Genomic DNA, 54,030 nt, shown 5'->3' with positions numbered 1-54,030 from the left:
GTATGCGAGTCCGAAACAATACGCTGAATACTTGCTTAAAGATCTTCAAGTTCGTGAGTTTTTAACTAAAAAACTTAAGAATGCAATGATCAGCAATATTCTTATCGAACGTCCTACAGGCGCTGCTAAAATTACGATTAGCACTGCCCGTCCAGGTATCGTGATCGGTAAAAAAGGCGAAGACATTGAGAAATTACAACGCGAATTAACAGCCATTATGGGTGTTCCTGCGCAAGTAAGCATCAACGAAATCGATCGCCCAGACTTAGACGCTCGTTTAGTTGCTGAAGCAATTGCTTCTCAATTGGAAAAACGCGTAATGTTCCGCCGCGCTATGAAGCGTGCGGTGCAAAACTCTATGCGTGCTGGCGCTAAAGGTATCAAAGTTGAAGTTTCAGGCCGTCTTGGCGGTGCTGAGATTGCTCGTACTGAATGGTATCGTGAAGGACGTGTTCCTTTGCATACGCTTCGTGCTGACATCGACTATGCTACTATGCGTGCTGAGACTACTTACGGTACGATCGGCGTTAAAGTATGGGTATTCCGCGGCGAGATCTTGGGTGGCATGAAACAAGTCATGAACCCGGCTCCAGCTGAAGAACGTCCAGCTAAACGCGGTCGCGGTCGTGGTGAAGGTCAAGAGCGTCGTGGTCGTCGCAATGATCGTTCTGCTGAAAAAGGAGAATAATCCATGTTGCAACCTAAACGTACTAAATTCCGTAAAGTGCAAAAAGGCCGTAACACTGGCCTAGCGCACCGCGGTAGCTCTGTATCTTTTGGTACTATTGCGCTTAAATCAATTGAGCGCGGCCAAATGACAGCGCGTCAAATTGAAGCAGCGCGTCGTACAATCAGCCGTCGTATTAAGCGTGGTGGTAAGATCTTTATCCGTGTTTTCCCTGACAAGCCAATTACTGAAAAACCATTAGAAGTTCGTATGGGTAAAGGTAAAGGTTCTGTGGAATACTGGGTTTGCCAAATCAAACCAGGTAAAGTCTTGTACGAAATTGATGGTGTTAGCGAAGAATTGGCTCGCGAAGCGTTTACGCTTGCAGCTGCTAAGCTTCCGTTTAAAACCACTATCGTGACTCGGACGGTAATGTAATGAAAACTAATGATCTACGTGAAAAGTCGGTAGAAGAGTTGACAGCTTTGCTTGATGAGCAACAGCTTAACCAATTCCGTCTTCGTATGGCGAAAGCAACTGGTCAATTGGGTAAATCGCACGAAGTTGCGCTTACTCGTAAAACTATTGCTCGCATCAAGACACTCCTAACCGAAAAACAGGGGAACGGACAATGAGTGAGCAAACAGTTCGCACGTTAACCGGCAAAGTTGTAAGCGACAAGATGGACAAGTCTATCGTTGTGCTTATCGAACGCCGCGTTCAACACCCGTTGTATGGCAAATCAATCCGCCGTTCAACTAAATTACACGCTCATGATGAGAACAATACTGCTAAAACTGGCGATGTTGTAACCATCAAAGAATGCCGCCCAATGTCTAAAACTAAGTCTTGGACTTTAGTTTCAGTTATTGAAGCTGCAGCTGAGTAATTAACGTTCTGGTTGCATCATTGGTCAATTTCGAGTACTCTTTGAGCCTTTCGAAATTGCGACCGGTGATGCGACTCGGTTTTGGAGTAGGGCAATGATTCAAACCGAAAGTATGCTAGACGTAGCAGACAACAGTGGTGCTCGCCGCGTACAATGTATTAAAGTACTTGGTGGTTCACATCGTCGTTATGCTTCTGTTGGCGACATTATTAAAGTTACTGTAAAAGAAGCTATTCCGCGCGCACGTGTTAAAAAAGGTGACGTGATGAATGCTGTTGTTGTACGTACAAAATTCGGCATCCGTCGTGCAGATGGTTCTGTTATCCGTTTCGATGATAACGCAGCTGTTATTTTGAACAACAACAAAGCGCCGATTGCAACTCGTATTTTCGGACCAGTGACTCGTGAACTTCGTACTGAACAGTTCATGAAAATTATTTCACTGGCTCCTGAAGTTCTATAAGAGGCGATCATGGCTAAGATTAAAAAAGGCGATCAAGTAATTGTGATCGCAGGTAAAGAAAAAGGCAAACAAGGTACAGTTTTGTCTGTTTCTAATGACCGTGTTATGGTTGAAGGCCTTAACTTGGTTAAGAAGCATCAAAAGCCGAACCGTGCAACAGGTGCTGAAGGCGCTGTAGTTACACAGGAAGCTTCGCTTCACATCTCAAACGTGGCAATTTTTAATGCTGCAACCCAAAAGGCTGACCGTGTTGGTTACCAAGTGACTGAAGGCGTGAAAACTCGCGTTTACAAGTCAAATGGTGAATCAGTGGCGGTAGCGAAGTAATAGGTTGAAATAGGCAATGGCCAGACTTAAAACACGTTACAACGACGAACTTAAAGCTCAGTTACAAGAGACTTTAGCCGTTAAAAATGTGATGGAGATCCCTCGCATCACTAAAATCACCATCAACATGGGTGTTGGCGCAGCGTCTGCTGACAAAAAACTCCTTGATGGTGCTCTTGCTGATATGCAAGCGATTGCTGGTCAAAAACCAGTTCTTACATTAGCGCGCAAATCTATCGCTGGTTTTAAAATCCGTGATGGTTGGCCGATCGGCTGTAAAGTTACTTTACGCGGCGAACGCATGTATGAATTCTTAGACCGTTTGATCTCTATTGCGATCCCTCGTATTCGTGACTTCCGCGGTTTTTCTGCGAAATCATTCGATGGTCGTGGTAACTACTCAATGGGTCTCAAGGAACAAATCATGTTCCCTGAAATCGATTTTGATAAGATTGATCGTATTCGTGGTATGGATATTACCATTACTACGACTGCTCGCACCGATGACGAAGGCCGTGCGCTTATGCGTGCATTCGGCTTCCCGTTCAAATAAGAGGTCGATATGGCTAAGAAAGGCATGATTAATCGCGAATTGAAACGCGAAAAAACTGTTGCTAAATACGCTGCAAAACGTGCTGAATTAAAAGCAATTATTGCAAACGTAAATGCATCAGACGAAGAACGTTTCGAAGCGATGATGAAATTTCAAGCATTACCACGTAATGCATCTCCAGTACGTCTGCGTAACCGTTGTGGTTTAACTGGTCGTCCTCATGGCTTTTTCCGCAAGTTCGGCTTAAGCCGCAACAAACTGCGTGAAACAGTAATGCAAGGTGATGTACCGGGCGTTGTTAAGGCAAGCTGGTAAGGAGCAATATATGAGTATGCAAGATACCGTTGCCGACATGCTAACACGTGTTCGTAACGCACAAATGGCGAAGAAACAAACTGTTTCTATGCCAAATTCTAAGTTGAAAGTTGCGATTGCGAACGTACTTCAACAAGAAGGTTATATTTCAAATGTAGAAGTTGCTGACAATGAAGGCAAAGCTACTTTGACTATTACTTTAAAATATTTCGAAGGCAAGCCAGTAATCGATACTGTTAAGCGCGTAAGCCGTCCAGGCCTTCGCCAATACCGCGGTAAAGATGCACTTCCGAGCGTTAAGCAAGGTTTGGGTATTGCAATTGTTTCTACAAGCAAAGGCATCATGACTGATCGCGCTGCACGTGCTGCAGGTATCGGTGGTGAAGTTATTGCTTTTGTTTCTTAATAGGTGATTCCTCATGTCTCGTGTGGCTAAAGCCCCAGTAACTGTACCTAACGGTGTAACAGTTACTCAGAACGGCCGGCAGGTCGAAGTGAAAGGCAGCAAAGGTACGTTGTCTTTCAACCTGCATGCGCTGGTCGAGCTTAAACAGGAAGACGGTATTTTAGCGATTGCTCCAAAAGCTGAGTCGAAAGACGCTTGGATGCAAGCTGGTACTGCTCGCGCTGTGTTAAACAACCTTGTAAAAGGTGTTAGCGAAGGCTTCGAACGTAAGTTGCAGCTTATCGGTGTAGGTTATAAAGCTGCGGTTAAAGGTAATGTTGTTAACCTTAACCTTGGTTTCTCTCACCCGATCGATTACAACCTTCCAGAAGGTGTAACTGCTGAAACTCCGACTGCAACAGAAATCGTGCTTAAATCAGCTGATAAAGCTGCTTTGGGTCAAGTTGCTGCAGAAATCCGTGGTTACCGTCCGCCAGAGCCTTATAAAGGTAAAGGTGTTCGTTATTCTGACGAAGTTGTACTTCGTAAAGAAGCTAAGAAGAAATAAGGCGCGAGGTTCTTATGAACGAAAAGAAACAAACCCGTTTGCGTCGTGCGAAAAGCACACGCTTGCACATCCGTGCATTGGGTGCGACTCGTTTGTGTGTAAACCGCACTCCGCGTCACATCTATGCTCAAGTTATTTCAGCAGATGGTGGCAAAGTATTAGCGCAAGCTTCTACTTTAGACGCTACTCTACGTGCTGGTACAACTGGTAATGTTGAAGCAGCTCAAAAAGTAGGTGCTTTAATCGCCGAACGTGCTAAAGCAGCTGGCGTTACTAAAGTTGCATTTGACCGTTCTGGTTTTAAATATCATGGTCGTATCAAAGCCTTGGCTGATGCTGCTCGTGAAAACGGCTTGGAGTTCTAATCATGGCTAAAGTTGAACAAAACGAAGGTCTTGTTGAAAAGCTGGTTGCCGTTGATCGTGTAGCCAAAGTTGTTAAGGGTGGTCGTATCTTCTCTTTCACAGCATTGACTGTGGTAGGTGATGGTAATGGTCGCGTAGGTTTTGGTCGCGGTAAAGCGCGTGAAGTTCCGGCTGCTATTTCTAAAGCGCTTGAAGCTGCTCGTCGCAACATGATTACTGTTGATCTTGTTGACGGTACTGTTCAGCATCCTATTAATGCTCGTCACGGTGCTAGCCGTGTTTACATGCAGCCTGCTTCTGAAGGTACTGGTGTAATCGCTGGTGGCGCTATGCGTGCAGTTTTAGAAGCTGTTGGCGTACGTAACGTGTTGACAAAATGTTATGGTTCTACAAACGCTGCGAACGTTGTAAATGCGACTTTTAACGGTCTGCGCGATATGACTTCTCCAGAGAAAGTTGCTGCTAAACGCGGTCTTTCTGTAGAACAAATTCAAGGGTAATCAATCATGAAAACGATTAAAGTTACCCAGACTAAATCTTCATCGCACCGCTTGAAAAATCACAAGCTTAGCCTTAAAGGTTTAGGTCTGCGTCGTATTGGTCATACTGTAGAAGTTCAAGATACACCTTCTAACCGCGGTATGATCAACCAAGTCTACTATATGGTTAGTGTAGAGGAATAAGCCATGACTCTGCGTTTAAATACAATTGCGCCAGCAGAAGGCGCTAAGCGTGACAACCTTCGTCTAGGCCGTGGTATCGGTTCTGGCGTTGGTAAGACTGGTGGCCGTGGTGTCAAAGGTCAAAACTCACGTAAGAGCGGTGGTACACGTCCTGGTTTCGAAGGCGGTCAAACTGCGCTATATCGCCGTTTGCCTAAGTTCGGTTTCACTAGCCAGTTGGCTTTGAAAACTGCTGAAGTACGTTTATCAGAACTTGCTAAAGTTGAAGGTGATCTTGTTTCACTTGAAACTTTAAAAGCTGCGAATGTTGTACGTAAAGATATGCTTCGTGCACGTATCGTACTTTCTGGTGAAATTACTCGAGCTTTCACTGTTCAAGGTGTTGCATTGACTAAAGGCGCTAAAGCTGCTGTTGAAGCTGCTGGCGGTAAAGTCGAGGAGTAATTCCCAGTGTCTATGACTCCTAGTTCTTCAGGTCATGTCAATATGATGAAAGGTCAGCCGTTTCATGTGAAATACCGTGAAATCATACGCCGAATGATGTTCCTCATTGGTGCTTTGCTGGTTTTTCGGCTAGGAGCGCATATTCCAGTGCCGGGCATTAATAATGCGGCTCTAGAAAATCTGTTTAATGCAAACCAGGGGACAATCCTTGGTTTGTTTAACATGTTTTCTGGCGGCGCATTAGAGCGGATGTCAATTCTTGCTTTGGGAATCATGCCGTATATTTCAGCGTCTATTATTGTGCAGCTGATGTCTACAGTGATTCCGTCACTTGAAGCTTTGAAAAAAGAAGGTGAACAGGGCAAGCGCAAGATTAATCAGTATACGCGTCAAGGCACGCTGTTTCTTGCACTCGTGCAGGCTGTCGGAATGTGTGCAGGCTTAATCAGTCAAGGGATTACCTTGAACTCTGGTTTGGCCTTCTACGTTCCAGCAGTCACTTCACTGGTGGCAGGGACAATGTTCCTGATGTGGCTGGGTGAGCAAATTACTGAACGCGGAGTAGGGAATGGTATTTCCATGATCATCTTCGCCGGTATTGTTGCAGGCCTGCCGAACTTAGTTCTGCGGTCTTTATCCTCTACAGACAATGGTCAAACCAGCTTAATTGGGCTGGCTATTTTTGGCCTGCTGTCCTTAGCTGTGCTGGCTGCGATTGTGTTTATTGAGAAGGCGCAGCGTCGCATCCCAGTAAACTATGCGCAAAAGCAGCAAGGCCGCCGCGTATTTTCTGCTCAGCAGTCACATTTGCCATTAAAGATTAATATGGCGGGTGTAATTCCGGCAATTTTTGCCAGCTCATTGCTTTTGTTCCCTGCGAGCTTAGGCCAGTGGGTAGGAAGCGCTGATCCGAATGCTGGAGTTATCAAGCGAAGCCTGCAAGATTTGGCGCTCGTATTGTCACCTGGACAGCCGTTATATTTGGTGCTCTTTGGTGCGTTAATTATCTTCTTCTGTTATTTCTATACTGCGCTGGTTTTTAGCCCAAAAGAAGTGTCAGAGAACCTTAAACGCAGCGGAGCTTATGTGCCGGGTATTCGTCCAGGAGAGCAAACTGCTCGTTACTTAGATCATATTCTCAACCGGTTGACGTTTATCGGTGCGATTTACATCACAATCATCTGTTTAATGCCGATGATCTTGCAAAGCTCGTTTGGCATTCCATTCAGCTTAGGCGGAACATCTTTACTGATCGTTGTGGTGGTTGTTATGGACTTCATGGCTCAGCTTCAAGCCCATTTGACTTCGCATCAGTACGACAATCGATCGTTAATGAGAAAAACGACTGCTCATCCTAAGGGATAAGCGCACTTAGAGGTTTCATCATGAAAGTACAAGCTTCTGTAAAGAAAATTTGTGGTAGCTGTAAAGTTATCCGTCGTAATGGGGTTATTCGCGTAATTTGCAGCGCAGAACCTCGTCATAAGCAGCGTCAAGGTTAATCTGATCAAGACCTGTTGATTTCAGTAGGCTAATTAGGTTATTATCCGCCCCTCAAGATTTTTGTGGGGCGGTTGATTGTCTTAACTGCCTTTTTGGAGAAAATTGAATGGCTCGTATTGCCGGTGTAAACATTCCGGATAACAAGCATGCTGTTATCTCTCTCACGTATATCTTCGGTATTGGCCGTCACACTGCTAAGAACATCTTAGCTGCTGCTGGCATCGCTACTACTACTAAGATCCGTGAATTAGACGACGCTCAGCTTGATGCGATTCGTGCAGAAGTTGCTAAGGTTCCGACCGAAGGTGACTTGCGTCGCGAAATTTCCATGAACATCAAACGTTTAATGGATTTAGGCTGCTACCGCGGTCTTCGTCATCGTCGCAGCTTGCCTGTCCGCGGTCAACGCACCAAAACTAACGCACGTACCCGTAAAGGTCCGCGCAAACCAATTAAGAAATAAGATTTCTGGAAGCTAAAAGATGGCTAAAGATACTCGCACACGCAAGAAGGTCACTCGTACCGTCTCTGAAGGTGTTGCACACATTCACGCTTCTTTTAATAACACCATTGTGACTATTACCGATCGTCAAGGTAATGCACTGGCTTGGGCTACCTCTGGTGGACAAGGCTTCCGTGGATCACGTAAATCAACTCCGTTTGCTGCTCAGGTAGCTGCTGAAGTTGCTGGTAAAGCTGCTTTAGACTACGGTTTGAAAAACTTGGACGTCCTTGTAAAAGGTCCTGGTCCTGGTCGTGAATCTGCGGTTCGTGCTTTAGGTGCAGTGGGTTATAAAATTAACAGCATTACCGATGTGACGCCAATCCCGCACAACGGTTGCCGTCCACCTAAAAAACGTCGCGTGTAAGGAGAAACATTCATGGCTCGTTATATTGGTCCAAAATGCAAACTCTCTCGCCGCGAAGGGACAGACCTGCAATTAAAATCTGGCGTTAAACCTTTTGACGTCAAAACTAAAAAAGCTGCTAAAGCTCCTGGCCAGCATGGCGGAGCTCGTGGCGGAAAACAGTCTGAGTATTCACTACAATTACGTGAAAAACAAAAAGTACGTCGCATGTACGGTGTTTTAGAGCGTCAATTTAGTAACTACTACAAAGAAGCTGCTCGTGTTAAAGGCGCAACAGGTGAAAACTTGTTGAAATTGCTTGAAAGCCGCCTGGATAACGTTGTTTATCGCATGGGTTTTGGTTCTACACGTGCAGAAGCTCGTCAGCTGGTATCTCACCGTTCAATCACTTTAAATGGCCGCCGCGTTAACATCGCGTCTATCCAAGTTAAAGCGGGTGACGTGATTGCAGTTCACGAAGGCGCTAAACAGCAATTGCGTATCAAAAACGCAGTTGAATTAGCCGCTCAACGTGGTATTCCTTCTTGGATGGAAATTGACCATTCTAAGCTGGAAGGTACTTTTAAAGCTGCACCAGATCGTTCTGATTTACCTGCTGAAATCAACGAAAGCTTGATTGTAGAATTGTATTCTAAATAATCCTTGAGGTAGCAATAATGACGCGTACTGCAAATGAGTTTCTAACACCGCAAGCGATTAAAGTCGAAGCGGCAAGCGGGACCTCGGCAAAAGTTATTCTAGAACCTTTAGAGCGTGGTTTTGGCCACACTCTGGGCAATGCTTTACGTCGCATCCTACTTTCTTCTTTACCTGGCGCTGCTGTGGTTGAAGTTGAAATTGAAGGTGTCGAGCACGAGTACAGTACTTTGGAAGGCTTGCAGCAGGACATCGTCGAGCTCTTGCTGAACCTGAAAGGATTGTCTATTAAGCTGTTCGATCAAAATGAAGCTTATTTGACATTGGAAAAACAAGGTCCTGGCGACGTTACTGCTGCCGACCTTCGTTTACCTCATAATGTTGAAGTGGTTAACCCTGAACATGTGATCGGCACTCTAAGTGCCTCAGGCAATCTTAAGATGCGCCTGAAAGTTGCTCAAGGCCGCGGCTATGAGACTTCTGACTCACGCTTCCCAGAGGGCGAAACTCGTCCAGTGGGCCGCCTGCAGCTGGATGCGTCTTACAGCCCGATCAAGCGCGTGTCTTACACAGTTGAAAATGCTCGTGTAGAACAGCGTACGGATCTTGATAAATTGATCATTGATCTTGAAACAAATGGTACTGTTGATCCTGAAGAAGCGATCCGCAAAGCTGCGACTATTTTGCAGCAGCAAATTGCGATTTTCGTTGACCTTCAGAAAGACCAGGCGCCAGTTGCTCAAGAGCCTCGTGAAGAAGTTGATCCAATCTTGCTTCGTCCAGTAGATGATCTAGAGCTTACTGTTCGTTCTGCTAACTGTTTGAAAGCAGAAAATATTTACTACATTGGCGATCTTGTTCAACGCACTGAAGTTGAGTTGTTAAAAACTCCTAACTTAGGTAAAAAATCGTTGACTGAGATTAAAGATGTTCTAGCTTCGAAGGGCTTGCAGCTCGGCATGCGTTTAGAAAACTGGCCACCAGCTAGTTTACGCATGGACGACCGCTTTGCCTACCGCAGCCGTTAATTAAGTAGGACTATCACCATGCGTCATCGTAATAGTGGTGTGAAATTAGGCCGTACAAGCAGTCATCGTAAAGCGATGTTCCAAAACATGGCAAACTCTTTGTTTGAGCACGAGTTGATTAAAACAACTGTGCCTAAAGCGAAAGAGTTGCGTCGTGTAGCTGAGCCTTTAATCACTTTAGCTAAAGTCGATTCTGTAGCAAACCGCCGTTTAGCGTTTGCTCGTACTCGTTCAGCAGCAACTGTTGGTAAATTATTTACCGTTCTTGGCCCTCGTTACAAAGAACGTAACGGCGGTTATCTACGTGTGCTTAAAGCGGGCTTCCGCGCAGGTGATGCTGCGCCGATGGCTTACGTTGAGCTTGTAGATCGCGAAGTTAACTAATTTCGCTCAAGAATAGCGTTTGCTGTTCTAAAAGGCTGGTTGCAAAACCAGCCTTTTTTATTGCCCGATTGTCAGGCAATTTTTTATTTTGTCCCAATATGATAAGAAAAACGCGCTGTTTTATATAAACTTGACATTGTGTATTGTCAAATTTATGCTTTAATAAAATCATAAAGTTGAAACAGGTTAAAAGAACAATATGCAAAAAAATGTTGATATTCTGATTGTCGGTGCCGGTATTTCGGGTATTGGTATTGCCGCGCATTTGGCAAAAAACTGCCCGCAGAGATCGTTTGAAATTATTGAGCGCCGCGAAAGCTTTGGCGGCACATGGGATCTGTTTAAATATCCAGGCATCCGTTCTGACTCTGACATGTCAACGTTTGGCTTTAATTTTAAGCCATGGAAAAAAGCCAGTGTTTTGGCGGATGGTTCCGCTATTAAAGGCTATTTGGCAGAAGTTTTAGATGAGTTTCATTTAAAGCAAAAAATCCATTTTCAGCACCGGGTGCTATCAGCAAACTATGATTCTGCCAGCTGCAAGTGGCAGGTTGAGATTGAAAACAGCAAGCAGCAAAAAGAAACATGGATTGCGAACTTTGTGCTGGGCTGCACTGGCTATTATAATTATGATCAGGGTTTTCAGCCTGATTTCCCAAATCAGACGCAATTTAAAGGCCAGTTTATTCATCCGCAGCATTGGCCTGAAAATCTGGATTACAGCGGAAAGAAGGTGGTGATCATCGGCAGCGGCGCGACTGCAATTACGCTCGTGCCTGCTATGGCGAAAGGGGGGGCGGGGCATGTGACCATGCTGCAGCGTTCTCCGACTTATATTGCGTCTATTCCATCTGTAGATATGATTTACGACAAAATGCGCAAAATCTTGCCTGAAGATGCCGCATACAAATTAACGCGCGCCCGCAATATCGGCGTACAGCGGGCTGTTTATGCGATTGCGCAGAAGCAGCCGAAATTGCTGCGTAAATTTTTACTGAAATCCATTGAGCTGCAGCTAAAAGGCAAAGTGGATATGAAACACTTTACTCCAACATATAACCCTTGGGATCAGCGTTTATGCGTTGTGCCTGATGGCGATTTGTTTAAAATCCTGCGTGAAGGGCGCGCCAGTGTTGAAACGGATCAAATTGAGCGCTTTACTGAACATGGCATTCTGCTGAAGTCCGGCAAGCATCTGGAAGCTGATATTATTGTGTCGGCCACAGGGCTGAATATTCAGATCCTAGGCGGCATACAGGCTTCCATTGACGGCAAGCCGCTGAATACTTCGCAGCATATGCTGTATCAAGGGATTATGGTGAGTGATGTGCCGAATATGGCGATGATTATTGGCTACATCAATGCATCGTGGACGCTGAAAGTGGATATCGCATCTGAATATATTTGCCGCTTGCTGAACTATATGGATGCCAACCAGTATGACCAGGTGATTGCGGAAGGGGATGCCACGCAGCTTGAACAGGATACGGTGATGGGCAGTTTGAGCTCTGGCTATATTGCCCGCGCCGCGGATTCTATGCCAAAACAAGGCAAAAGCGGGCCTTGGCATGTGACCAATAATTATTTGGCTGACCGTAAAGCGCTTAAAAAGGCCAGTTTTGAAGACCGTATTTTGAAGTTTAAAAAGAAGTCATCTCAGGCCGCTGCTAAGCCTCGAATAGCTTCTTAATCGTTGTATGTTTGTATTTTAAAGGGAGTCTCAAGGCTCCCTTTTTAATTTATAAATTCGAAAATGCTTTCAATCTATGACCCGAGAGGTCAGGTTTTGAAGATTAAAATTTGTCAGAATATTTGTCATATTCGCTATAGCGTTGGTTAGGGAAGCATTATGACATTAAGGATTCAATCCATTGACTTGCAGACAGCCTATGGCTGCATCTATATAAAATCATGGGTTCAGCTGCATGCAGAATTGGCGCCGATCATTTTGCTGCATGATTCGCTGGGCAGTGTCGACTTATGGCGCGATTTTCCTCTGCTGCTGTCGGAAAAAACCGGGCGGACAGTCCATGCCTATGACCGTGCCGGTTTCGGCCAGTCTTCGGCTGCCTCCCAGCGTCCCAATTTAGATTTCATTGCGGCTGAATCACAAACGGTTTTTGCTGCAGTCGCAGCATCGCTGGCTTTAGGGCATTTCATCGTCATGGGGCACAGTGTAGGCGGCGGAATGTCAGCATGCATTGCTGCGGACTATGCAGATCAATGCAGAGGCCTGATCACGATTTCTGCGCAGTCGATGCTGGAGGATCTAACGGTGCGGGGCATTCAAGAAGCGAAACAGGGCTTTGCTCAGCCCGGCCAGCTGGATCGGCTGGCGAAATATCATGGAGATAAAGCGCAATGGGTGCTGGATGCATGGACGGAAACATGGTGTGACCCAATGTTTGCAGGTTGGGATTTAGCTGAATATTTGGAGCGCGTGTATTGTCCAAATTTGGTCCTGCATGGCGAGGTGGATGAATATGGCAGTTCTATACAGGCTGAACGCTTTGCGGAATTAACCCAAGGACCGTCGGCGCTTTATATTCTGTCAGGCCTGCATCATATGCCGCATAAAGAAAACCCGGAATTGGCCGTGAACTTGATTGCTGAGTTTTTAGCACCTCTGGAATAGAAAAGCCTTCATGAGAAGGCTGATTTTATGATTATAGGCTTCGGGAAATCAGTTCTTTCATAATTTCATTGGTGCCGGCATAGATGCGATTGGCGCGGTTATCAATATAGGCGCGGGCAATTGGGTATTCCAGCATATAGCCATAGCCGCCATGCAGTTGCAGGCACTCATCGACAACTTTAGAAAACATCTCTGAAATTTTATATTTGGCGGCTGCCGCAGCGTCAATGCCGAGGCTTTCTGAAAGCTGAAGCTCCATGCAGCGGTCTAAATAGGCGCGGCAGAAATCAATCTCTGTACGCAGCTCCGCCAGCTTGAAGCGGGTGTTTTGAAAGCTGGATATACTTTTGCCAAAGGCTTTACGGTCTTTGGTGTATTGCACGGTATGGGCAAATGCTGCTTCTGCGCCGGCTTGGCAGATAATTGCGACCAGCATGCGTTCCCAGGCCAATTCCTTCATCAGCATCATAAAGCCCATGCCTTCCATGCCGAGCAGGTTTTCTTTAGGCACACGGACATTATCGAAAAAAAGCTCGCAGGTATCCTGGCCTTTCATGCCGATTTTATTTAACGGCTTGCCTTTGCTGAAACCTGTGCGGCCGGCTTCCACCATGATCAGTGATAAGTTGGCGGAGCCTTTTTCATTGTGCCCTGTTTTGCAGACCACAATCGCCATATCGCATAAGTAGCCATTGGTAATGAAAATTTTTGAACCATTAATCACATAGTCATCGCCATCCAAAACAGCAGACGTTCTGACGGCTTGCAAATCTGAACCTGTGCCGGGTTCCGTCATGGCGATGGCGGTCACGCATGCGCCGCTGGCCATTTTCGGCAGCCAAGACTGCTTTTGCTGTTCATTGCCGAAGTTGCTGATGTAATTGGCGACAATATCTGAATGCAGCGAAAAACCGGTAGCAGAATCCATGGCATAAGCCTGCTCTTCAATTAAGATCATGCTGTACAGGCGGTCAACGCCCGATCCGCCATAGGCTTCGGAGATCGTCGTGCAGAGCAGGCCCAATTCACCGGCCTTATTCCATAAATCCCGGTCTACATGCTGCTGCTGCTCATATCGGGCAATATTCGGCACGACTTCTTTTTCATAAAACTTGCGCACGGTATCGCGGAATGCTTCATGCTCTTCATTCAGCAGTTTACGCGGCAGCATATTAGGGATGGGGCGTATAGCGCCTGACTGCATTGTGATCTTCCTTGTTTTTATAAATATGCAAACAAACTATAAGAAGCGCTGCGGCACAGCAATGAGCTGAATGTTCAAAACAGGAAGATTTGCTGGCGGATTTCGCCAATTTGCAGAATAGATGCGAACAAAGCGCTTTGGATGGGGTAAAATACGCGGGATTTAAAATGATTGGGGAATAAGATGAGTGATGAAATCACGTTAGAAGAACGTAAAGTAATTTATCGTGCGCGCCGCGGCTTAAAAGAAATTGATGTGTACTTTGATCCCTATGTTAAAAATTATTATTTGCAGGCGGATGCTTTTGAAAAAGCAATGTTTGCAGAGCTCGTTGAACAGGAAGATCCAGACCTGCTGGACTGGTTTATGGAAGTCAGCGAACCGCCCCGTCCTGAATTGAAAGCTTTTATTCAGAAGCTAAAACATTATATTCATGGATAAATGCAGTTTTCAGCTGCAGCGCAGCTATTTGGCGCTGCTGTTTCAGCTGTGTATTTTCAGTGTACTCATGACGGTTTTGCATCAACTGCTGCCATTTGCATTATGGTGCGGTTTTTTATTGCTCGGCGCTGTCATATACCTGCTGTTTTACCGTAAAGCGCCGAAAATTACCGGGCTGGATTACCTTGATGGCAAAGAATGGACGATCTCCGCGGCGGGCGGTCAGCATCGGGCGCATATCAGCCATATCGTGGATCATCAGGCCTATATTGTGGTTTATTTTCAGCATGCACGCGCAAAACCGATCATCGTCTGGTGTGATCAAATGCCATTCCGGCAATGGAAATCCTTTAAAGTATTGGCCAAAATGATCTGATTGTCTGACACTTTAAGATTTTTCAATAATAAAAATGTAAATAATAACAATGTATTGAGTGCGGTTTGAATTGCTGTTGTCAGACAGAATTTTATATTATTGGCATAATATACCGATTGTCAGACAAGATTGAATCTGCTGCCCGCCCATTTTATGTACATTATCTTTACCAACAGCAAGCGGAGATCAAGATGGATTATCCAACTTGGATGTTTCTGGCAGCAGCAATTGTGTTAGCGATCGTTGTAGGACGGCTAGGAACGGTGCTGAAGGAACGATTTGCATCAGATTAAGTGTTTAGGCACTTTACCCTTTAATAAGCAGCATGTGCTGAACCGTCGCAATGCTGCTTTTTTTTGCCTAAAATTTGGCACTTATAAAAAAACAGTCAATTTCACATCTTAGAATTCATGGCAAAGTGTAGTCCTAAATTAGAGTAAATACTCTTTAATTCAGAAATTGCTTCTGATATGTTTGTCGTTATGGACATAAACACAATTATAGAGGACAGGAAAATGTCGAGCGTCCAAAAAATAGGCCAGGGTATGGCTGCAATAGTAATAACAACGACTTTATTATCGGGTTGTTCACAGGTTGTGAAAACAGGCGCCAATGTTGCGCTCGGATTTACCGAAAATCATATTGTACCGCCTATTTTAGCCATGGATGATGCTGAAATGGTCTGCAATTCAGGCAATTCATTGACCCCAGCCATTATGGCGACTAAAGATATGGGAGCTGATCCAACCCGTGTCGCGGTACTGATGTATTCTGCTGCCGGCATTTGCGCGGAGCAAAAAGCGCTGGATTCAGAGTTGCGTTACCTGCGCGCATCGAGAGCAAATCAAGTCTCTGAGGCGCAGGACGCCCGCATTGAACAGAAGCGCTGGGCGGCGCTGGCAGCGCAGCGCCAGTATACAGGCTATCAGCTCTTTCAAAGCCGCTATGAAAAGAAATACAAGAAAGCTTTAGGTGAAAGCTGTCCAAAGATGAACAGCGATATAGAGCAAACCGTTTATCTGCTGGGCATGCTGAGCGGCCTGCAGTCTATGACCAATGACATTAACTCGGGCGGCGCTGTGAATGTGCCGAAAGATATTGCAGCGGTGGTAGAGCGCGGCATGACCTGCCTGAATAATGAGAAATTCTGGGGCGCGCCGGAAGCGACCCGCGCAGTAATTTGGACATTGCTGCCGGGCGCCGGAGACGGCAAGCCAGATCCGTATCAAACGCTGAAGCAGTCGACGCAAATCGGCGAGAAAAAAGGCGTGCGCCTGTCGCATGCGATGTATGCCGTGGCCGCGCAAGCCAGCGGCGATGATGCGAAAATACGTGATGCGCTTAAAACCTTTGCTCAAGCGCGCAGTGATGAAAAGCCGGTTAATCCGCAATTCAAATTAATTGACAGTATGGCAGCGTCCATGGTGAAAGGCATTTCAGACCGCTATTGGACAGAACATACCGGTGTACGCACAGCGGATGACGGCATGGAGCAGTTCTGGGATGAGTCAGGAAACTCATCAGATTTGGATGAATTGTTTGATGCAAAGAGTGAATGAATCTGAATCAGCAGAAGCCTGAATTGCCTGTAGGTTCTTAAGGCTTCTGTTTTAGGACGCACACAGGGAGTGCGCATGAAAGATCACTATCTGAAACGGAAAATTGTTTTTATCGCTGCGGTTTTCTCTGTCTGCGCTTGCCTACAGATCTTTAAAGACTCTTTTTTTTATCTGCATCAGGTTCTGTTCGCAGAGCCTTGGCGTCTTTGGACCGGGCATTGGGTGCATGTTGGCTGGATGCATTATTTTTTAAATATGCTGGCTTTTATGTGCCTGCCGTTTATTTTCCCGCGGGCCTCAGTATGGCATTTCACCGCCTTGCTGATTGTACTGCCGCCTTTGATTAGCCTCAGTTTTTACTATTTTTTACCCGACATTGAAGCTTATGCGGGGTTGTCTGGCGTGCTGCATGGCGCCTATGCCGCCATCGCCTGCGTGCATTTAATTTATAAGCGCGAACGCAATTTTGCAGCTTTGGTGCTTTTTCTTATTTTGGCAAAATTGATTTGGGAAAATACCGTAGGCAGTACAGGAACTGCGCAGCTGATAGGCAGCCCTGTCTTGGTTGAGGCGCATCTGCTGGGGGTGATTTGGGGAATTGGCGCTGCCAGCGCGTATTTAATCATGGAGCATTATGCAGACCGCTATATGCATGATTAATACTGTTGATGGTTGAATTTAAATGTAATTTAAGGTGACTAGTGACTAAGTTGACATTTAAAACATAAAAGAAAATAGATATTGTCATTTTCAAAAACTGAAAAGTCATGCAAATTTGAAATGAATAAAAAGCAATAGGCTCGGAGAAAGGATCTTTTCCAGCCGACAGGACAAGGATGCAGCGCCTCTGTGCTTTGCAGCCAAAAATAAAAATAGGACAGCTCATGCAAAATAATGAACACAGCAGATCGGGACTGGGTCTGTTAAGTTACATATGGAACGAGTGGATTTCGACCTTCGTAGTTTTAATTTTATTGCTGCTGACGCTCATTATTGGCACGGGTGAAATGATTCATGGCCAGCTGCTGCGTACAGGCGAACGCCTCTATGGCAATGAGGCGATTGGCATGCAGTATTCATTCCTGCGCGCAGAGCCGGTAAAGCCGGACTGTGACCGCCATCCGAATGTGGACGCTTTGGTGCAGGCGCAAATGAAGCAGAATGCCAATGATGAGTTTGCTGATATTTTCGGTACAGCATCGGCAGCGGATGTACGCGCATCAGTGCAGGCTGGCGTACAGCAGTGCGAAGAGAAATACCAGTTTTACGACAAAGCGGAGAAATATTTGGATGACCATCCAAGTATCCGCACCTACCGCGCGATTGAAACCACTTTTTTCGGTATTTTTAAATTCGGCTCCGAAAACCGGGTGCTGATTTTACTGCTGCTGGTGCTGGTTTCTGCGATTACGGCTTCGGTCAAATTCCATCATATCGGCCTGCGGGCGCCAACGACTAAGCTGGATTACAGAGTTTATGCTTTGTTTATGGCGATTGGTAATGGCCTGCTGACCTTTTCAGTGTACAGTCAATTCAATTCTGTATTGAATTCAGGTGTCAAATCGACAGGTGAAACACTGGCGATTTACTGGCTATGGCTGGCGCTATTTGGCATAGTCATGCTGATCAGCATTTTCCAATTCTTTAAAACCCCAGCGGTTAAAGAACCAGGTCCAGGCAATATTGGCTTTGCTTTATTGAGTGTGCCGCTGTATGCCTATATGGCCATTATTACCGGCGTCGCTTTTACATTTTTCATGGATTATCCGATGGGCCAGGGCATTTACCTGGGCCAATTGGTTGAGTTCTCCGGCATTTTCTTAAACTTGGCGCTGTTTATCTGGGCGGGTATGCTGCTGACGCAAACCCGTATTATGGATTTGTTTCTTGGGATTTTGCGTCCGTGGAATTTGGCGCCCGAAACACTGACCTGGCTGATTTTAATTGCAGCAGCAATTCCTACCGCATATACCGGCGCATCGGGTATTTTTGTCGTTGCAGCCGGCGCGATCATTTATAAGGAAGTCTGGAACTCGGGTTCACGCCGTCAATTCGCTTTGGCTGTCTCTGCTATGTCCGGTTCTTTAGGCGTAGTTATCCGTCCATGCTTGCTGATTATTTTGATTTCAATGCTGGACAGCCGCCATGTCACCTCGGATGAGCTGTTTGATCACGGCATTTATGTTTTCTGGCTGACGGCATTTATTTTCTTAGGCATTTCGCTGTTCTTGGCGGAAACCCGCTTCCGCGTCAATTCGCCAAAAGTTGCTGTGCCCGGCATGCTGAAAGCCTTTATTCCTGTGATTCCTTATATTGTGCTGACTTTCATTGTGATTGCCTTCTACAAGTATGGTCTAGACACGCAGATGGATGAATTCACTGCGCCTGTCGTGCTGCCAATTCTGCTCATTGCTTATATTATGTTTGACCGCTGGTTTGCAGACCGCTTTATCAAAGAGCCGATTGATAAGCACGCTGCGATTACTTTGCAGCATGAGCAAAGTTCTGAGTTTATGCGCGAGCATGGCGGACATGGCGTCAACCGCCGCAGTTTCAGCAATTCTATTTGGTTTGCTTCTTCTGAAACGGTTGGCCATATTGGTGCGCTGATTATCCTGATGGCGCTTTCAGCAAGTGTCGGCGGGCTGATTGAACGAACTGAAATTGTTGAGTTGCTGCCAACGCATTTGGGCAATATCTATATTTCCTTGGCCTTTATCGCGCTGCTGCTTGCGATTGTCGGCATGACTACCGACCCGTTTGGCGCAGTCATTTTAGTGGCGGCAACCATTGCGCCTGTAGCGTATGAAAATGGCATTCATCCGATCCACTTCTGGATGATCGTGCTGGTGGCGTTTGAGCTGGGGTATGTCTCGCCGCCGGTTGCACTGAATCATTTGCTGACGCGGCTGTCGGTTGGCGATGAAGAAGTGCGGGCTGCAGATGCGGAAGCCAAAGCAATGTATACCAATTTCTACTACCGCTATGAGCGCTGGATCCTGCCGATTATGGTTTTATTCCCGTCGCTGCTGGTGGTAACTTATGCGCCTTATATTTTCAAATTGTTCGGCTGGTACCATTAAGCCGCAGCATTAGGAAATGAGCTAAAATAGCGCCTTCGGGCGCTTTTTTATGCACTTCTTTTTGACGCTCTGAACTGCCTAAGCTTTTTGCGGCGGCGGGCTGTACAGTAAGCTGGCGCCTAAGCCAAGGATGAACAGTTGATTGAACAGGCCGCAAGTCTGCGGAAAAAGACGCTGGCGGCATGGTTAACGCCACAGAGAGCAAAACGGATGCAAATGCATAAAAGGGCGGATAGTGTTTACAGGCCAAGGGCCTTAAACAGGCCGCGCTTTGCGGGAGCATGCGGCATAAGAAAAAAGGCTAGAAAGTGGCGGATATTCTAGCCTCAATTGAATTGATGAAATTATGGCTTTTGGGACAGCTGAGCTTCGAGCAATTTAATTTGCTCTTCTTTGAGCTTAATCAGCTGGTCAGCATCGGTATGCTGCGCTTTCAGCGTTTTTTCCTGTTCATTCAGCTGCGATTGAATATCTTCCAATTTTGCGATTTCTTCTTTAGCTAAAGCCGCATTTTCAGGCACAGGCGCCTGCAGAATATCTTCATCGGCCAATTTGGCTGCAGTGGAAACAGCTTCAGGCGCCGCCGCAGGAGGTTTTAGCGTTTCCGCGGACGCTGCTTTCACAGGCGCAGCATCAGCCTGATGCGGCGGCAAATCTTCTGCATTGGACGCCATCATCCACTGATAGGTTAAGAACAGTGCGATGACAGCAATTAATCCCCCAACAATCCCGATTAAAAGTTTCGGGCTATGCCTTTGATCTTCAAACATATAAAAGCCTTGTTGTTATTTCGGCTGGCGAGGCTTGAATTGAATAACGCCGATGTCATCTGGAACAGCCGGCGTTTCCGGTTCTTCCACATGCGTCGGGCGGTTTTCACTGTAACCGCAGTCAATGCATTCAATCCATTCATCGTCGCCTGAAGTCAGCATGACGACTCGATCTAACGCCTGGCATTTTGGACATTTTGCTCCAGCAATGAAACGGCGTTTAATGGTCATCCTGCTACCCTCAATCAAACTAAGGCAACTAGTTTAAGCGTTTTATGATGCGTTCGTCCAACCTTGATGACGAAGCAAAGCATCTATTTTTGGCTCGCGTCCGCGGAAATTGATAAATGCGTCAAGGGCTGTATCTTTTCCGCCAACTGCTAGAATAAACTGCCGAAACTGTTTTCCAGTCTCTGTGTTGAAGATGCCTTCTTTTTCGAAACGGTCAAAGGCATCACTGGCCAAAACTTCTGCCCATTTATATGAATAATAGCCAGCCGCATAGCCGCCCGCAAAAATATGGCTGAATCCGTGCTGAAAGCGGTTATAGCTGGCATTGGGCGCAACTGCATATTTTTGACGGATTTCATCCAGTGTGGCCTGAATTTGAGCCGCGTTTAGCGCAGGTGTTGTTTTGTGAATATTCAAGTCAAATAAGGCAAATTCTATCTGGCGCAGCGACTGCATGCCGGATTGAAAATGGCGGGCGTCCAGCAGCGCTTTCAGCAGGTCTGCCGGCAGGGACTCATGGCTTCCGATGTGCTCGCTCAGCAGGTCTAAGCTGTCTTTATCCCAGGTCCAAAACTCCATAAACTGGCTAGGCAATTCTACGGCATCCCAGGCGACGCCGTGTGTGCCTGCGACTGCGATATTATCGACTTCTGTCAGCATATGATGCAGGCCGTGTCCAAATTCATGGAAAAGCGTATTCACTTCATCATGCGTAAGCAGCGCAGGCTGATCGCCCACAGGCGGGGTAAAGTTGCAAACCATGTAGCAAATCGGTTTTTGCAGGCCGCTGGCGGTTTGCATGCGCGAACGGAAACCGCTCATCCATGCGCCGCCGCGTTTGCCGCTGCGCGCGTATAAATCGAAGTAGAATCCGCCGACCACAGCGCCTTGATCTTCCAGTTCGAAATAGCGGGCGTCTGGATGCCAAACCGGCGCTTCACGTTCGACAATATTAATGCCGTATAAACGGTTGACGATACCGAACAAGCCTTGCAGGATTTTGGGCGCAGGGAAGTAGGGCTTGAGGGCCTCCTGTGACAAATTGAATTGCTGCATTTTCAGCTTTTCGCTGTAGTAGCCGGTGTCCCATGGCTGCAATTCTGTGATGCCGTCAGCCGCCGCAATAGCTTTGAGTTCTGCAATTTCCTTTTCTGCCGGCTTGCGCGCATGTTCTGCCAAATCGACTAAAAATTGATTGACGGTTTCCACATCCGGCGCCATTTTGCTGGCAAGTGATAATTCTGCGTAATTGTTGAAGCCCAGCAGCTGCGCCATTTCCTGACGCAGGCTGAGGATTTCTTCCATTGCGGAAGTATTGTCAAACTCGGGATGGCCGCCTAATTCAGAGGCTTTGGTGGTGTAGGCTTTATACAGTTCTTCACGCAGTTCACGGCTGGCCGCATAAGTCATAATAGCCAAATAGGATGGGATATCCAAAGTGGCTGCCGGCTGTTCCAGCTCGCGCTGCTGGCCGTACTGCTTCAATAATTCAATGCTGCTTTGCGGCAGGCCTTCCAGATGCGCTTCACTCAGCGGTTTAAAGTAGGCTTGTGTTGCATCCAATACATGGTTGGAAAAGTCAGAAGACAATTGCGACAGGCGCGAAGAGATCTCTGCATAGCGCTTTTTGGCTTCGCCCTCTAACGCGACGCCAGACAGTTTAAAGTCACGCAGGGCAAGTTTTACCGCGCTCTGCTGCGCTGCAGGCAACGTGCTGAAAATACTGTTGTCATGCACTTGCTGATAAGTCTGATACAGCGCCGTATGCTGACCAAGCGCTGTGTAATATTCACTGAGTGCAGGCAAAAGCGCTTGATGCACTTCACGAGTCTCTGCATTGTTCATTACGGCATTTAGGTGTGACAGCACGCCCCAAGACTCACTCATATTATTTTCGAGATGGTCGACGGTGTCTAAAACCTGCAGCTGCGCTTGAATGCTGTCTGGAACTGCGGTCAGTTCATTTAAAAAATCCTGTCCATGCTGAATGGCCTGTTCAATCTGTAATTTCAGCTGATTTAATTGAATTTGATCGAATTGCGGAACGGGCAGAGTTGCCTTTTCTAATGCCATAATGGTAATGCCGTATAAAAATATTCTGTGTTATGTGTAGATGTAAGGCTTAAGTGTAGGGAAATCAAGGCTGAATCAGCATTTATTCAGCGATGGGCTGAGTTTTAACTGTGTTGAAAGCATGCTCCAGATAGATCGAACTTGCGGGGGGGGCTGGGAGATGACTTAGGTTATTTTAATACTGGCGCTGCATCATAATTCGGGAGATTGTATTGGGCAGTTTGCAAATCGCGCTGGCAAGCCAGCATCGATTTTCCGAATGCTGTTTAAAGATGCTTAGCTTTGCCAGTGCTGCATTTTCCAAGCAGGTGACTTTTATTTGCATTCACTGCATAAAAAAAAGAGCGCCGAAGCGCTCTTTTAATGGTTGCCGCAATTACTCAGTTTTCGCTTTGGCATTGGCCTTTTTCTTTTTTGCCTTGGCTTTTTTCTTTACTTTATCTTTAGCCTTTGCTTCAGATTTAGCTGCAGATTTTTTATCAGACTTTGCGCCGTAAGAGCTTGGTTTTGATTTGGACTTTTTCTTTCGAATGGGACGTTCTCCGTCTTCACTGACAGTGGCTTTGCCCTGTTCAGAAAAGACTTCTTCCTTGGCATCACCGCGCGGGGCTGGTCTAGCATCGGCGCGCTGCGCCGGTTTAGCGACGCGCGGCGCCCGGCTGCGTACAGCGCGGCCTCCGTGTGTCAGCTGCTGCAGCAATTCAAAATCAATTTTGCGCTCTTCCATGTTTACGCCGGCAACTTTCACCTTGACTTCATCACCTAGGCTGAACGTTTGGCCATGGCCTTTGCCAATGAGGCTTTGGCTCGGCTGATCAAAGACAAAAAAGTCATCGCCTAATTGGCTGACATGCACCATGCCGTCAACATATAAGTCTTTTAAGGTAACAAATAAGCCAAACTCCGCGACAGCAGAAATCGTGCCGGTAAATTCTTCACCCAAATGCTGATGCATATAATGGCATTTCAGCCATGCAGTTACAGAACGGGATGCTTCATCTGCACGGCGTTCGGTTGCGGAGAAATGCTCACCGGCATCACTCAAAGACTGGCCCGATAATGGGAACGGTTTCTTCTGCAGATGCGCTTTAATCGCGCGGTGCAGCAGCAAGTCCGGGTAGCGGCGGATAGGCGATGTGAAGTGCGTATATGCTTCATAGGCTAAACCGAAATGGCCTGCATTGTCTGGGCCATAGTAGGCCTGCATCATTGAGCGCAGCAGCACGGCATGAATGCTTGGCGCATCAATGCGGTCTTTGGTAGCTTCAATGACGGCCTGATAATCCGCCTGAGTCGGCTGTTCCGGGAAGTTCATGCCCAGCAGCTTCACAAAATCACGAACTTTCTGAATGCGGGAAAACTCTGGCGGCTCATGCACACGGTACAGCATCGGAATTTCATTTTTCAATGCATAGTCCGCTGCAGCGACATTGGCCAGCAGCATGCATTCTTCAATCAGTTTGTGCGCTTCATTGCGTGAACGCGGCAGAATTTCTTTAATGCCGCCCAATTCATCAAAGGTCATGTAGGTTTCGACCGTTTCGAATTCCATCGCATGACGTTCTGCCCGCAGGCCTTTTAAGACTTGATACAGCTGGAACAGCGTATTCAATGATTTGCGCACATCGCGGTCTTCGGTGACCGCTTTGCTGTCGCCGTCAAAATACTGCGCAACTTGCGTATACGTCAGGCGCGCTTTAGAGTGCATGACCGACGGATAGAACTCATAGCCCGTTACCCGGCCAGCGCGTGACAGTTTCAAGTCGCAGACCATGCATAAGCGGTCAACATTTGGATTCAGCGAACAAAGGCCATTCGACAGCGCTTCCGGCAGCATCGGCAGAACAAAATGCGGGAAGTACACCGACGTGCCGCGTTCTTGCGCTTCATCATCCAGCGGCTTGCCTACACGCACATAATGGCTGACATCGGCAATCGCCACCACGACGCGGTAGCCTCCGCCAGCGCGTTTTTCTGCATACACCGCATCATCAAAGTCGCGGGCATCTTCACCGTCAATGGTCACCAATGGCAAATCGCGCAGATCGATGCGGCCTTTGCAGTCTTGATCCGACGGCTCTTTAAAGCTTTCGGCTTCTTTAATTACCGCTTCAGGAAACTCATACGGCAAGCCGTACTCTAAAATGGTTTGCGGAATAATGATTTCAGTATCAGCTTTATCCGCCATCGACTGCACGATATGGCCTGTCGCAAATTCATCTTTGGTTGGGTAGGTGTCAATAGCGACACGGATAGAATCGCCTACTTTGACTTTGGCATGCTCAATCAGCTCTTTTTCTAAGGTAATGGGCTGATGCGCATTGGGATTGGCGGGCTGGATAAAATATTCGCCATCGTATATTGATACTTTTCCGATAATTTCTTTCACCCGGTGCTGCAGAACTTCGGTAATAAAGCCCCAGGCTTTGCCTTTGCGGTCTACCGATGTCTGGCGGACTTTAACCCGGTCGCCGTTAAAGACTTGGCGCAGTTCACGCTCCGGCAGCAGCAGATCATCCTGACCTGAGATATTGGCCGTGCCCAAGCCTTTACTGTTAATGTACACCGTTGCTTCATGGGTCGGCTGTTCTTCAGCCAACTGAAATTTAAAGCCGTCTTTCATCAGCTGTCCGTCACGCACCATGGCAATTAAGCGATGGCTCAGGGCATCAATGCTTTTTTGATCGGCAATTTCAAAATGCTCGACAAGATCTGCATGCGACAGCGCAGTTTCGCGCTGTTCAATGGTTTCCAAAATCAGCTTGCGGCTGGGGATTGGATTTTCGTAACGTTCGGCTTCAGCTTTTGCTTCAGGGTCGACCCAATTTTTCATAATGTCTTTGGCTTCAAGTCAGAAGATTAGGATTAGCATAAGACATGCAGCAGGATACTGCACGTAAATGATTGCAATATTGTGTTCTAAGTTGGCATTTTACGACGTTTGCAGTTTTTATGGCTGGCGAATAGCGTCTTTTTCCAGCGATTACCGTTAAAGTTTCTGAAAATCGTTTAAAAAATATTTAATTGAGCAAAAAAAAGCAAAAAAACAGTGTGCATTGCTTGCAGTGCAGCGGTTAAGTTTGTATTATGGCGCCACGTTACGGTGAGATGGGTGAGTGGCTGAAACCACGTCCCTGCTAAGGACGCATACGGGTAACTGTATCGAGGGTTCGAATCCCTCTCTCACCGCCACGCTTTACTTATGTCGCGCTCATAGCTCAGCTGGATAGAGCACTTGGCTACGAACTAAGGGGTCGGGAGTTCGAATCTCTCTGAGCGCACCAATAAGTAAACACGAAAAGTAACGTAAGCCGTTAAGGCACACAAGTTTAGCGCTCATAGCTCAGCTGGATAGAGCACTTGGCTACGAACTAAGGGGTCGGGAGTTCGAATCTCTCTGAGCGCACCAATAAGTAAACACGAAAAGTAACGTAAGCCGTTAAGGCACACAAGTTTAGCGCTCATAGCTCAGCTGGATAGAGCACTTGGCTACGAACTAAGGGGTCGGGAGTTCGAATCTCTCTGAGCGCACCAATAAGTAAACACGAAAAGTAACGTAAGCCGTTAAGGCACACAAGTTTAGCGCTCATAGCTCAGCTGGATAGAGCACTTGGCTACGAACTAAGGGGTCGGGAGTTCGAATCTCTCTGAGCGCACCAACTTGAACAAATTACCGCACATGTTGCGGTTTTTTTGTGTCTGAATTTTGGCTTTTGCTCTTTATTTTGAAAATAAGATTAGTATAAAAAGAATCGAACACTGACCCTTCAATACTGGGGGAGTGCATAGCATGAGAACACTCATTGTGCAGGAATTCATCACGCTGGATGGCGTGATGCAGGCGCCGGGCGGAGCAGAGGAAGACTCTTCAGGCGGATTTCGGCATGGCGGCTGGGCAGCGCCCTATTTTGCAGAGAATGACGCCGTACTTGCTGCGGTTATGCGCGCATGGATGCAGCCGATGGATATTTTGCTGGGACGCAAAACCTTTGAAATTTGGGCGCCATACTGGCCAGCGCATGATGCGCTGTGGCCTGGAATCAATAAGGTGGCCAAATATGTGCTGTCTAGGACTTTGGCGCATTCAGACTGGCAAAATACGGTTTTCCTGCAACAGCTGGAGGACGTGCGAAAAATAAAAGCCGGCCGCGGCGGCGCGATTAAAGTCCATGGCAGCGCGCAGCTGGTTCAGGCCTTGCTGGCGCATGACCTTGCCGATGAGCTGCAGCTGATGATTTTTCCATTGCTGCTGGGCCAAGGCAAGCGCTTATTTGCAGCCAATGCAGTTCCAGCGGCCTATGCCTTGAAAGATCATGCTGTGACAGCCAGCGGCGTAGTTTTTGCGCACTATGTCCGCGGCGGCGCCGTGGAAATGGGCCATTTGGGCTGAAACGCTGTTGAAAATATGTATAGGTTTTGCTGAATAGCGGAACCGCAGATGCCGTTTTAGCCGGATCTGCGCGGATTCAAATTAAATGCTGCAGTCATGCATGGCTTTGAAATCGGCGAATCTGCAGGGTTTAGCGGGGATTCTGAGCGGATGCGCCTAAATACTAGACGGTCAGTTGGAATTATACAAATAAGCGCTTAACAAAAGTTGAAAATCACGTATAATGCATTCCATCAAGACGTCGCGCTCATAGCTCAGCTGGATAGAGCACTTGGCTACGAACTAAGGGGTCGGGAGTTCGAATCTCTCTGAGCGCACCAACTTGATCAAGACTGAAAAACCGCACATGCTGCGGTTTTTTTGTGCCTGTTATTTATGCGTTGACCTATCGGAAATAAATATTACAGTTACCCAGTTATCTAACTTTTTGCCAGATTTTTAATGCAAATACCGTGTTGCCGCCGACAGCGGGCAGCATCTCATGATAAGGCATGCTCCGCATAGCGCGCAGCAGAAAGGGCGCACTGTCATCAATTTTCACTGCGCTGGTAATATTCAGCAGGCTGCCTTGCTTGAATGGCATCAGGCGCATTGCCCCGCGGACAAGTTTTAAATCGCCGCCAGTCGCATGAAACTGATTTTGCAGGGCATTTGGGGAATCAAAGCACATTTTGAAATCGAAAGGAATGCTGATCACGCCTAAGCCGACTGAAATGCGGTAATCGGCATCCAGCTGTCTCTGATTGATCTGTTTAATTTTGAATGATTTGATCTGATTGGGAAACAATTGCTGAAAAGCGGGAGGCGCCAGCCATTGCTGCAGCTGTTCCGGCTGCTGCGCATAGTATTGATAACTGGTGCTGAAGCGCATGATTTCAGTATTATTGGCATACTGGATTTTTTGCGCAGGCAAAATAAAACTGACCGGCTCCTGTGATTTTTGACTGATTTGCGCAACCCGCAGCAGCTGCTCTTCGGATAGTTTTACTGCAGGCAGCACGGTCATTGCGGGTTCTGCGGCGCTGCTTTTAAAACGGCGCTGCAGGGCTTCCAGTAAAAAACCGCTGGTGCCGGCTGGAATGCCGAGTTTAGCTTCCGGTACGGCATTTAAAATTTTGCTGAATAAAAAGCCTTTAGGCTTATTCAGGTCACCCCATTGCGTGACTGTAATCAAGGTCTGATTGGGGCTGAGTTCAAACCATTCCAGCTTGCCTGAGCTGTAAGGAACAGGGGCATCTAAGACCAGGCTGCTGATGCTGCTGCCTTCAATCTGATGCTGCATGGTGACACTTTCACGGAAATTCAGCACAGGAATTGGCATAGGGATATGAATAGAATATTGAACAGTGGATACACCTCCCTGCTGTTCCAGTATTTTCGCCTGCTTTAAAGTGGGAAAAAGCCCGGCATAATTGGCATAATTTTGCAGCAGGCGCGCGACATTTTTGCTGCTGGCGGGAACCACCACCGCCGCGCTGTAATATTTGCCAGAGATCCGCTGGCCATATTTCATGGTCGGCAGGCTGATGCTCTGTGCTGGGTGCGCAAAAATGGCAATACTGCTGCCTGTAAATGCCGCCAATTGCTGCGGGCTGTTTTGAAACGGGCTCAGGCTGCTGGGAATTTGCGGCGTCCACTGCACAAAACTGGCTTCGGCCTGAATGGCCGCGCTGCAGCAGGCCAAGATCAAGATGGGGAAAATCGCGGTTTTTATTTTAGGGCGCATATCACATCCTGTTTATGCATTTATTATGGGCAGCATTTTTAACCCATTTTGACAGCAATGAACAGCCTGAATGGGTTGAACGGCAGCGGAAAAAGAATAAGGAAAATGCGCATTTTGGTGTAAGATTTAGCTCAATTTCTATCATTGATGTGCTTATACGCGTATGTCGGACACTCAACCTGCTTTATCGCTGCGTTATTTTTTAAATCTGGAAGAGTCGCAGGACGGCTTTGCTTTAGCGACTTTCGGCAAAAAACAATTGACCCGCTTTGTCACGCCAGTGATCAGCCTGGGCATTATTGCGTGGGGGTTTTATTTAGGGTTTGATGGCGCGGGCCGCTATTATGTTGGGCTGGGCGCTTTTTTCCTGATCATGCAGATTTTGATGCGCTACTGGTTCTTGCCGATGATGTTTAAGCGCCAGTTTGTCAAATATCAATTCGGCAAAAGCGAGCAGGGCATTGACCTGTATCAGGATTATGCTGAACTGCATGCCAATGGCCGCAAAAACACTTTCAATTATGCCGATGTTGCCAATTTTGCATCAGGCAAATTGACTTATATGCTGGAAATGAAAAACCGCACCGTGGTGATTGTACCCAAGCGCGCGTTTGCGAATCCGGCGGACCAAACTGTATTTGAAAATACATTTAAGAAATAGCGTTTAACAGGCGATTAGGCGAAAGCCGATTGCAATAAAACAGGAAGGGAAGATTATGACGACACGTCCATCTAAAATTGTATGCGTGGGCCGCAGCTATGCAGACCATGCCAGAGAACTGGGCAATGCGGTCCCGGATCGTCCTGTTTTGTTTATGAAGCCGCCCAGCGCGCTGACATCATTGGCCGATGGCATTGCATGGAACACTGCGCTGGGCAGCTGCCATTATGAATGCGAATTAAGCCTGCGCATTGACCGTCCCCTGAAAGGTGAGACTGATCCAGTCAAAGCGCTGGATGCCATCGGCGCGGTCACACTAGGTCTGGATTTAACCCTGCGCGATCAGCAGGATGAGCTCAAGAAAAAGGGCCAGCCGTGGGAACGCTGCAAAGCCTATGACGGTTCATGCATTTTATCCGGCTGGGTTGCAGTGGATGATGTGGTGAGCGATTGGAATGATGTGCACTATACGCTGCATGTGAATGATGAACTGCGCCAAAAAGGCGACACGTCGCATTTGATTTTTGATATCGGTTCATTGCTGGCAGACATCAGTCAAGTTTTCAGCTTGGAAGCCGGCGATGTGGTGATGACGGGCACGCCTGCAGGCGTGGCGGCACTGCAGCCAGGCGAGCAGCTGAAAATGACGTTAAAAGGCAAAGCACAGGATTACGTGTGGACGACTTTTGTAAAGTGAATCCGGATCAGGATGCATAAAAAAGAGACCGCTATAAGGCGGTTTTTTTATTGAAATGGCCTAAAAATGGACCGTGTATCGATGCGGACTGATGCACAATGCTCTACTGAATTGAGGCGATTTGAGGAGACGGGCTGCCGTCAGATTCTCTGTCAGATATGTTTGAATAGGCTTAAAGCTTAATTTGCATTCTATTTGTTTAGGGTTTGGATGGATAGTCGAGTGATAAAGCCATCAAACTGCCTGCGCGGCTGCAGTCAATGGTGATGATCAGGCATGCTGATGATTATGGCTGATTCAGCTTTCTAAACTGGTCAGGGGTCAGGTTCATCCAGCGTTTAAACATATTGATAAAGGCTGAGGCATTGGCGTAGCCTAAGTCCAGTGCAATGCTTTCAACTTTTTTGCCCGCAGTCAGCATGCTCATGGCTTTAATCACTTTCAGGCGCTGCCGCCACTCATTTAAAGACATGCCCAATTCTTTCAGGCAGCAGCGTGCAAGAGTGCGCTCAGTCATATTGGCTTGCTGCGCCAGCACCTGCAGCGGGCTGCTGTCGTCCGGATGCTGATGTAAAAAGTCCAAAATCTGCATCAGCGCTGGGTGACTGGAATGCGGCAAATAGCTGCTGACCAATTGCGCCTGCTGCAGCTGATCCAGCATCACCTGCAAAAGGCGCTGATATTCAGCCGAATCTTCAGGCAGAGTACGCTGCCTTAAATGATCAAAAATTGCTGAAACCAAGCTGGAACTGAGCAGAATGCCGGCCTGCTGCGGCATGCGGCTGCACAGGCGCTCGTGCACATATAAGGTTCCATGTGAAACCGCTGTGCGGTTCAGCCCGCTGTGCTGCAAATTAGGCGGCAGCCAAATGCCGTAAGGCGGCGGGGTTATATAATCGACCTGATCAATATGGACTTCCATCACGCCATTAAAGGCATAAATGAATTCTCCCCATGCGTGCCCATGTACGGGGTAGGCTGAAAGCGCGGGATCGTCGCGGAAACTGATCCACAAGGTGCGGGCGATATCATCATTGGTCGGCAGCTGCTTTAAAGAGGCCGGGTCACGCTTGAGGTTTTGCGGCATATCGGTTTGCCTGAATAAAAAGATTTTTTGTCTGATTTTAATTATATCTTTTATTTAAGACAGTTTTATAGTGTGCGCTTGATGAACGGTTGAGTAAGCATTGTGGAACAGCGTAAAGCGCTGGATGTTCAGGCATCTGGCTTAATGATTGTGTTGTGCATGATTTGGGGCATACAGCAGGCGGTACTGAAACTGGCGGCGCCTGACATTTCACCCATCATGCAAATAGCGATCCGTTCAGGGCTGTCTGCTTTGCTTGTCTTTCCCTTAATCCGGCTGCAGCAAGGCGTACACCTCTGCAGCAAGGAGTACCTGCTGCCTGGCATTTGGCTGGCGCTGCTGTTTTCTGCAGAGTTTCTGCTGGTGGCGGAAGCGCTGCGCTACACCACCGCGTCACATACTGTGGTGCTGCTGTACACTGCGCCAATTTTTGTCGCGCTGGGCCTGCACTGGAAATTGCCTGCTGAAAAGCTGAATGCGGTGCAGTGGCTGGGGATTTTTATGGCCTTTGGCGGCATTGCGCTGTCCTTCATCGGGCGCGGTCAGCATGCTGGACAGCAGATTCCGCAAGCTTTATGGGGGGATCTTCTTGCCTTGCTGGCGGGGGGGATGTGGGCATTGACTACCATTTCACTGCGCTTGACCAAACTGGCAGATGCGCCGCCCACACAGACCTTATTTTATCAGCTGGTGGGCGGATTTGTGTTTTTAATGCCGGTCGCTGTGCTGACTGGGCAAGCCGCGGTTCACTGGAGCGCCATCGCGCTAGGCAGCATGGCGTTTCATGTATTGCTGATGTCTTTTTTCAGCCTGATGCTGTGGTTTTGGCTGCTGCGTAAATATTTAGCCAATGGCTTAGGCGTATTTTCATTTTTAACGCCAATTTTCGGCATGATTTTTGGCGTAACCTTTCTGAATGAGCAGATTGAGCCGAACTTTATTCTAGGGACTGCTTTTGTGATGGCGGGTGTTATGACTGTCAGTCTGCATGCATGGATCAGACGCGCTTTGCATCTGGCGGAATCTGCATAATATTTGGTCAGCAGACTAAGGAATATTCAGCCTTAGCAGATAAAAGCCAATGCTGTACTGCCTCAATTTACAGGTTTGGCGGTGCCGGAAAAACGGCCCGGCAACCATGATTTATCCAAGTCAGGGATTAAATATCAAAATTGACATCCAAGGCCATCAATGCATGGCCTTTTATTGAAATGAAGCCAGCGAATGGCTATTTCTCTTCAAAAATAGCTGATAAGGGAATAGCCAGTTTCGCCGCTAAATAATCATCGGATTCAATTAAGAATGGGCCGATGCGTTCCAGCCATTTGTCATCAAAGGCATGGTTGACATCTTCCCGGCGCGGCAGCGGATAAGGCAGCTGCACATAGAAGCTCCAAAAATCAACCTGAGACAAATTGCGCAGCAGCACATAGTTATTGTCGTCGGTGCGTTTAATCAGATTCTGCTTTTCCAGCATTTGCACATAAGACGGCCAGCGTCCAATCTCTTCACGCCCTAAAACATCCAGCGCTTCAGCTTCAGTCACGGTTTGGCCATTTTGCTGCTTTTGATAAAACAGTTCCAAGACATCCAGCAGCATAATGACGGCATGGCGCTTGCGGCGGTGGTGGGTGTCTGCGTTAAATGCGGTCAGCGCAAAGCTGATTTCAACGCCAATTAAGACAATATTCCATGACAGAAAAATCCACAGTAAGAAAATAGGCACAGCGGCAAAAGCGCCGTAAATAATTTCATAGCTGGTGAAATTGGACATGACAAAACTGAACAAATGCTTCAGCAGTTCAAAAACAGTTGCGCTGAATACGCCGGCAAAGAACGCCGCTTTAATTGGCACATTGCGGTTAGGAATGGTCCAATTCAGAATAAAAAAGCCCAAAACCGTAAGCGAAAATGAAATGCACCACAAAATAAAGGCGCCATCCAGTTCATAGCCGGCAAAGTTATTGCTCAGCACATTGATGGACGCGACTGTTGAGGAAATGACAAAAGCGCTGCCCAGAACAATGGGGCCCAATGAAATAATGGTCCAATAGCGCATAAAGCCTAAGATGCCGCCGCGGGTTTCCCGCACGCGCCAGATCCGGTTAAATACGGTTTCAATGCTGGTTAGCATCATGACTGTGGTAACGAACAGAAACAGCACCCCAATCACAGTTAAATTGCTGGACTTATCCGTGAATGCGTTCAGGGCTTTGTCAAATGCAATGGTGGTCTTAGGCAGAAAGTTGCTGTAAATCAGCTGCTGCAATTGCTGGCGCGCGGGTTCCAGCGCTTTAATGGATGAAATAATCACCAAAAAAACCGTCAGCATCGGCACAACAGCGAACAGCGTCGTGTAGGTCAGGGAGCCTGCTTGTTCCCGGCAGCGGTCAGCTTCAAAGCGTCTTATTACAAATAAAACAAACTGAAACCATTTCTTGTCATAAAAGGGAAGTCTTTTTAAATATGCTTCAATCATGCGCTAAAGTCTCAATTTTTTTAATCATATTTCTCAATTTTCACTGCCCAGCTTAACCAAAAAAACGGAAAAATACCGTATAGTTTTCATTTTTAATGTCATTTATCTAAAATTATGCAGCCTTACGTTCTTGTACTTTATTACAGTAAATATGGATCGACCAAAGAAATGGCGCATTTGATTGCCGATGGCGTAGAGTCCGCAGGCACGCAAGTCAAAATCAGAACGGTGCCGAATATTGCGGCTGTTGTGACTGAAGCGGCGCCAAGCATTCCTGATGAAGGTGATATTTATTGTACCTTGGATGATTTAGCGAATTGTTCTGGTCTGGCGCTGGGGTCGCCGACCCGTTTTGGCAATATGGCTTCCGAAATGAAATATTTCCTCGATCAAACCACCAGCCTATGGCTGAATGGCGCACTGCATGGCAAGCCAGCCTGTGTCTTTACCGCCTCAGGCTCGATGCATGGGGGGCAGGAAAGCACGCTGCTGACCATGCTGCCGCCGCTGTTTCATCATGGCATGATGATTATGGGCTTAAGCAATGCGGTGCCGGCGCTGTCCAATACGAAAAGCGGCGGTACGCCGTATGGCGCCAGCCATGTCAGCGGCCCGCGCCATGATCTGTCTTTGAGTCAGGATGAAAAGATTTTATGCGCATCGCAAGGCCAGCGCTTGGGTGAGCTGGTGAAAAAGCTGAACTGAAAAACTGCGGCAGAGCTACAGTCCCCTAAGCATAATTTTTTATAGATTGTTCTATGTAGAGCTGTCTAGATGCAGATTTTGAGTTTTTAACTGTCAGTTCGGGTGGCAGTTAAAACTTTGCAACGAATGAGCGGGGAAAGTGCATAAATTGGTGCTTTTCTCGCTTTTTTTATGTGTTTGAGTAATGCTAAATATCTGATTAAAAAGTATTAAATTAAATAATTTGATCAAAAAAATACCAATTTGCAGTGATATTCAAAAGCATTGAATTCAATTTTAATGGTCACGCTTTTTTACAGTCCTCAGAGGCTGCTTTTTTAGGAATCATCCATTTTGTGTGTGCGGATGATTCTATTTTTTTAATTTTTCCTAAGGGGGAAATAGATGGTTCTTTTAAAATTTCGTACGGTTTTGGCTTGCGGTGCCATGATGATGTCTTCCGTGGTTTTTAGTATGCCTGTGATGCATACGGTAGAGTTTCCTCAAGATAAAAAGCAGGAAATGTCTGTGCAAAAGGAAAAGGCGGAAGCTGCTGAAAAGTTTGCTGCGCTCAATGCGCAATAGTGCTTAAAGTTTAAGATATAAAAAGAGCGCATATGCGCTCTTTTTATATAACTCTCAGACCATGTACAGCTTTATTTTTGCTGCTCTGTGTCATGTTTAGCGCCATGCTGTTCATTAAAACGGTGTTTGCATTTTTGGCATTGGTAATCTAAAAACACGTTTTGATCCACAATCACCCCGGCTTTTTTGCCAAAGCGGTGTCCTAAAAAGCCGCCAGTAATGCCGACGCCAATCGCGCCGACAAAAGTGCCTACGGTGCCGCCCATAATGACCCCCAGCGGGCCTGCAGCCGCGCCGATCATCGCGCCTATAGATGCGCCGGATGCTGCGCCGCCTACTGTGCCGGCAGCTGTGCCTGCGCCGCTGAGCAGCACGCCGCCGATTTTTTGCAGGTTTTGTTCGTGATTGCGTTTTTCGACATCGGACGAGCCGCATTTCGGGCAGCTGATGGTATGCGGAATAACTGAAGAATCTGTAGTCATAGACTGTATGCCTGATGTTTGAATAAAACGTTTAAAGCTTAAAAGCAAAGGGCAGCACTTTGTTTTTCAATAATATCTGTACCATAGCGCTTTCCCCGGAACACGGAAGTGCTAAAATATGACATTTTTGTAATGATTTTATAGTAGCGTGTATTCTTTATAATTTTAATGACCTTAAACTTTTTGGGGTTGATTAATAATAAATTTGCTAATTTCTATAATTGATTTTATATAGTATGTATAATAAGAAATGTTTTTCTTTCTATGATTTCGTTTTAAATGTTCAAATGGTTCAATAAAACCTTTATTGTTTAATACCTTAGTTTCATATTTGTTGCGTGCAGAATTGCTTTCATGGGCTATATAATCACTGAGAGTCTTCATTTCATTTATAATCGTTGTATAGTTTGCATCTTTATTAATAATAGAAAAAGGGTCATCTATAAAAAAACATTCTGAAGTGTTCTTTATGACATCATAATGATTAATGAAAGATGTATTTTGCTTTTTTAACACTTTATATAGATGATCTAGATCTATGAATTCTAGTTTTCTCTTGGGAGAATAACCATATATACTTTTTTTTCCAATAGAATACATTTCAAAACAATCGGATAGAAACTTTTCAAACTTAATGAAAATTTTGAAAAAAGCTAACTCATAAAGAGAATTATCAATGTGGGATTGAGAAGTGAATATAACTTCCCATTTTTCAATTTCGGCTAAAACATAAGAATTATTCATTTTATTTTAAATATTCACAAAGTATGCTTACACGTTTTGTTCTTTCATCTTTACTTGTTGTGCGAGATCTATGATGTTTTTCAAAGTCGACAATAGCAATATTATCTTTATCATTATCAGTTTCATAATTAATTACTTCTGCCTCAAGTAAAGAAAGTTTTGATACAAGTAAACTAATATTATTATGGATTTCTTCCAATGAAAATAGCGGATTCCTATAAATATCTTTATCAAGCGAATTGTATAATTGGTGATTTAAAGCTGCAAATAATGTGTAAAAGAAGGTCTTTCTATAAAATATTTTACCGGTGAATAATGGATTATAAAATAATTCGTCAATGATTTTATAAATATTAGTTACTTTTAAATCGATTTCATCAATATTGCTAAATTCCTTATCAAATTTTTTGTAATAATTATCTGTTTTAGTATGGCTATCTGTAATTATTCCATCAATAGTATTGATAATTAAAGAATTCATGAAGTCAACATCTGCCATTCGACTAAAGTCTTTATCTTTGAAAATTTTCTTATCAATAAAGATTTCTTTAAAAAGAGCTGTTTTTTGTAAAACAAAAACTTTAAATTCTCCCCAATATTGAGCATTACGCAATTCTTGTTTATTGAGAGCCATATTATTTGTATTTAATCGGGCAAACATTTCATAAATTCGAGCATCATTTTTGAGTTTTATTATTTCAAAACTAATATTGTAATTAAGAATTTCTTCTTTAATATCATTTGATAGATCAGAGTAGCTCTTTCCACCATATTCTTTACTATGTGATTTTTGAATAGAAAAAATATTCTCTACGAATTCTATTATGGCAGTGATACGTTGTTGGCCATCAATGACTTCTCGGATAGTCTGACGTGTGGCGATATCTATTTGTTGTCGAATAAATATTTGGGGAATAGGGTATCCGCGAATAATACTATCGATTAAATAAGATTTAGCATTTAAATTCCAAACCTTATTTCGCTGATATTTAGGAGAAATAATAAGCTCCCCATTATCTTTCCACCTTAAAATATCGTTAATGGAAAAAGATTTTGTATCTTTGATATCGCTCATTATATGAAGTTCTATTGATTTGAATAATGTGTTGTATTATACAAAATTGGATAAATAAAAAAAGAGCGCATAAGCGCTCTTTTACTTTCCGCTGAGTTGACCTTAGTCACGGACAAATTCAACAGTGCCATTTGTCAAAGATTTAACACGCGCCAATGATTCTACGCGGTAGCCTTTGTCCAGCAGAACCTGACGGCCAGGCTGGAAAGATTTTTCAATCACAATGCCAATGCCGATTACTTCGGCTTCGGCTTGGTGAATCAAGTCTGCTAAGCCAAGCGCAGCTTGACCATTGGCTAAGAAGTCATCAATCACTAAAACTTTATCGGCTGCATTAATATGCTTTTTAGAAATGGCAATGGTGCTTTCCACTTGTTTCGTGAAAGAGAACACTTTTGAGCGGTACAAATCATCTTTTAACGTTAAAGACTGGTATTTTCGGGCAAAAATAACCGGAACGCCAAGTTCTAAACCAGCCATAACAGCAGGGGCAATACCTGAAGCTTCAATGGTAATAATTTTCGTGATGCCCGCATCTTTGAATAGGCGCGCAAATTCTTGACCAATTTGCTGCATCATGACAGGGTCAATTTGGTGGTTTAAGAAAGAATCGACTTTCAGAACTTCTTCAGATAGAACGATACCTTCAGCTAAGATTTTCTGTTCTAGTGCGTACACGGGAGAATCCTCAAGGGCAGGTGCTTTTTAAAGCAAAGGCGTATTTTAAAAAGCACCGAAAAAAATGCAAGCAAAATTGATCAAATCAATTAATTTGATGCACCTTTATAGCCTGTTAACAGCAATCCATAAGAAGTGCTGCCATCAAGGTGTGACATTTTCACGGGCGCATAGTCCAATTTAGGCGCTAGCCAGAACACCGTTTCGCGGCCTGGCTTGTCATGCTTCATCACCACTTTAACAGTATCAAAAGTTCCGTAGCTGGTTTTGACTTTTTCCGCACCTTGCTTCACAAATTTACGCGCTTCGACTTCTTTGGCGTCGGCAATCCAGTAGCTGGATTTTAAACTGCCATTTTTTAAGTCTTCACGAATCTGCAGCTCGGCATTCAATTCATCCAAAACACCGGCGCGCCAAGCGAATGAACGCGCTTTATCATCTTTTTTGGTATTGATAGTTTTTGCGCCAGGGTTGAAATTAATGCTCATGGTGTTGTTATGCACCAAAATTTTACTGGTGCGCTTAAAGCTGTTTGAGGTAATGCTGCCGCCGCTGAAGCTGAAGCTGCTGCTTTCAGTGGCTGAGGCAATGCCGCCGGCTTTGGCGACAAAAACATAAGACCAGTTATTGCCGGATTGGCTTAATGTGCGGGTTGCTGAACCTAAATTTTTGCCATTGTAGTTAAACTGATAACTGGCTTGGAATGGACTCATGGCAAACGCTTGGCTTGCGAATCCAGTAAACAGCAATGCAGTGCTTACCCCTGCAGCAAAACCCAATGATTTAACAGTTAGCTTAGCCATAAGTATATTGTTCCTATGAATTTAAATTATTGCGAATCAATAAAAAACCGGTACTTCACATTCGCTGTCAGTATGCGCGCAGATTGTGAAGATGAAAGTTAAAAAGCTGCATCAAATGTATATTTACTGCTGCTTTTTATATTCATTGCTGAATCGGCTGCGCGGTCCCTGTTTATTGATCTTTCTGCTTAATGGGCGTGACGTGCGTTTCTTCTAAACGGCTGTCATCCCATGTATCCATTTTTTCCTGCGCCATTTTACTGAACAGCGCGGCTAAATTCACATTGCCAATTATCACCAATTCCGCTTCACGCAAAAGCGCATGGTTGACATGCACTTTGCTTAAGGTGTCAATGATGGAGCGCTTTTTGCCCAGCCAGCGGTTCAAGTCCAAATGCAGCAAGTCGTCTTTGACTTTAATGACGTTCAGCTTTTCTAAAATCATCCCTAAAGGGTCGTCATTCAGCACCTTTTGATAAAAGAACAGTGCGAGCTTGACCCCCCATTTGTAAAGAATATTCGGATATTTGGCATTAATCACCTGCGTATCGCCGATTTGTTCAAAGACAATCAGCTGCGTGTCTTTATTCAGCTCCATCTGCACCAGTTTTAAGTCAACCGACAGGGTGATGTTCAGGCCGTTGTAATTCAGCGTGGCATACAGGCGAAGCCAGTCATCGTGCAGGTCTGCGTGCAGGTCTTGCAGCATTTTTACATTGTCGGTTACAAAACGCTGAAAAGTGGCATTCAGAAAAACCTGAGACATCGGAAATTCGCGTTCATCTTCAATAAACCCTTCCGCCTTTTGATACACTTGGCGTATGCGTCGCGAAATATTGGAAATGAGCGTTTGCATAAATAGCGTCCCAGCGAATGAGCTTTTTAAAAATTTTGATGTGTCTTGTCGAATTATGTAAAAAATACAAGGTTCCGAGCTTGCAGTTTAGCAAAATTAATTGCACCATTTTTATGATTTTAAATACGCTCAGTCCATTTATTGATGGATTTGTCAGTTTCACTTGAAAAGTGAAAACGATGTTTTATTTTATACTCATTTCGAGTGTTTGGGGAATTCGGCAAATTGTCGTAATAATGTGATGCTGAAAAAAATGACCTTTAAGCCTTTAATTCAAGACTGGTGGAAAGACCCGATTTTTACCGGTGCATTGGGCTTGGCTGCGGTTTTGCATTTAACTGTCTTAACGCTGCAATTTGCCATGCCGCAAGAAAGTGATGTGATGACCAAAGAAATTGCGGTTTCCTTGCGTCCCAGTGAAAGCAAGGTGGATGATGCTGACTTTTTAGCGCAGGCCGATCAGCAGGGTTCGGGCAAGTTCCGTGAAGCGCACCGTATGGCGACGGATATGCCTGCGCCTATGGTGGATCAGGCTGCCGGGGAGCAGCGGCAGGAAACGCTGGAAAAAATGCAGCAGAAGCGCGAGCTGAATTTTGAAGAAAAAGTGCTGATGACGACCTTAAGCTGGCAGAAGCAGGCTGAGGAAAATAAGCGCAAAAAAGCAGTTGATGAAATGCAAAGCCAATTTCAGGCTAAAGCGGCCATGATTGCCAGCATTGAAGCGCAATACCTGCAGCGCCAGCAGAATTTCAGCCGCCAGCAGAAAATCAAAACCATTGACGGCATTCAGGCCAAGCAGGACAACACGGCGGCTTATATGGAAAAATTCCGTCAAAAAGTCGAATTCTACGGCAACCGCTATTATCCAGATGCAGCCAAGCAGCAGCGCTTAGCCGGGGAAGTGCGGCTGATGGTGATTCTCAACAGCAGCGGCGGTATCCGCGCAATCCGCTTAATTGACAGTTCAGGGCATGCCATGCTGGATGAGGCGGCGAAAACATCCGTCCGCAAAGCTGCGCCTTTTGGCGGTTTTGATGCCAAAATGAAAGACATTTCAGAACTGCGCATTGTGCGCACTTGGCGTTTTGATCCAGCCGAAGCTGAGTTTGAAGTCCATTAAGGAAAGCATGATGCCGCACATTCTGTGCAGCCTGCTGTTGCTATTCGGCGCTGTTCTCCCGCTGGGCTAACACATAGCGCCCTTGTTGGCGGCCATCCATCCAAACCGCTTCAAGATTTTTTTCTGAGATGCTCAGCTGAGTGGGGAAAATCTGTAAATGCGGACGATATTTTGGCGCGGCTTTCAGGCCAATGCAGTTGCCATTTTGCCACCATGTGCCTTCGGCATACTGATCTAAAGCGCCTACAGCCAAATACCATTTAAATTTGCCGTTCGGCTCTAGCAGCAGTTCAGAACCGACCTCCATCACGCCTTCTAAATAATAATGCCCAGCCCAAGCTTGATCTGCTTGCTTGAAAGATGTCTCTGGACATGGTTTTGGCGTTTCTGCATGCAGCGGTATAGAAAAACAGCATGCTGTTAACAGCAGGGGAGCCAGCATATATTTCATGCTGCTTTTTTGCCTCAATATTCTTGCTGATAAAAACCGATTCATAAAGAAGTACTCCGAGCGCACAGCTGTTCTAACTATTTTTAGCATAAATCCTGTCAGCTGTAAGAGCATTCCCGTTGAGAAGCCGCTGAAATTGCAAATGCATGTGTGCATAACTTGTGAGCGTTCGCAAAATTGCAATGGATCTGCCGTTATTTAATAACGAGAGTTCAGTCAGTTTATATAGATTGTTTTGAGCTAGGACTGCTGTAGCGGCGCTGTACTTCACAGACTTCTACACTGAAATGCGCGTACCATTGCTCTTTACCCAGCTGCAATGTGCTCTGCATCCTGATGCCAAGCCTGAATATCCGATAAACTATTCCAATACGATAGCGCAATTTCTTGACTTTCTTCACAGAGCGCTTCAAAGTGCTGGCAATTAAATTCTTTCAGTGCTTTTTCACGCATTTTTTGTGCTGTTTGCACATAGTGTTCATCAAAATGTTTAATTCTTGCTTTGCAAACGACCACGTATTTCATCGTGAACCTGCATTTATGATTATTACGTGAGGAGCAAGATAATGTGTAAGTATCCTGCAGGTATAAAAAAGCGGACCTAAGCCCGCTTTTTTATTTTTTAATCTTCTTTGACAGTATAGGGATTTTCAAAGCCAAGTTTCTTGAGAATCTGAATTTCCAGGGCTTCCATTTCTTCAGCATCTTCATCAGACGTTTCATGGTCATAGCCCATTAAATGCAATGCGCCATGCACCAGCATATGGGTGAAATGCTCAATCGGCGTTTTCTGCTGTTCAGCTGCTTCCTGCAATACCACAGGGATGCAGATGACTAGATCTCCAATAGGAAACACATCTAAAATTTCAGCCATCTCGTCTGGAAGATCGCTTGGAAAAGACAGCACATTGGTCGGTTTGTCTTTTTTACGATATTCCAGATTCAATTTATGGCTTTCTTCATGGCCTACGCAGGCAATGCCGATCTCGCAGTCGCTTTGAGTGCCGATATAGCGTAAAGCGGTTTCCACTGTCTTTTTGATATAGGCGCGTTTCAGCACCAGCTCAGGCGCTTGAAAATCCTGCTGCAGGGTGAGGCTAAGTTTCAAAATGAATCCTTAATTCTGTTCATTTTGTGCATCGGCTTTGGCGTCATTGTCGGCAATTAATGCGTCCTGAAGCGCCTTGCGCTCTGCACGGGCTGCAGCGCTTAGGCGCTGCTGTTCACTGTCCCATCCCTCATAGGCTTCAACAATTTTCTGCACCAATTGATGACGCACCACATCGCGGGAATGGAAACGGGTAATATGAATTTCTTTGATTTTTTCAATCACACGCAGAGCATGCGATAAGCCGGACTGCTGGCCGCGCGGCAAATCGACCTGTGTAATATCACCTGTGATGACAGCACGTGAGCCAAAGCCTAAACGGGTCAGGAACATTTTCATCTGTTCCGGTGTGGTGTTCTGCGCTTCGTCCAAAATCACAAAAGAATGATTTAAGGTGCGGCCGCGCATATAGGCGAGGGGCGCAACTTCGATCACTTGGCGTTCAATCAGTTTGGCGACTTTTTCAAAACCGAGCATTTCATACAGTGCGTCATATAAAGGGCGCAGGTAGGGATCAATTTTCTGGCTTAAATCGCCGGGCAGGAAACCGAGTTTTTCACCGGCTTCAACGGCAGGGCGGACCAGCAGAATGCGCTGAATTTCATTACGCTCCAGCATATCTACAGCGGCTGCAACAGCCAGATAGGTTTTGCCTGTCCCTGCCGGCCCAATCCCGAAGGAAATATCACTTTGCAAAATGCGCTGTACATAGCGTTTTTGGTTGGCGCCGCGCGGATTAATACGTCCTTTGCGGGTCTGCAGATAAATATCTTCTAAGCCGCTATGTTCTTGGCCTTCGAAATCTTCCTGCAGTTCACGGTCAGTTTGGCTGCCTTGAATCATCAGATGCAAGGTGTCCGCGCTGATTTGATTGGTGGTTTCTGACTCTTCATGCAGACGGTGCAACAGACCTTCCGCTCTCTCTACCGCATCAATTTCGCCATCGACAAAAAAGGCATCGCCGCGATGGGAAATTTTGACATCTAAACGTTGTTCGATTTGCTTCAAATGACCGTTATATGCGCCAAGCATGCTTTGCAAACGGTCAAGTGAAACACCAGGAAAAGTTACTGTACGCCGAATCGCTGCAGTCAAGAGAATTCCTTAAGTTGTCTTGAGTTCAGCTCTTACATTACGCCACGTCAGGTTCAAGATTCAAGAGCTCGCCGTAAACTAAATTCAAAGTTTTTATTTCAGTGATTTCAATCTCTGCAAAGCGTCCAACCCAAGTTGCATCGCCAATAAATGTCACATAGCGGGTATTGTCTGCAGTGCCGACCAGCAGGTTCGGGTCTTTATCTGAAACCTTTTCAACCAGCACGCGCTGAATACTGCCCAGCATAGCATCAGTCTTATCAATGCTTGAGCGTTTAATCCATTTTTGAACTTTGGCTAAGCGTTCTTTTTTCACATCTTCAGGCGTGGTGTCTTCAAGTTCTGACGCAGGCGTGCCTGGGCGTTTTGAATAGATAAAGCTATAAGAGTGGTCAAAATCCATATCTTTAATGAATTGATAGGTTTCTTCAAAGTTTTCATCAGTTTCCCCCGGGAAGCCGATGATGAAGTCTGAAGACAAGTGCATATCTGGGCGCACTTGGCGCAGTTTGGCAATTTTCTCAATATAAACATCAATGGTGTGATTGCGCTTCATGGCCTGAAGGACATCGTTTGAACCGCTTTGCACCGGCAGGTGCAGATGTGAAACCATTTGCGGCAAGTCGCGGTAGCATTGAATTAAATCATCATTAAATTCAAGCGGATGAGACGTCGTATAGCGCAGTCGGCCAATGCCTGGAATTTCTGCAACCAAGCGCAGCAAGTCTGCAAATGTGCAGATGTCGCCGTCAAAGGTTTCACCGCGGTAGCCATTGACGTTTTGGCCCAGCAGTGAAATTTCGCGAACGCCTTTTTCTGCCAACGTCGCAATTTCTGCAAGCACGTCATCCAGCGGGCGAGAAACTTCTTCACCTCGAGTATACGGCACAACGCAGAATGAGCAGTATTTCGAACAGCCTTCCATAATGGAAACAAAAGCCTTGTAACCATCTACACGCGGCTCAGGCAGGAAGTCGAATTTTTCAATGTCCGGGAATGAAATATCCACCAGTTTGATTTTTTCTTTCTTGGGTTTTTCGATTTGATCAAAATGCTGATCCAGCATTTGCGGCAGGCGGTGCAAGGTTTGTGGGCCAAAAATCATGTCGACATAGTTGGCGCGCTTTTGAATGTTGTCGCCTTCCTGTGACGCCACACAGCCGCCCACGCCAATAATCAGATCCGGGTTTTTGTCTTTGAGCTTGCGCCAGCGGCCTAACTCAGAAAAGACTTTTTCTTGGGCTTTTTCGCGAATTGAGCAGGTATTCATCAGCAGAATATCGGCTTCTTTCGGATCATTGGTCAGCACATAACCGTGCGAGTCGCCCAGTAAGTCTGCCATACGGTGACTGTCATACTCATTCATCTGACACCCTTGCGTTTCGATATACAGCTTTTTAACTGATCCATCGATGGCTGGGGTGTGCTGTGGCTGGGTAACAGTGTTTTCTGAGGCAGCTTTGGCACCATTCGGAATGAAGGTTTGAACCGTCATGTAGGCTCCTAAAGGAAAAACGGCAAATATTAACGGCTGGCCGCTGGCGTACGGATGCGTAAAAAGGCATCAGCAGCAGGGCTGGCTTAAATTAATATCTATAATTTATGAAAGGCGCGTATTTTAACAGTAATTCGATATAAACTTATAGCCCCAAATATCAAGCATTAAAGATTGATTTGTGAAGTAAAAATGTTTGAAGATTAATATTGTTTAATCATAAGGTTACATAACACAACAATACAGCTGGTTTAGAGTTATTAAACTAACTGAATAATGATTAGCACACTGCAATTACGGCTAAAAGTGAATCAAAGAAGGCGCGTGGATGTTAAATAAAGTCTGGAAACTCAATAAATACTATCAATTGCTTGCTTTAGGCGCAGTTTCGGCCTGCATCTCCTTTACAGCGCAAGCAGCGGATGAGCAATTTAATGAGGCGCTGCGCGCAGCCAATTCAGGCGATACCGCCCTGCTGCAGCAATACCAGTATTCAATGCAGAACGACGCTTTAGGATACTACCCAGAATATTGGATATTGAATACAAATTTGGCTTCACAGCCTGCTTCTCAAATTGCCAGTTTTGCGCAGCGCTATCCGCAATCGGCCATGGCTGAAAAACTGGCAGCCGATTATGTCGAAGAAAAAGTCAAAATGGCGGATTTTTCATCTGCGCAGCCGATTTTACCGTACGTGACCAATCCAGATCAGGCTGAGACCTGCGCTGTGGCGCAAGTCCGCGCCCGTTCAGGTGATCCGCTGGTGTTTGCTGAATTTAAAGATGTCTGGCTCACCACCAATTCACAGCCTGAATCTTGTACAGGGCTTGGACGCATGATGCTGTCCAGTCCGCTGATGACGGAACAGGACCGGCAGCAGCGCCTGTGGGGGCAATTGCGCGCAGGACAGTCTGGACAGGCGATCGCAACGGCGCAAAGCATTAATATGAATTTGTCGCTGGCGCAGCTGAACAGCATTCAGTCAGACCCGATCAATTATTTATGGTCTGCACCCAAAAATACTAAAGAAGAGCAGGCGTATTTGATTTATGCCTTGGGCCGTTTGGCCGACAGTGATTTAAGCGCGGCTATGACATCCGCCAAACGGGCCGTGGATGGCGTGCCTGCGGATGTGCAGCGGGCATTGTACCGGACAGTCGGCTATATCGGCGGCACCACAGTGATGAAGAATAATTTCAGCCGGGATGTGCTGAACTATTTGGATGCCAGCTATGGCTTACCATTCAGTCCAGAGGAAGCGGAAATTTATGCGCGTCAGGCTATCCGCTTCAGTGCTTGGGAAAGCTTAATCCGCGCTATCAACAGCATGAGCGTGACACAGCGGCAGGAAGACCGATGGCAGTATTGGCTGGCGCGGGCTTCAGAACAGCGCGGCGATGCCTCTTCAAAACGCACTGCGCAGGAAATCTATAAGCGTTTGGCGCAGGGCGACGATTATCATAATTTGCTGGCAAAAGATCATGTTGGCCAAAGCTACAGCAGCGTGCCAAGCAACGTCCAGCCCAGCAATGCTGATGCGCAGCGTTTGAGTCAAGATATTCACTTCCGCCGTGCATTTGCGCTTCGCAACGTCAATGCGCCGGATAATTACATTAACCGAGAGTGGAATTGGGCAGTACGCCAGGCTTATTTGAAGAAAGATGACGGCTTGCTTTTAGCTGCAGCGAAACGCGCAACCGATATGGGCTGGTATGACCGGGCCATTTACGCCGCTGACCGGACAGTAAATCAGCATAACTACAGCCTGCGCTATGCAATGCCGCACCAGTCCTATGTTGTGAGCCACAGCCGCAATGCCGGGATTGATCCAGCATGGGCTTATGGCCTGATGCGTCAGGAAAGCCGTTTTGTTTCCAATGCTCGGTCTCATGTAGGTGCTGGCGGCCTGATGCAAATTATGCCGGATACGGCAAAATTGGTAGCAAGGCAAATGGGTGAAACCTACAATCCGGCAGCCCTCACGGATATGAATACCAATATCCGCTATGGCACGTTCTATTTGTCAATGATTCAAAGCCAGCTGAGCAACAGTCCTGTCTTGGCGACAGCAGGCTATAACGCAGGTCCAAACCGTGCGCGCCGCTGGCAGCCGGAGGAACAAGGGATTGCTGCAGACCAGTATGCAGAAACCATCCCTTTAACCGAAACGCGTGATTATGTAAAACATGTGATGACCAATGCAACGCATTATGGGCTGCTGCTGGGGCAGGGCGCGCAGTCCATTGGCAAGCGCATGCAGATTATCCCGATGCGCAGTGCGCAATAAACAGAAATGCCTGAAAGCTGAATGGATCGATTATTGGGGGAAAGCTGAATGCGGTTGATGAACGGCAGTATTAAAGCACGATGGCTGGCTCCGCTTATGGCGGTGGGCAGTTATTTGGCTGCACCTGCTGTTTTTGCGGCCCCGGCAGTGCAGGGCTATATGATGAATGTGCAGCTGGTGCCGGCGGTATGTTCATTAGACCCGCAGCGCAATAAAAAACGCAAATGCCTTGAAGGCTATTCTCTGAATATCACGGGTTTATTTCCGGAAACCCGTTCAAAGGACTGCGTTGCCGGCAGTGCAGTGAAACTGTCGCCTATTCAGGCCAAAGTGGTTGCACGGGTAATGCCGGATGAAAATGCGCGTAATGCGCTTTGGCATGAAATTGGCGGCTGTGTGCCGATGAATGCCAGTCAGTATTTCCGCACCATCATTAATTATGCGGAGAAGCTGAAAATTCCTGAAGAGCTGACCAGTCAGGAAACCCGTCAAATGCAGTCCGCAGCATTGCGTAGCAAAATGGTCCGGCTGAATAGCGGCCTGCCGGTTAATGGCGTGCAGTTCAGCTGCCAGCCGTCCTATGCCGGCAGCATTTTGACCGACATTAAAATCTGCTACAAAAGTAATGGCGCCTATAGGCCATGCACTGGCATTGTCTCGAGCAACTGCCCATCTTCATTCATTATTAAAGGCTCTTTCTGAATGTTTAAAGAGATTTAATTTATATTTCCTATCATACTTTTGTTGAAAAGCATTCTCTTTTACATGCAACTGCCAAAGGATTGGAGTACAATCTTCGGCGTTTATGATTATTAGATTAAATGGACTAACTATTTAATCGCATTGAATATCCTCAATTGGAGATAATTAGATGAAGCAAGCAGTTCGTGTTGCCGTTACTGGCGCCGCAGGTCAAATTGGTTACAGCCTATTATTCCGTATCGCAAGCGGTGAAATGCTAGGTAAAGATCAACCAGTTATTTTGCAATTGCTCGAAGTTCCTTTTGAGAAAGCTCAAGCTGCGCTTAAAGGCGTAATGATGGAACTTGACGACTGCGCATTCCCATTGTTGGAAGGCATGATCGGTACTGATGATCCTAAAGTTGCATTCAAAGATGCTGACTATGCATTATTGGTTGGTTCACGTCCACGCGGTCCTGGCATGGAACGTGCTGACTTGCTTAAAGTGAATGGCGAAATCTTCATTGGTCAAGGCCAAGCGCTGAACGAAGTGGCAAGCCGTGATGTTAAAGTGCTTGTTGTCGGCAACCCAGCAAATACGAACGCTTACATCGCTATGAAATCTGCTCCAGATCTTCCAGCGAAAAACTTCACCGCTATGCTTCGTCTAGACCACAACCGTGCGTTGACTCAGCTTGCTCAAAAAGCGGGTGTTGCAGTTTCTGATATCGAAACTATGACTGTTTGGGGCAACCACTCTCCAACAATGTATGCTGACTACCGTTTCGCGACTGTAAACGGCGAAAGCTTAAAAGACAAAATCAACGATGCAGCTTGGAACAAAGATGTGTTCCTTCCTACAGTTGGTAAACGCGGCGCGGCGATCATCGAAGCGCGCGGTTTGTCTTCAGCTGCGTCTGCTGCGAATGCTGCAATCGACCATATGCGCGATTGGGCTCTTGGCACGAACGGCAAATGGGTAACTATGGGTATTCCTTCTGACGGTTCTTACGGTATTCCTGAAGGCGTGATGTTCGGTTTCCCTGTAACAACTGAAAACGGCGAATACAAAATCGTTCAAGGTCTTGAAATCGATGAATTCAGCCGTGAGCGTATCAACTTCACTCTAAACGAGTTGGAAGAAGAACGTGCAGCGGTTGCTGACATGATCAAATAATTTAATCTTTCTAGATTAAGTTTAAAAAAGCACTCCATTCGGGGTGCTTTTTTATGCCTGAAGGGTGCGGCTGAGAGCTGAGTGAGGATGAAAAATAAACAAAAAATAACATGCTTTACAGCCTTGGCAATTGCAACAGCTGCGGCTTCAGGCTAAGTTTAAGGAGAAGCATTCAGGCTTGGAGAGAATCGTATGTTTGATCAGCAGCCGACGTTAGAACTTTTTTTTGATCAGCTGGGGTTGGATTCAAGTCCTGAAGCCATCGACCAGTTTATCGAAACTCATCAGCTGACGATGGATATTCCGCTGCACAAAGCTGAATTTTGGAGCAAGTCGCAGCAGGATTTTATCCTCAGTCATTGGAAAAAAGATGATGACTGGGCCATGGTGGTGGATATTTTAAATGAGCAATTGCACACGGAACACAAGCTTTCAGGCTCGTGCAATTTATAATCACAAATTGAAACAACAAACCTGGCAAAAAGCGCTAGGTTTTTTTATAAATATCATATAAGTTAATTTAATAATAAATGACAGATTTGTTGATAAGGAGGGCAAGATGCTCAATCACAATACACCATCCTTAGCTTTATTGTTTTCTCAATTGGGGTTAGCCAGCAGTCCTGCAGCGATTGAACTGTATGTCAGAACGCATCAGCTTTCCGCGCAGGAAAATCTGCATGATGCGCCGTTTTGGAATAAAGCGCAGCGTGATTTTTTAATCAGTCATTTGGTGCAGGATGATGACTGGGCCATTTGGATTGACGAGCTGAACCAGCAGCTGCATATGGATGCCTATAAACTGCAGACTGCTTAAGTTTGTAAAGGTTGACCGCAAGTTCTGAACTTGTTTTAAGCGATACATAAGCCGAAAAAAATGCCTCATTAGGGGCATTTTTTTTGAGCAGCGGCATGCAGGCTTTCATTTGAATATCAGCGGGGATATTTCCGCAGCGCGGCTTAGTGCAGTTTGCTCTGAAGCATTTGGCTGAACCATGCATCTTGATGAAAAGCTTCGAAAGCAGGGTGCTGGCGGAGCAGTTCTAAATCAAAAGCCTGCGTTGCGCTGTATTTTTTAAGCCAATGGCGGGTTAAGGAGGGTTCCTTTTTTGAAGCGGCAGCATAAGCCAGAAAGAAATAAATATCGCCGAAATCATCATGCGTGATCGGTTTTAAAATCTGCTGGGTAATAATGGCAAAACGCTCTTCGCGGGTGATTTCAAAATACAGCATATAGGCTTTAGCCAAATGCAGAGACAGGTCGACGTATAAGCGCAGCGGCATCTCATCAAACTCCAGCCGGCCTTGCTCTAATAACACGACAGCTTCTTGCAGAAAATGAATCTGCTCTTGGCGCAATTGGCTGAGCGTCACCAGCTGCAGGCGCAGATCTGCGCGTTCCAGGGCGAGTTCAGGGGTATTGCCTTGCAAAAACAGCTGATCGGTCTCACCAATGCGCTGGATGATGGGTTTAATATGGTCAGACATGGGAGGCTTCCTCTTTTTGCAATGAGTGTTATATGAGGATGAATCCTTCAATTAAAAGCTTACCAAATCGAATTGCCGCTGCGCAGCCATGCGGTAATGGATAAGCGCTGATGTTTCGCCGGCAGCACTTCATGCAGCAAGTCGCTTTGGAAAATCGCAATGCGGTTGGTTTTGGGCGCGATGATGTGCCATTGATCATTTTTGTCCTGCAGGCGAAGTTCACCGCCCCAGTCTTCCTGCCACTCTTCATGCAGATAATAGACGGTTGAAATAATCCTGCCATTTTTCCCTTGCGGATTATCGCGGTGCAGGGCGTAAAACTCCCCCGCGTTGTAGCAGGCAAAGTGCGCTTCAGCTTCTTGAATGCCCAAAAAAAACGCCTGATTCATGCAATTTGAAAGGGCGTTTAAATACTGAATGTGCTGCTGAGCGTTACTTAGCTCCTCATTAATCCATAAAATATGGTCACTGCGGATATTGCTGACCACGCCATTCTGAATGGCAGCATCGCGGAATTGGTTTAAGTGCAAAGTGCATTCTCCAGCCAATGCATGCACATATTCTGCGGCATAGGCATGATCAATGATTGCAAATCCATGCTGATCCAAATCATTTAAGATGTGATCAACATTCCAGGACTTTGGGAGCTGAACAGCGTCCATAGGCAAAACCGTAAAAGATCAGAAAAAAGGTCAGCTATTCTAGAGCAAGATAAGCATCGGAATGAAACTATTTTTCATGCTAAAATAGCAGTTGAAATCAGGAATTATTGAAACATGAATTACCGTCACCACTTCCATGCAGGCAACTTTGCCGATGTCATGAAGCACGTATTGCTGCTTCAGCTATTGACTCGACTGAATGCAAAAGATAAACCATACCGCTATATTGATACACATGGCGGTGCGGGTAAATATGATTTATCTACAGCTGAAGCGCAAAAATCTGGTGAATTTTTAAACGGCATTCATCGTCTGGTAAAGCTTGATGATTCAATTAAGCGCAATGCGCCGGAAGGTGTGCAGCAATACTTGAAAATTGTTGAGAAAATGCGTGAAAACTTTGGCAAAGGCGCTTACCCGGGCTCGCCATGGTTTGCTTTGGAAGGCATGCGTGAAATAGATAAAGCGACCATTTTTGAAATGCAGCGGGATGTATTTCAGCAGCTGCGCCACAATATTTTCGATAAGCGCGCCGGTCTGCATGAACGGGATGCGTATGAAGGCTTATTGGGAGTGATTCCGCCGAAAGAGAAGCGCGGCCTGGTGATGATTGACCCGCCTTACGAATTGGAACGCAAAGATTTCCCGCAGTTGGTGGAATTGCTGGCAGCCGCTTACAAAAAATGGCCGACAGGCGTATTTGCGGTATGGTATCCAATTAAAGACCGAGCGATGATTGAGCGCTTTGAAAAGAAAATGTTCAAAACAGGCATCCGCCGTCAATTGATTTGTGAAGTGTGCGTGTGGCCGGATGATACGCCAGTCGGCCTAAATGGCTGCGGTTTGCTGGTTATTAACCCGCCTTGGAAATTTTCTGAAGATGCAGATGAAGCATTGCAATGGCTGTTCCCGCATCTTCGCATGAGTGAAAATGGCGGTCATGCTGCTGTTCGCTGGCTGGTTGGCGAATAACCAGCGATTAAAGATGTAAAGCAACAAAAGGTCACAGTTAGGATCTGAGAATGACAAATATAAATAAACCTGAGCGGGACATTTCTTCAAAGGAAGAAAGTGCTTTTGATGGCATCACTTTTGAAGTGGAAGAAGAGGAGCATACCCATGAAGGCCAGAAGGTCAAACGTCGCGGCATCTACCTGTGGCCAAACTTAATTACCACGGCAGCGCTGCTGTCGGGGTTTTATTCCATTATCGCCAGCATGAATGGCGAATATACCCAAGCGGTCTATGCCATTTTTATCGCTGCTCTGTTTGATGGCCTTGATGGGCGTGTTGCACGCGCAATCGGCGCTCAAAGCCCCTTTGGCGAGCAGTTTGACTCTTTGTCTGACCTGCTGGCTTTTGGCGTAGCGCCTGCAATCCTGATGTACAGCTGGAGCCTGCACGATTTAGGCCGCATCGGCTTGGCCGCCTGCTTTGTCTATACCGCATGCGCAGCGTTCCGTTTAGCGCGTTTTAATGTGCAGATCGGCGTGGTGGATAAGCGTTACTTTATCGGTGTGGCCAGCCCTTTGGCGGCAGTGATGATTATTTCACTGGTGCTGGTTGCCCGTGATTTCCCGGCGGTGTTTGATTTGCGGGAAACCGGCATTCAAATCACGAATGCTGTGATGATTATTGCTGTTGGCTTATTGATGATCTCCAACATTAAATATTATTCCTTCAAAACGGTAGACCGTAAGCGTGTGCCTTTTGCAGTCTTGCCAATCATGGTGTTTGTCTTGGCGGCGGTAACCTACAACATTCCTGTCGGCATTTTAGTGATTTCCCTGATTTATGCGCTATCAGGTTTTGTAACAACCTTCCTTGCGCGGAAAAATACGGCAGCATAATGATGTAAGGAGTTTGATATGCAGTTGTTTAAAGGTTTCTTAGATCAATCCAAACAGCTGAATCAGACTCCGGCAAAACTTCCGCGCCGATTGCCTCTGCATGCGCAAACCTCCCAATACAAAACCGTTCTTTTGGGGCTGAAAATCCCCAATCTTCCTGCACCGCTGCATTATTTGAATTTTATCAGCGTCATTGGCCGGCCAAATGCCGATATTTTTTGCCAGGAAGGCGTTAAAGCCAGTTTAAATCAAAATACCGCAACGGTAATGTCCAGCTGCAGCATGCATATGGCTGGGCAGTTCAGCGGCTATGCCATAGACCGTGACTGCAGTTTTCAAGCCAATGCCTTTCATTTTTTAGACCGGGAAAGTTTCAGTGGCCATTTCCCAGAATTTAAATTGCAGCGGGCCGATAGTGAACTCAGCTTCAGCTTAAATATTAAAACAGCAGGCGCATTGTGCTATTTCAATAAGCTCCGAATGGGGCTGGCAGAATATTGGTCACAATTGTGCGAGTGTTCGGGAGAGCTGAACTACAAAGGGCAGTATTTTTCAATTCAGCAATTGGGTTCATTAGAGTTTGCCCGCGTGATGAACTTTTCCTTTATTCCAATCGCATTTTATACCGCGCAAATTGTCAACTTGAGCGCTCAGCGTCAGCTGATTGTGATGCAAACCCGGGATCGAATGAACCGCGTTTTGCAATCACGCGCATATTTGAAAAACTTCAAAGACAATCATGTCTGGATGTGTGATGACGGCGTGCACTTCCATGTACATCGGCTTTATCCGGCGGTAATAACGCCAAACTATAAAAAAATGTATTTGCCGAGAGAGTTTGAGTGGAATATTCAGGGTGGGGGACTCAATATTCATCTTCAGGCGCAAAGCCGCGGGGACTTTAAGTTTGGGCTTGGGGCTGGCTACGCGGGAAGTTTCAGCTACCAAGTGAAAATTGATGATCAGTTTGAGGAGGGGCAAAGCGGTTATTGTGAATATATAGACTGCAGGCCTTTAAACTGGCAGGAAAAGAATAAAACTGAAAAATTATTGGATGAATTGCGGGATTCAGTACCGATTTTCTTAAAAAAATAGGAAAAAAACACAATTTTGAAGAATAAATAAACAGTTGAAGCATTTTTTTTGAAATATTAAGAAAAAGGTATTGCAAGGGGTAGGAAATACTGTAGAATGCACATCCATCGGCGGTGATGAAGA

General features: G+C 46.1%; 62 protein-coding genes, 6 tRNA genes and 2 pseudogenes (1 of these 70 only partly in view). 49 read left to right on the top strand and 21 right to left on the bottom strand.

Features of this window, described 5'->3' with window-relative positions:
* The 23 genes and pseudogenes from rpsC to OKC24_RS03075 form a co-directional block, all read left to right on the top strand.
* Positions 1 to 752: pseudogene (gene rpsC, locus OKC24_RS03185) on the top strand (30S ribosomal protein S3); it begins 65 nt to the left of the window's first position.
* Positions 692 to 1,105, top strand: coding sequence for a 50S ribosomal protein L16 (gene rplP / locus OKC24_RS03180; RefSeq protein ID WP_005012983.1), 414 nt, complete (start codon positions 692 to 694; stop codon positions 1,103 to 1,105). Before rpsC ends, rplP begins: the two are co-directional and overlap by 61 nt.
* Positions 1,105 to 1,302, top strand: coding sequence for a 50S ribosomal protein L29 (rpmC, locus tag OKC24_RS03175; protein WP_005012982.1), 198 nt, complete (start codon positions 1,105 to 1,107; stop codon positions 1,300 to 1,302). Before rplP ends, rpmC begins: the two co-directional genes overlap by 1 nt.
* Positions 1,299 to 1,556, top strand: coding sequence for a 30S ribosomal protein S17 (gene rpsQ, locus OKC24_RS03170; protein ID WP_005012981.1), 258 nt, complete (start codon positions 1,299 to 1,301; stop codon positions 1,554 to 1,556). The genes rpmC and rpsQ overlap by 4 nt, the downstream gene beginning before the upstream one ends.
* A gap of 94 nt (positions 1,557 to 1,650) precedes the next feature.
* On the top strand, positions 1,651 to 2,019 hold the full coding sequence (rplN, locus tag OKC24_RS03165; RefSeq protein WP_005012978.1) for a 50S ribosomal protein L14: 369 nt from the start codon (positions 1,651 to 1,653) through the stop codon (positions 2,017 to 2,019).
* Between the two features lie 9 nt (positions 2,020 to 2,028).
* Positions 2,029 to 2,346: a 50S ribosomal protein L24 gene (gene rplX, locus OKC24_RS03160; protein ID WP_005012975.1), complete on the top strand. Its 318-nt coding sequence runs from the start codon at positions 2,029 to 2,031 to the stop codon at positions 2,344 to 2,346.
* A gap of 16 nt (positions 2,347 to 2,362) precedes the next feature.
* Positions 2,363 to 2,899 (top strand): 50S ribosomal protein L5, encoded by a 537-nt coding sequence (rplE, locus tag OKC24_RS03155; RefSeq protein WP_005012973.1) that lies wholly within the window; start codon positions 2,363 to 2,365, stop codon positions 2,897 to 2,899.
* A gap of 9 nt (positions 2,900 to 2,908) precedes the next feature.
* Positions 2,909 to 3,214, top strand: a complete 306-nt coding sequence (gene rpsN, locus OKC24_RS03150; RefSeq protein WP_005012971.1) for a 30S ribosomal protein S14 — start codon at positions 2,909 to 2,911, stop codon at positions 3,212 to 3,214.
* A 10-nt stretch (positions 3,215 to 3,224) separates the two neighbouring features.
* Positions 3,225 to 3,620: a 30S ribosomal protein S8 gene (rpsH, locus tag OKC24_RS03145; protein WP_005012969.1), complete on the top strand. Its 396-nt coding sequence runs from the start codon at positions 3,225 to 3,227 to the stop codon at positions 3,618 to 3,620.
* 13 nt (positions 3,621 to 3,633) lie between these two features.
* Complete coding sequence (gene rplF, locus OKC24_RS03140) at positions 3,634 to 4,167, top strand: 50S ribosomal protein L6 (protein ID WP_005012966.1); 534 nt, start codon at positions 3,634 to 3,636, stop codon at positions 4,165 to 4,167.
* Between the two features lie 14 nt (positions 4,168 to 4,181).
* The gene (gene rplR / locus OKC24_RS03135) at positions 4,182 to 4,532 is read left to right on the top strand and encodes a 50S ribosomal protein L18 (RefSeq protein ID WP_005012963.1); all 351 of its coding nucleotides are present in this window, start codon (positions 4,182 to 4,184) and stop codon (positions 4,530 to 4,532) included.
* A 2-nt stretch (positions 4,533 to 4,534) separates the two neighbouring features.
* Positions 4,535 to 5,032: a 30S ribosomal protein S5 gene (rpsE, locus tag OKC24_RS03130; protein WP_005012962.1), complete on the top strand. Its 498-nt coding sequence runs from the start codon at positions 4,535 to 4,537 to the stop codon at positions 5,030 to 5,032.
* A 6-nt stretch (positions 5,033 to 5,038) separates the two neighbouring features.
* Positions 5,039 to 5,215 carry a 50S ribosomal protein L30 gene (rpmD, locus tag OKC24_RS03125; protein WP_005012961.1) on the top strand — a complete coding sequence of 59 codons (177 nt, stop codon included), beginning with the start codon at positions 5,039 to 5,041 and terminating at the stop codon, positions 5,213 to 5,215.
* A 3-nt stretch (positions 5,216 to 5,218) separates the two neighbouring features.
* Positions 5,219 to 5,659, top strand: a complete 441-nt coding sequence (gene rplO, locus OKC24_RS03120; protein WP_005012960.1) for a 50S ribosomal protein L15 — start codon at positions 5,219 to 5,221, stop codon at positions 5,657 to 5,659.
* Between the two features lie 45 nt (positions 5,660 to 5,704).
* Positions 5,705 to 7,024: a preprotein translocase subunit SecY gene (gene secY / locus OKC24_RS03115; RefSeq protein ID WP_265464823.1), complete on the top strand. Its 1,320-nt coding sequence runs from the start codon at positions 5,705 to 5,707 to the stop codon at positions 7,022 to 7,024.
* A 20-nt stretch (positions 7,025 to 7,044) separates the two neighbouring features.
* Positions 7,045 to 7,161, top strand: coding sequence for a 50S ribosomal protein L36 (gene rpmJ, locus OKC24_RS03110; protein ID WP_000867907.1), 117 nt, complete (start codon positions 7,045 to 7,047; stop codon positions 7,159 to 7,161).
* Between the two features lie 107 nt (positions 7,162 to 7,268).
* Positions 7,269 to 7,625 (top strand): 30S ribosomal protein S13, encoded by a 357-nt coding sequence (gene rpsM / locus OKC24_RS03105; RefSeq protein ID WP_005012957.1) that lies wholly within the window; start codon positions 7,269 to 7,271, stop codon positions 7,623 to 7,625.
* A gap of 19 nt (positions 7,626 to 7,644) precedes the next feature.
* Entirely contained in the window at positions 7,645 to 8,031 is a 387-nt protein-coding gene (gene rpsK, locus OKC24_RS03100) for a 30S ribosomal protein S11 (protein ID WP_001040166.1), read from the top strand.
* A gap of 12 nt (positions 8,032 to 8,043) precedes the next feature.
* A complete protein-coding gene (gene rpsD / locus OKC24_RS03095) occupies positions 8,044 to 8,670 on the top strand; it encodes a 30S ribosomal protein S4 (RefSeq protein ID WP_004691294.1) in 627 nt (208 codons plus the stop codon).
* 17 nt (positions 8,671 to 8,687) lie between these two features.
* A complete protein-coding gene (locus tag OKC24_RS03090; protein ID WP_005012955.1) occupies positions 8,688 to 9,695 on the top strand; it encodes a DNA-directed RNA polymerase subunit alpha in 1,008 nt (335 codons plus the stop codon).
* An 18-nt stretch (positions 9,696 to 9,713) separates the two neighbouring features.
* The gene (rplQ, locus tag OKC24_RS03085; RefSeq protein ID WP_005012953.1) at positions 9,714 to 10,079 is read left to right on the top strand and encodes a 50S ribosomal protein L17; all 366 of its coding nucleotides are present in this window, start codon (positions 9,714 to 9,716) and stop codon (positions 10,077 to 10,079) included.
* A gap of 199 nt (positions 10,080 to 10,278) precedes the next feature.
* Entirely contained in the window at positions 10,279 to 11,769 is a 1,491-nt protein-coding gene (locus tag OKC24_RS03080; RefSeq protein WP_130143900.1) for a flavin-containing monooxygenase, read from the top strand.
* A 159-nt stretch (positions 11,770 to 11,928) separates the two neighbouring features.
* Positions 11,929 to 12,714, top strand: a complete 786-nt coding sequence (locus OKC24_RS03075; protein ID WP_165499128.1) for an alpha/beta fold hydrolase — start codon at positions 11,929 to 11,931, stop codon at positions 12,712 to 12,714.
* A gap of 31 nt (positions 12,715 to 12,745) precedes the next feature.
* Here the strand turns inward: OKC24_RS03075 and OKC24_RS03070 are convergent, their stop codons facing one another.
* Complete coding sequence (locus tag OKC24_RS03070) at positions 12,746 to 13,918, bottom strand: acyl-CoA dehydrogenase family protein (RefSeq protein ID WP_131276109.1); 1,173 nt, start codon at positions 13,916 to 13,918, stop codon at positions 12,746 to 12,748.
* Between the two features lie 183 nt (positions 13,919 to 14,101).
* Between OKC24_RS03070 and OKC24_RS03065 the strand changes: the two genes are divergently transcribed.
* From OKC24_RS03065 to OKC24_RS03045, 5 genes are all read left to right on the top strand, one after another.
* The gene (locus tag OKC24_RS03065) at positions 14,102 to 14,359 is read left to right on the top strand and encodes an FAD assembly factor SdhE (RefSeq protein WP_131276108.1); all 258 of its coding nucleotides are present in this window, start codon (positions 14,102 to 14,104) and stop codon (positions 14,357 to 14,359) included.
* Positions 14,352 to 14,735, top strand: coding sequence for a hypothetical protein (locus OKC24_RS03060; RefSeq protein ID WP_131276107.1), 384 nt, complete (start codon positions 14,352 to 14,354; stop codon positions 14,733 to 14,735). The genes OKC24_RS03065 and OKC24_RS03060 overlap by 8 nt, the downstream gene beginning before the upstream one ends.
* A 515-nt stretch (positions 14,736 to 15,250) precedes the next feature.
* Positions 15,251 to 16,294: a hypothetical protein gene (locus OKC24_RS03055; protein ID WP_131276106.1), complete on the top strand. Its 1,044-nt coding sequence runs from the start codon at positions 15,251 to 15,253 to the stop codon at positions 16,292 to 16,294.
* Positions 16,295 to 16,369: 75 nt separating this feature from the next.
* The gene (gene rrtA / locus OKC24_RS03050; protein ID WP_131276105.1) at positions 16,370 to 16,954 is read left to right on the top strand and encodes a rhombosortase; all 585 of its coding nucleotides are present in this window, start codon (positions 16,370 to 16,372) and stop codon (positions 16,952 to 16,954) included.
* Positions 16,955 to 17,178: 224 nt separating this feature from the next.
* Positions 17,179 to 19,377, top strand: a complete 2,199-nt coding sequence (locus OKC24_RS03045; RefSeq protein ID WP_131276104.1) for a TRAP transporter large permease subunit — start codon at positions 17,179 to 17,181, stop codon at positions 19,375 to 19,377.
* A gap of 344 nt (positions 19,378 to 19,721) precedes the next feature.
* Here the strand turns inward: OKC24_RS03045 and OKC24_RS03040 are convergent, their stop codons facing one another.
* The 4 genes from OKC24_RS03040 to rnr form a co-directional block, all read right to left on the bottom strand.
* Positions 19,722 to 20,147, bottom strand: coding sequence for a hypothetical protein (locus tag OKC24_RS03040; protein ID WP_131276102.1), 426 nt, complete (start codon positions 20,145 to 20,147; stop codon positions 19,722 to 19,724).
* Positions 20,148 to 20,162: 15 nt separating this feature from the next.
* Positions 20,163 to 20,372, bottom strand: coding sequence for a YheV family putative zinc ribbon protein (locus tag OKC24_RS03035; protein ID WP_171065538.1), 210 nt, complete (start codon positions 20,370 to 20,372; stop codon positions 20,163 to 20,165).
* 48 nt (positions 20,373 to 20,420) lie between these two features.
* The gene (locus OKC24_RS03030; protein WP_265464767.1) at positions 20,421 to 22,451 is read right to left on the bottom strand and encodes a M3 family metallopeptidase; all 2,031 of its coding nucleotides are present in this window, start codon (positions 22,449 to 22,451) and stop codon (positions 20,421 to 20,423) included.
* A gap of 376 nt (positions 22,452 to 22,827) precedes the next feature.
* Entirely contained in the window at positions 22,828 to 25,287 is a 2,460-nt protein-coding gene (gene rnr / locus OKC24_RS03025) for a ribonuclease R (protein ID WP_213073134.1), read from the bottom strand.
* Between the two features lie 266 nt (positions 25,288 to 25,553).
* Between rnr and OKC24_RS03020 the strand changes: the two genes are divergently transcribed.
* The 7 genes from OKC24_RS03020 (at position 25,554) to OKC24_RS02990 (ending at position 27,161) form a co-directional block, all read left to right on the top strand.
* Positions 25,554 to 25,643, top strand: a tRNA-Ser gene (locus tag OKC24_RS03020).
* A gap of 15 nt (positions 25,644 to 25,658) precedes the next feature.
* Positions 25,659 to 25,735 (top strand) — tRNA-Arg (locus tag OKC24_RS03015).
* A gap of 48 nt (positions 25,736 to 25,783) precedes the next feature.
* Positions 25,784 to 25,860 (top strand) — tRNA-Arg (locus OKC24_RS03010).
* A gap of 48 nt (positions 25,861 to 25,908) precedes the next feature.
* Positions 25,909 to 25,985: transfer RNA gene (locus OKC24_RS03005), tRNA-Arg, on the top strand.
* 48 nt (positions 25,986 to 26,033) lie between these two features.
* Positions 26,034 to 26,110: transfer RNA gene (locus OKC24_RS03000), tRNA-Arg, on the top strand.
* A gap of 131 nt (positions 26,111 to 26,241) precedes the next feature.
* The gene (locus OKC24_RS02995) at positions 26,242 to 26,841 is read left to right on the top strand and encodes a dihydrofolate reductase family protein (protein WP_130143890.1); all 600 of its coding nucleotides are present in this window, start codon (positions 26,242 to 26,244) and stop codon (positions 26,839 to 26,841) included.
* 243 nt (positions 26,842 to 27,084) lie between these two features.
* Positions 27,085 to 27,161 (top strand) — tRNA-Arg (locus OKC24_RS02990).
* A gap of 95 nt (positions 27,162 to 27,256) precedes the next feature.
* On the opposite strand, the gene OKC24_RS02985 is transcribed toward OKC24_RS02990, so the two are convergent.
* Positions 27,257 to 28,567, bottom strand: coding sequence for an SRPBCC family protein (locus OKC24_RS02985; protein ID WP_131276100.1), 1,311 nt, complete (start codon positions 28,565 to 28,567; stop codon positions 27,257 to 27,259).
* 163 nt (positions 28,568 to 28,730) lie between these two features.
* Between OKC24_RS02985 and OKC24_RS02980 the strand changes: the two genes are divergently transcribed.
* Both OKC24_RS02980 and OKC24_RS02975 read left to right on the top strand, forming a co-directional pair.
* The gene (locus OKC24_RS02980) at positions 28,731 to 29,228 is read left to right on the top strand and encodes a YcxB family protein (RefSeq protein ID WP_130143889.1); all 498 of its coding nucleotides are present in this window, start codon (positions 28,731 to 28,733) and stop codon (positions 29,226 to 29,228) included.
* Between the two features lie 55 nt (positions 29,229 to 29,283).
* The gene (locus OKC24_RS02975; protein WP_130143888.1) at positions 29,284 to 29,925 is read left to right on the top strand and encodes a fumarylacetoacetate hydrolase family protein; all 642 of its coding nucleotides are present in this window, start codon (positions 29,284 to 29,286) and stop codon (positions 29,923 to 29,925) included.
* A 286-nt stretch (positions 29,926 to 30,211) separates the two neighbouring features.
* On the opposite strand, the gene OKC24_RS02970 is transcribed toward OKC24_RS02975, so the two are convergent.
* Positions 30,212 to 31,012, bottom strand: coding sequence for an AraC family transcriptional regulator (locus OKC24_RS02970; RefSeq protein WP_130143887.1), 801 nt, complete (start codon positions 31,010 to 31,012; stop codon positions 30,212 to 30,214).
* A 102-nt stretch (positions 31,013 to 31,114) separates the two neighbouring features.
* Here OKC24_RS02970 and OKC24_RS02965 point away from each other — a divergent pair, with 102 nt between their 5' ends.
* Positions 31,115 to 32,044 carry a DMT family transporter gene (locus tag OKC24_RS02965; protein ID WP_165499127.1) on the top strand — a complete coding sequence of 310 codons (930 nt, stop codon included), beginning with the start codon at positions 31,115 to 31,117 and terminating at the stop codon, positions 32,042 to 32,044.
* 196 nt (positions 32,045 to 32,240) lie between these two features.
* Here the strand turns inward: OKC24_RS02965 and OKC24_RS02960 are convergent, their stop codons facing one another.
* On the bottom strand, positions 32,241 to 33,491 hold the full coding sequence (locus tag OKC24_RS02960; protein ID WP_131276099.1) for a YihY family inner membrane protein: 1,251 nt from the start codon (positions 33,489 to 33,491) through the stop codon (positions 32,241 to 32,243).
* A 114-nt stretch (positions 33,492 to 33,605) separates the two neighbouring features.
* Between OKC24_RS02960 and wrbA the strand changes: the two genes are divergently transcribed.
* Both wrbA and OKC24_RS02950 read left to right on the top strand, forming a co-directional pair.
* Positions 33,606 to 34,196, top strand: a complete 591-nt coding sequence (wrbA, locus tag OKC24_RS02955; RefSeq protein WP_131276098.1) for an NAD(P)H:quinone oxidoreductase — start codon at positions 33,606 to 33,608, stop codon at positions 34,194 to 34,196.
* Between the two features lie 384 nt (positions 34,197 to 34,580).
* The gene (locus OKC24_RS02950) at positions 34,581 to 34,760 is read left to right on the top strand and encodes a hypothetical protein (RefSeq protein WP_131276097.1); all 180 of its coding nucleotides are present in this window, start codon (positions 34,581 to 34,583) and stop codon (positions 34,758 to 34,760) included.
* A 71-nt stretch (positions 34,761 to 34,831) separates the two neighbouring features.
* Here the strand turns inward: OKC24_RS02950 and OKC24_RS02945 are convergent, their stop codons facing one another.
* The 6 genes from OKC24_RS02945 to OKC24_RS02920 all read right to left on the bottom strand — a co-directional run bounded on the left by OKC24_RS02945 (position 34,832) and on the right by OKC24_RS02920 (position 39,398).
* Positions 34,832 to 35,242 (bottom strand): hypothetical protein, encoded by a 411-nt coding sequence (locus OKC24_RS02945; RefSeq protein ID WP_131276096.1) that lies wholly within the window; start codon positions 35,240 to 35,242, stop codon positions 34,832 to 34,834.
* Between the two features lie 174 nt (positions 35,243 to 35,416).
* Entirely contained in the window at positions 35,417 to 35,986 is a 570-nt protein-coding gene (locus OKC24_RS02940; RefSeq protein ID WP_265464761.1) for a hypothetical protein, read from the bottom strand.
* A 1-nt stretch (position 35,987) separates the two neighbouring features.
* Entirely contained in the window at positions 35,988 to 37,061 is a 1,074-nt protein-coding gene (locus OKC24_RS02935; RefSeq protein WP_265464759.1) for a DUF262 domain-containing protein, read from the bottom strand.
* Positions 37,062 to 37,163: 102 nt separating this feature from the next.
* A complete protein-coding gene (locus OKC24_RS02930) occupies positions 37,164 to 37,739 on the bottom strand; it encodes a xanthine phosphoribosyltransferase (RefSeq protein ID WP_131276093.1) in 576 nt (191 codons plus the stop codon).
* A gap of 89 nt (positions 37,740 to 37,828) precedes the next feature.
* Complete coding sequence (locus OKC24_RS02925; RefSeq protein ID WP_131276092.1) at positions 37,829 to 38,542, bottom strand: DUF3108 domain-containing protein; 714 nt, start codon at positions 38,540 to 38,542, stop codon at positions 37,829 to 37,831.
* Between the two features lie 172 nt (positions 38,543 to 38,714).
* Entirely contained in the window at positions 38,715 to 39,398 is a 684-nt protein-coding gene (locus OKC24_RS02920; RefSeq protein WP_131276091.1) for a hypothetical protein, read from the bottom strand.
* 241 nt (positions 39,399 to 39,639) lie between these two features.
* On the opposite strand from OKC24_RS02920, the gene OKC24_RS02915 reads away from it, so the two are divergent.
* Positions 39,640 to 40,518 carry an energy transducer TonB gene (locus OKC24_RS02915; RefSeq protein ID WP_131276090.1) on the top strand — a complete coding sequence of 293 codons (879 nt, stop codon included), beginning with the start codon at positions 39,640 to 39,642 and terminating at the stop codon, positions 40,516 to 40,518.
* Positions 40,519 to 40,558: 40 nt separating this feature from the next.
* Here the strand turns inward: OKC24_RS02915 and OKC24_RS02910 are convergent, their stop codons facing one another.
* The 5 genes and pseudogenes from OKC24_RS02910 to miaB all read right to left on the bottom strand — a co-directional run bounded on the left by OKC24_RS02910 (position 40,559) and on the right by miaB (position 44,667).
* Complete coding sequence (locus OKC24_RS02910; protein ID WP_165499125.1) at positions 40,559 to 40,969, bottom strand: hypothetical protein; 411 nt, start codon at positions 40,967 to 40,969, stop codon at positions 40,559 to 40,561.
* 221 nt (positions 40,970 to 41,190) lie between these two features.
* A pseudogene (locus OKC24_RS02905) lies at positions 41,191 to 41,494 on the bottom strand (antibiotic biosynthesis monooxygenase family protein).
* 97 nt (positions 41,495 to 41,591) lie between these two features.
* A complete protein-coding gene (gene ybeY / locus OKC24_RS02900; protein ID WP_005012886.1) occupies positions 41,592 to 42,077 on the bottom strand; it encodes an rRNA maturation RNase YbeY in 486 nt (161 codons plus the stop codon).
* Positions 42,078 to 42,086: 9 nt separating this feature from the next.
* Entirely contained in the window at positions 42,087 to 43,172 is a 1,086-nt protein-coding gene (locus OKC24_RS02895) for a PhoH family protein (protein WP_130143874.1), read from the bottom strand.
* A 37-nt stretch (positions 43,173 to 43,209) separates the two neighbouring features.
* A complete protein-coding gene (gene miaB, locus OKC24_RS02890; RefSeq protein ID WP_219190748.1) occupies positions 43,210 to 44,667 on the bottom strand; it encodes a tRNA (N6-isopentenyl adenosine(37)-C2)-methylthiotransferase MiaB in 1,458 nt (485 codons plus the stop codon).
* 328 nt (positions 44,668 to 44,995) lie between these two features.
* On the opposite strand from miaB, the gene OKC24_RS02885 reads away from it, so the two are divergent.
* The 5 genes from OKC24_RS02885 (at position 44,996) to OKC24_RS02865 (ending at position 49,629) form a co-directional block, all read left to right on the top strand.
* Positions 44,996 to 46,954, top strand: a complete 1,959-nt coding sequence (locus tag OKC24_RS02885) for a lytic transglycosylase domain-containing protein (protein WP_131276087.1) — start codon at positions 44,996 to 44,998, stop codon at positions 46,952 to 46,954.
* Positions 46,955 to 47,002: 48 nt separating this feature from the next.
* Entirely contained in the window at positions 47,003 to 47,656 is a 654-nt protein-coding gene (locus OKC24_RS02880) for a ribonuclease T2 family protein (protein ID WP_130143871.1), read from the top strand.
* A 169-nt stretch (positions 47,657 to 47,825) separates the two neighbouring features.
* The gene (locus tag OKC24_RS02875) at positions 47,826 to 48,812 is read left to right on the top strand and encodes a malate dehydrogenase (RefSeq protein ID WP_005012874.1); all 987 of its coding nucleotides are present in this window, start codon (positions 47,826 to 47,828) and stop codon (positions 48,810 to 48,812) included.
* A 192-nt stretch (positions 48,813 to 49,004) separates the two neighbouring features.
* Positions 49,005 to 49,265 carry a DUF2789 family protein gene (locus OKC24_RS02870; RefSeq protein WP_130143869.1) on the top strand — a complete coding sequence of 87 codons (261 nt, stop codon included), beginning with the start codon at positions 49,005 to 49,007 and terminating at the stop codon, positions 49,263 to 49,265.
* A gap of 106 nt (positions 49,266 to 49,371) precedes the next feature.
* The gene (locus OKC24_RS02865) at positions 49,372 to 49,629 is read left to right on the top strand and encodes a DUF2789 family protein (protein WP_005012865.1); all 258 of its coding nucleotides are present in this window, start codon (positions 49,372 to 49,374) and stop codon (positions 49,627 to 49,629) included.
* Positions 49,630 to 49,772: 143 nt separating this feature from the next.
* Here OKC24_RS02865 and OKC24_RS02860 read toward each other — a convergent pair whose 3' ends face one another.
* Together OKC24_RS02860 and OKC24_RS02855 are read right to left on the bottom strand one after the other, a co-directional pair.
* Entirely contained in the window at positions 49,773 to 50,300 is a 528-nt protein-coding gene (locus OKC24_RS02860) for a hypothetical protein (RefSeq protein WP_131276086.1), read from the bottom strand.
* 59 nt (positions 50,301 to 50,359) lie between these two features.
* Positions 50,360 to 50,962: a 2OG-Fe(II) oxygenase gene (locus tag OKC24_RS02855; RefSeq protein WP_131276085.1), complete on the bottom strand. Its 603-nt coding sequence runs from the start codon at positions 50,960 to 50,962 to the stop codon at positions 50,360 to 50,362.
* Positions 50,963 to 51,076: 114 nt separating this feature from the next.
* Here OKC24_RS02855 and OKC24_RS02850 point away from each other — a divergent pair, with 114 nt between their 5' ends.
* From OKC24_RS02850 to OKC24_RS02840, 3 genes are read left to right on the top strand one after another with little or no spacing between them, the layout of a single operon-like run.
* Entirely contained in the window at positions 51,077 to 51,934 is an 858-nt protein-coding gene (locus OKC24_RS02850) for a 23S rRNA (adenine(2030)-N(6))-methyltransferase RlmJ (protein ID WP_005012859.1), read from the top strand.
* A 50-nt stretch (positions 51,935 to 51,984) separates the two neighbouring features.
* The gene (pssA, locus tag OKC24_RS02845; protein WP_131276084.1) at positions 51,985 to 52,812 is read left to right on the top strand and encodes a CDP-diacylglycerol--serine O-phosphatidyltransferase; all 828 of its coding nucleotides are present in this window, start codon (positions 51,985 to 51,987) and stop codon (positions 52,810 to 52,812) included.
* 18 nt (positions 52,813 to 52,830) lie between these two features.
* Positions 52,831 to 53,907 (top strand): DUF6670 family protein, encoded by a 1,077-nt coding sequence (locus OKC24_RS02840; RefSeq protein ID WP_131276083.1) that lies wholly within the window; start codon positions 52,831 to 52,833, stop codon positions 53,905 to 53,907.
* Positions 53,908 to 54,030 lie beyond the last annotated feature (123 nt).

It is taken from the genome of Acinetobacter entericus, assembly GCF_026168575.1.
In the GTDB taxonomy this organism is placed as follows: Bacteria; Pseudomonadota; Gammaproteobacteria; order Pseudomonadales; family Moraxellaceae; genus Acinetobacter; species Acinetobacter bouvetii.
This window is presented reverse-complemented; position numbering and strand designations above follow the sequence as displayed.

What these genes read in the sequence shown, in the direction of transcription:
- miaB (WP_219190748.1), bottom strand. Translation starts at nt 44,667, where the DNA reads ATGACGGTTCAAACCTTCATTCCGAATGGTGCCAAAGCTGCCTCAGAA.
- OKC24_RS02880 (WP_130143871.1), top strand. Translation starts at nt 47,003, where the DNA reads ATGCGGTTGATGAACGGCAGTATTAAAGCACGATGGCTGGCTCCGCTT.
- rpsN (WP_005012971.1), top strand. Translation starts at nt 2,909, where the DNA reads ATGGCTAAGAAAGGCATGATTAATCGCGAATTGAAACGCGAAAAAACT.
- OKC24_RS02925 (WP_131276092.1), bottom strand. Translation starts at nt 38,542, where the DNA reads ATGGCTAAGCTAACTGTTAAATCATTGGGTTTTGCTGCAGGGGTAAGC.
- rplR (WP_005012963.1), top strand. Translation starts at nt 4,182, where the DNA reads ATGAACGAAAAGAAACAAACCCGTTTGCGTCGTGCGAAAAGCACACGC.
- rpmC (WP_005012982.1), top strand. Translation starts at nt 1,105, where the DNA reads ATGAAAACTAATGATCTACGTGAAAAGTCGGTAGAAGAGTTGACAGCT.
- rpmJ (WP_000867907.1), top strand. Translation starts at nt 7,045, where the DNA reads ATGAAAGTACAAGCTTCTGTAAAGAAAATTTGTGGTAGCTGTAAAGTT.
- secY (WP_265464823.1), top strand. Translation starts at nt 5,705, where the DNA reads ATGAAAGGTCAGCCGTTTCATGTGAAATACCGTGAAATCATACGCCGA.
- OKC24_RS03060 (WP_131276107.1), top strand. Translation starts at nt 14,352, where the DNA reads ATGGATAAATGCAGTTTTCAGCTGCAGCGCAGCTATTTGGCGCTGCTG.
- pssA (WP_131276084.1), top strand. Translation starts at nt 51,985, where the DNA reads ATGACAAATATAAATAAACCTGAGCGGGACATTTCTTCAAAGGAAGAA.
- OKC24_RS02935 (WP_265464759.1), bottom strand. Translation starts at nt 37,061, where the DNA reads ATGAGCGATATCAAAGATACAAAATCTTTTTCCATTAACGATATTTTA.
- OKC24_RS02940 (WP_265464761.1), bottom strand. Translation starts at nt 35,986, where the DNA reads ATGAATAATTCTTATGTTTTAGCCGAAATTGAAAAATGGGAAGTTATA.
- OKC24_RS02910 (WP_165499125.1), bottom strand. Translation starts at nt 40,969, where the DNA reads ATGAAATATATGCTGGCTCCCCTGCTGTTAACAGCATGCTGTTTTTCT.
- OKC24_RS02840 (WP_131276083.1), top strand. Translation starts at nt 52,831, where the DNA reads ATGCAGTTGTTTAAAGGTTTCTTAGATCAATCCAAACAGCTGAATCAG.
- OKC24_RS03075 (WP_165499128.1), top strand. Translation starts at nt 11,929, where the DNA reads ATGACATTAAGGATTCAATCCATTGACTTGCAGACAGCCTATGGCTGC.
- rplO (WP_005012960.1), top strand. Translation starts at nt 5,219, where the DNA reads ATGACTCTGCGTTTAAATACAATTGCGCCAGCAGAAGGCGCTAAGCGT.
- rpmD (WP_005012961.1), top strand. Translation starts at nt 5,039, where the DNA reads ATGAAAACGATTAAAGTTACCCAGACTAAATCTTCATCGCACCGCTTG.
- OKC24_RS03055 (WP_131276106.1), top strand. Translation starts at nt 15,251, where the DNA reads ATGTCGAGCGTCCAAAAAATAGGCCAGGGTATGGCTGCAATAGTAATA.
- rplQ (WP_005012953.1), top strand. Translation starts at nt 9,714, where the DNA reads ATGCGTCATCGTAATAGTGGTGTGAAATTAGGCCGTACAAGCAGTCAT.
- OKC24_RS02855 (WP_131276085.1), bottom strand. Translation starts at nt 50,962, where the DNA reads ATGGACGCTGTTCAGCTCCCAAAGTCCTGGAATGTTGATCACATCTTA.
- rplE (WP_005012973.1), top strand. Translation starts at nt 2,363, where the DNA reads ATGGCCAGACTTAAAACACGTTACAACGACGAACTTAAAGCTCAGTTA.
- OKC24_RS02850 (WP_005012859.1), top strand. Translation starts at nt 51,077, where the DNA reads ATGAATTACCGTCACCACTTCCATGCAGGCAACTTTGCCGATGTCATG.
- rpsD (WP_004691294.1), top strand. Translation starts at nt 8,044, where the DNA reads ATGGCTCGTTATATTGGTCCAAAATGCAAACTCTCTCGCCGCGAAGGG.
- OKC24_RS02875 (WP_005012874.1), top strand. Translation starts at nt 47,826, where the DNA reads ATGAAGCAAGCAGTTCGTGTTGCCGTTACTGGCGCCGCAGGTCAAATT.
- OKC24_RS02970 (WP_130143887.1), bottom strand. Translation starts at nt 31,012, where the DNA reads ATGCCGCAAAACCTCAAGCGTGACCCGGCCTCTTTAAAGCAGCTGCCG.
- OKC24_RS03080 (WP_130143900.1), top strand. Translation starts at nt 10,279, where the DNA reads ATGCAAAAAAATGTTGATATTCTGATTGTCGGTGCCGGTATTTCGGGT.
- wrbA (WP_131276098.1), top strand. Translation starts at nt 33,606, where the DNA reads ATGCAGCCTTACGTTCTTGTACTTTATTACAGTAAATATGGATCGACC.
- OKC24_RS03065 (WP_131276108.1), top strand. Translation starts at nt 14,102, where the DNA reads ATGAGTGATGAAATCACGTTAGAAGAACGTAAAGTAATTTATCGTGCG.
- rpsE (WP_005012962.1), top strand. Translation starts at nt 4,535, where the DNA reads ATGGCTAAAGTTGAACAAAACGAAGGTCTTGTTGAAAAGCTGGTTGCC.
- rpsH (WP_005012969.1), top strand. Translation starts at nt 3,225, where the DNA reads ATGAGTATGCAAGATACCGTTGCCGACATGCTAACACGTGTTCGTAAC.
- OKC24_RS02980 (WP_130143889.1), top strand. Translation starts at nt 28,731, where the DNA reads ATGTCGGACACTCAACCTGCTTTATCGCTGCGTTATTTTTTAAATCTG.
- OKC24_RS03090 (WP_005012955.1), top strand. Translation starts at nt 8,688, where the DNA reads ATGACGCGTACTGCAAATGAGTTTCTAACACCGCAAGCGATTAAAGTC.
- OKC24_RS02995 (WP_130143890.1), top strand. Translation starts at nt 26,242, where the DNA reads ATGAGAACACTCATTGTGCAGGAATTCATCACGCTGGATGGCGTGATG.
- OKC24_RS02985 (WP_131276100.1), bottom strand. Translation starts at nt 28,567, where the DNA reads ATGCGCCCTAAAATAAAAACCGCGATTTTCCCCATCTTGATCTTGGCC.
- OKC24_RS03070 (WP_131276109.1), bottom strand. Translation starts at nt 13,918, where the DNA reads ATGCAGTCAGGCGCTATACGCCCCATCCCTAATATGCTGCCGCGTAAA.
- OKC24_RS02960 (WP_131276099.1), bottom strand. Translation starts at nt 33,491, where the DNA reads ATGATTGAAGCATATTTAAAAAGACTTCCCTTTTATGACAAGAAATGG.
- OKC24_RS02870 (WP_130143869.1), top strand. Translation starts at nt 49,005, where the DNA reads ATGTTTGATCAGCAGCCGACGTTAGAACTTTTTTTTGATCAGCTGGGG.
- OKC24_RS02975 (WP_130143888.1), top strand. Translation starts at nt 29,284, where the DNA reads ATGACGACACGTCCATCTAAAATTGTATGCGTGGGCCGCAGCTATGCA.
- rrtA (WP_131276105.1), top strand. Translation starts at nt 16,370, where the DNA reads ATGAAAGATCACTATCTGAAACGGAAAATTGTTTTTATCGCTGCGGTT.
- rpsQ (WP_005012981.1), top strand. Translation starts at nt 1,299, where the DNA reads ATGAGTGAGCAAACAGTTCGCACGTTAACCGGCAAAGTTGTAAGCGAC.
- rplN (WP_005012978.1), top strand. Translation starts at nt 1,651, where the DNA reads ATGATTCAAACCGAAAGTATGCTAGACGTAGCAGACAACAGTGGTGCT.
- OKC24_RS02860 (WP_131276086.1), bottom strand. Translation starts at nt 50,300, where the DNA reads ATGTCTGACCATATTAAACCCATCATCCAGCGCATTGGTGAGACCGAT.
- rplP (WP_005012983.1), top strand. Translation starts at nt 692, where the DNA reads ATGTTGCAACCTAAACGTACTAAATTCCGTAAAGTGCAAAAAGGCCGT.
- OKC24_RS02950 (WP_131276097.1), top strand. Translation starts at nt 34,581, where the DNA reads ATGGTTCTTTTAAAATTTCGTACGGTTTTGGCTTGCGGTGCCATGATG.
- rpsK (WP_001040166.1), top strand. Translation starts at nt 7,645, where the DNA reads ATGGCTAAAGATACTCGCACACGCAAGAAGGTCACTCGTACCGTCTCT.
- OKC24_RS03040 (WP_131276102.1), bottom strand. Translation starts at nt 20,147, where the DNA reads ATGTTTGAAGATCAAAGGCATAGCCCGAAACTTTTAATCGGGATTGTT.
- OKC24_RS02945 (WP_131276096.1), bottom strand. Translation starts at nt 35,242, where the DNA reads ATGACTACAGATTCTTCAGTTATTCCGCATACCATCAGCTGCCCGAAA.
- rplF (WP_005012966.1), top strand. Translation starts at nt 3,634, where the DNA reads ATGTCTCGTGTGGCTAAAGCCCCAGTAACTGTACCTAACGGTGTAACA.
- OKC24_RS02885 (WP_131276087.1), top strand. Translation starts at nt 44,996, where the DNA reads ATGTTAAATAAAGTCTGGAAACTCAATAAATACTATCAATTGCTTGCT.
- OKC24_RS03045 (WP_131276104.1), top strand. Translation starts at nt 17,179, where the DNA reads ATGCAAAATAATGAACACAGCAGATCGGGACTGGGTCTGTTAAGTTAC.
- rpsM (WP_005012957.1), top strand. Translation starts at nt 7,269, where the DNA reads ATGGCTCGTATTGCCGGTGTAAACATTCCGGATAACAAGCATGCTGTT.
- OKC24_RS02920 (WP_131276091.1), bottom strand. Translation starts at nt 39,398, where the DNA reads ATGCAAACGCTCATTTCCAATATTTCGCGACGCATACGCCAAGTGTAT.
- OKC24_RS02915 (WP_131276090.1), top strand. Translation starts at nt 39,640, where the DNA reads ATGCTGAAAAAAATGACCTTTAAGCCTTTAATTCAAGACTGGTGGAAA.
- OKC24_RS03030 (WP_265464767.1), bottom strand. Translation starts at nt 22,451, where the DNA reads ATGGCATTAGAAAAGGCAACTCTGCCCGTTCCGCAATTCGATCAAATT.
- rplX (WP_005012975.1), top strand. Translation starts at nt 2,029, where the DNA reads ATGGCTAAGATTAAAAAAGGCGATCAAGTAATTGTGATCGCAGGTAAA.
- OKC24_RS02865 (WP_005012865.1), top strand. Translation starts at nt 49,372, where the DNA reads ATGCTCAATCACAATACACCATCCTTAGCTTTATTGTTTTCTCAATTG.